Origin of the sequence: Alloalcanivorax mobilis (assembly GCF_002864685.1) — a bacterium.
Classification (GTDB): domain Bacteria; phylum Pseudomonadota; class Gammaproteobacteria; order Pseudomonadales; family Alcanivoracaceae; genus Alloalcanivorax; species Alloalcanivorax mobilis.
Genome location: NZ_NMQZ01000037.1, coordinates 1 through 53,853 on the forward strand (window position 1 = coordinate 1; position 53,853 = coordinate 53,853).

Here is a 53,853-nt window from a genome sequence, read left to right on the forward strand (position 1 = left end):
TTCGGTGGCGCGGCGGTTGAATTCGACCAGCACGCTTTCCATGGCCGGTTCCAATGCGATGCCGCTGTTGACCAGCAGGCCCGCCAGCATCCGGTAATGGCCGACCAGCACCACCATTTCAATCAGCAGTTTTTCGCCAAAGCGCGCCGCCAAGGCGTGCCAGGTGTCTTCGTCGATCGGCTGATCCGCGCACAGTTGATCGCAAGCACGCACGGCGGCGGCCTCGACCGGCTCCTGAACCGCCCGCGGGCCCCGTGACAGAGCCACGATGCGCGCCGCGTCCACGCCCACCGACAGGGCGATTTCCACATGCTGCCCCCATTCGTAACGGCTGCGGCAATTCCAGGCGGTGCGCAGAATCAGCACCTCACGCAGCGGCGCGGGCAACTTGCCGTAGGGCATCAGGCGCGAGGCAAACCACAGCCACGGCCAGAACAGCCGGCCATGAATGTTGAACACCGGAAACACACGGGGCAGTTCGCGGCGGCCAAACAAGCGGCTCAGTTTCGACAAACCTCGGAATACCCATCCCTGTCGGGAGGGTGGCGGCGGTGTCAGGCGCGGCCTGGCCGGCGCCGCCCAGCCGCCTTCGGGTTGCAGTTCGTGCTGCGGGTCGCTCATCGCGTTTTCCATTGCCATTCACGGATCGGGCCAGTATTGCACAGCCGGAGCGCCGGTCGTGTTGCCAGCCGTGTTGCCAGCACTGTTATGGCCCAGGCGGACGGGGCACACCAAGGCCCGGCAGGGCAGGATAAACGGGCCATCGTTTTTTCGGAGTGCGCCATGACCACGCTTCGCGACCAACCCTGTCTGATCACCGGTGCCGCCAGCGGCATAGGGCGCGCGGTGGCGCTGGCCGCCGGCGAGCAAGGGGCGAAACTGGTGCTCACCGACGTTGACGCCAGCGGCCTGGCCGACACCCTCGCCGCGCTCCACGAACGCGGCGCCCGGGTGCTGGCGAGCCGCGCCCTGGACATCACCGACCACGCGGCGGTGCGCGCCTTCGCCGACACCGTGCACGCCGAGCACGGCGCCATGGCGGTGCTGATGAATGTCGCCGGCATCGCCATCTGGGGGCCGGTGGAGCAACTGCGCCTGGAACATTGGCGGGCGCTGGTGGAGGTCAATCTGATGGGCCCGGTGCACGTGATCGAGTGCTTTTTGCCGACCATGGTGGCGGCCGGGCGCGGCGGCCATCTGGTCACCGTCTCGTCGGCGGCGGGGCTGTTCGGGTTGCCCTGGCACGCCGCTTACAACGCCAGCAAATTCGCCCTGCGCGGCATGAGCGAGGCGATGCGCTATGACCTGAAGCGCCACCGCATTCGCGTCAGCCTGGTGTGCCCCGGCGCGGTGGATACCGGCCTGGTGCGCACCCTGCGCATTGTCGGCATCGACCAGAACACGCCCCGGGTGGCGCGATTGAAACAACGCTTCCAGCGCCACGCGGTCAGCCCGGCCGAGGCCGCGCGCCGCATTCTCAAAGGGCTGGAAAAGAACCGTTACCTGATCTACACCTCTCCGGAAATCCGGCTCGGCTACTGGTTCAAACGCAAGTTCGCCTGGCCGTTGGAACGGGTGATCGCGTTGATCGGCCGCCAACTTGAAGCGGTCGCCCGGGAACAGAACCGTTAGGCAACGCTTAGCGCGTGGATTGCAACCGGGCCAGGCTAGCTCAGGGGGCGCCCGAAAATACGCAGGTTGTAGCGATTGCCGTCCATCTCGGCGATGTCTGGCAGGTTGCCCCACGCCTGAAATCCGGCGCCCTTGAGCAGGTGCACGCTGATCTCATTATGCGCGAACACACAGGCCAGCAAGGTGGCGAACCCCAGGGCGCGGGCGCGGGTCAGGCCATCGTCGAGCAAACGGCGGCCGAGCCCCTGATTCTGATGGGCGCGGGCCACATACAGGCTGATTTCGGCGGTGTTCGGGGACTGCGGATGGCCGTAGAAAGGCTCCAGGCCAACCCAGCCGGCCACCGCGCCCTCGATCTCCAGCACCCGCAGCGGGTAGCTGTCCGGGTGGTGGTGTTCGAACCAGCTTTGCCGCGACGCCGCCTCCAGCGGCGTGTCATCGCCGCCGATGGAAGCGTTGTAGATCGCCACGATGGCGGGCAGGTCGGCGCGCTCGGCGTCACGAATCGACATTATCGCCGCACCGCCGCGTCACCACGCCGCGACCGACCGGACGCCGGCGGCGGGCGGATCAATGACAGCGTGGTACCCATACGGCATTCCCTTTCCTGAAGTGAACCACCTGAATCTAATCGGCCCGACAGCGCGCATCAAGTGCCCGCCCCCGGGGCGCTCACAGCGGCCGGCCACGCAACGCCTCGAAGTCACGCATTACATGGCGCTGATACGCCGGCCGCTGGCACAACCGCCGATACCAGCCGCTGACCGCCGCCGGCCGGGCCACACCAGCGCCCATTTCAAAATAACGGTGCAAGGCGGTGCCGGCGGTCACGTCCGCCAGGGTAAAGTGGGCGCCAGCCAGCCAGCAACTCAAAATGGCGTTCGCATTCGGCTACGGCCTCGGCGATTCGCCGGGCATCGTGGTGCTCCGCCGGGGTGCGGTAGAAGGCGGCGAACAACGCCATGAACGCCGGTTGCAGCGTGGTTTGCGACCAGTCCATCCAGCGGTCCGCCAGCGAACGCTGGGCCGGCGACGGCCCCCACAGGTCGGCATCGCCGTACTGCGCGGCCAGATACCGCAGGATGGCATGGGATTCCCACACCACCACCGCGCCGTCTTGCAGCACCGGCACCCGCCCATGGGGATTGAGCGCCAGAAACGCCGGCTCATCGAGACCGCCAAACTCACCACCGGCGTCACGGTGTTGGTATGCCAACGCCAGCTCGTCGAGCAGCCACAACACTTTCTGCACATTGAATGCGCTGCGACGCCCCCACACCACTCTTTGCGATTGCATGATTGCCTCCATGATGAGGAAACACAGTATGCCGCCGCCCGGCACAAGCCGGCCAGCGGCTCACCGCGTCAGCGTTGCAGCTCGCGCACCTTGTGTTTTGAAAAGCGCGGATACAGCGCCGGAATCACCAGCAGGGTGAGCGCGGTGGCGTCGTCCTGGTGGCTGATCATGTGTTCATGCACGCCGACATCCGCCACCAGCACATGAAGGCTGGTTATAGCAGCCCCGGCGGCCGGTTAAACCGGGCCGGGACGATCACGGACAAAACGGGCCAGGCACAGCGAGCGCAGCCCCCGCGATTGCGACGTCGCCCGCTCCAGGCGGAACCCCTCGGCGCGCAGGTCATCCACCAGCTCCGCCAACGGCGTATGCACCTGCCGGTGGGCGCGCCCGGTGAACAGCAAACGCAAATGCCGACGAATGCCGGTGAACGAAAACGGCGACAGGTAAGACACCAACAGATAACGGTCGCTGACCCGGGCCATTTCACGCAGCAGGGTGCGCCGCGCATGGCGATCGGCGAAGTGGTGCAGCAAACGGAAACAAACCACCGCCTGGAAACGCCGCGTCGGCCACGGCAGTTGGAACACATCCGCCTCGCGCACGTCGGCGCGCGCCCCCTCGCGCATCAGTTCATCGCGGGTATGAGCCACCGCCGCGGCGCCCAGGTCGGCGGCGCTCACCGCCCAGCCACGCGCCGCCATCCACAGGCTGACACGCCCGGCACCGCAGGGCGCGTCGAGCACTGCGGCCCCCGGAGGCAAGTCGGGAAAGCTGCGCGCCAGCAGGTCCATCTCCGCTTGATGACGGCCCGGCCGGCGGCGAGTGTAATGGTCCACGCAGCGTTGTCCCGACTTAACACGGGCGGTGCTGATATTAAGGGAAGACGGCGCCATGGGTGGGTTCTCCGGCAACAATGTCGCTCCACCCTAAGGGCATAAACTTAAACGAAACTGAAAATGGTTCTTAATCAGAGCAAGGCGGTTTACCCGATGCCGGCGGGCCGAGCAATACAGAGCGGCGGTTGGAAAACAGCGTCGCCCTGGCTGTGTCGGCCCCGCGCAGCCGCCGCAAGTCCCGGTGTCGTACCGCCAGGTACGGCGTCGCACGCACCGCCGCGCCGTTGTCATAGGGCACCTGCGTCAGTTGCTCATGGGCGTAGTAGCGGGCCGAGAACGGCGCTTCGCCCAGGTAGGCCAGCGAGGCCGCGCCCGTGTCGGCCAGGGCACGATAGCAGGCGACCAGACGCTTCTCGCTGCGCAAACGCTGTGGGTGAAACTGCAGCCAACCGGCGGCCACCAATGCCAGAACCGGCACCAAGGAAGCCAGGCCGATCAACAGGCCTGAGCGCTGGGCCGGCCACTGGCGCGCCAGCAGCAGCGCCATGAACGGCAGCGCCGGCAGCACATAGGTGGCGAGAATATTGCCGGCGAAGGTAAAGAACAGACTCGGCACCAGGGCGGCGGCAATCAAAAGACGCAGATCGTTGTCCGCCGGCAGCCGCACGCCACGCCGTGCCATGCGCCGCGCCAGCCAGCCCAGCGCCAGCGGCGACCAGGGCAACGTTGCCCACAGGGTCATCAGCCAGATGGCGCCGTGGGGCCGCTGGTGGGCGCTGCCGTAAAGGTCACCGGCCCAACCCGGATCGAGGAAGCGGCGCAGGTGTTCGCCGACAATGAAGTAGTCGAGAAAGCCCGGTGTTTTCCATTCCGCCAGCGCGTACCACGGCAGGCTTAGCGCCAACGTCAACGGGATGCCGGCGCGCCATGGCAGACACCGCCTCAGCGCCGCCCAGCGCCCGCTCCACAACGCCTGGATCAGCAGCGGCGCCCCGATCAACACCAGCGCCAGCGGCCCCTTGGCCAACAGCCCCACCACCAACCCGGCAAAGAACAGTGCGCCCCAGCCGCGCCCCTCGCCGCGCAACGCCAACCCGGCGCCCACCAGGGCGGCGGTGGTGCCCAGCGTCAGGAACGGATCGGTGAGCACCGCCCCACAGGCCACATAAGAGAGCCCCATGGATGCCAGAATCAGCGTGGCGATCAACGCCATCCGCCGGCCCCCCAGGCTGAACGCGTACCGCCCGGTCAGAGCGAGAGTCGCCAGTTGCGCCAGCCAGGCCGGAAAACGAGGTCCGAATTCACCGGCCCCGAACAGACGAATGCCCCAGGCCTGCGCCCAGAACGCCAGGGGTGGCTTGCCCCAGAACGGCACCCCTTCGCGGAACCAGGGGGTGATCCAATCGCCACTGACCGCCATCAACCGGGCGATTTCACCGTAGCGGGCTTCGCTGGTGTCGGTCAGCGGCAGCAACGCCATGGTCACCAACCGGCTCAGCACAATCACCGCCAGCAGGGTCCATAACCCCCGTTCAGCGCGCGCGGACATGGGCCGCCATCGGTTCGCGGACCTGCACACCGCCAACCGCCTCTGCCTCAATCACATCACGGATCAGATAAAGCGGCCGCCGTTTGCTTTCCAGATAGGTTTTGCCCACGTATTCGCCCACGATGCCAATGGTCAGCAACTGAATTCCACCCAGGAACGTGATCAGGGCGGTGAGCGAAGGAAAGCCGGGGACCACGTCGCCGAACACCAGCGCTTTGCTGATAATCCACAGGCCATAGCCCCCGCCCAACAGTGCCGCCAGCACGCCGGCGAGAATCGCCCAGCGTAACGGCGCCACCGAAAACGAGGTGATCCCTTCCAAGGCCAGGCCGATCAGCCCCAGGTAGTTCCATTTGCTGCGACCGGCGGCGCGCGGCTGGCGATCGTAGCGCAACACGGCGGTGGGCATGCCCACCCAGGCGAACAGCCCCTTCATGTAACGATTGCGCTCGCCGAGCTCCAGCAGAGCGTCCACCGCCCGGCGGCTCATCAGCCGAAAATCACCGGTATCGGCGGGAATGCGGGCACCGCTGAGACGGCGCAGCAGGCGATAGTAAAGGTGGGCACTGGCGCGCTTCAGCCAGGATTCCCCGGCGCGGCTGCGACGCTGCATCAGGACGACATCGGCGCCTTGCCGCCACCGTTTGACCATCTCCGGCAGACACTCCGGTGGGTCTTGCAGATCGGCGTCCAGAATCACCATCGCTTGTCCCTGGCTGTGCGCCAGGCCCGCGGTGAGCGCCGCCTCCTTGCCAAAATTGCGGCTCAGGCGCACCAATCTCAACCAAGGCAGGCCGGCGGACCGCGCGATCAGATAGTCCGCGCCACCGTCTTCACTGCCATCGTCCACGAACACCACCTCGAACGGTTCGCCAAGGGCTCGCATCACCCGCGCGATACGGCTCACGCATTCGGGCAGAACCTCACGCTCATTGAAAAACGGGATCACCAGGCTGATCACCGGTTGGTGCTTATTGGCAGGCATCACAGCGCGCACCGTGTTCATGGAATACCCACCTCGCATAGAGTGTGAAATTAAGGCCCGCCACGGCGGCGGTGGTGCACAACTGAGCCAGAACAGACCCGACGCCCAAGCCGTGCAGAGCGGCGAACAAGGCCGAATTGGTCAACCAGCCGATGGCACACACGCACGCATACAGCTTCAGCGAACGTGCCAGGGCGCCTTCATGACCAAAAGTGACGCTGCGCTGCAACGGGTAGTTGCCCGCTGCACCAAGCAGTGCCCCCAGGGCGGTGGCAGGCGCGGCCGGCATGCCAGCCGCGATCAATGTCGCCATGCTCAGCCAATGCAGGGCGGTGGCGGCCCCACCGCTGATCAAAAAACGCAGCGCTCGTGAGTCAGCGAAGCGCATCAGTGCTCAGCCCACCCGCAGAAAGCGGGCCAGATGCAGAGAATGGAAAAAGCGCCGCTGGGGCTGATCGCGGATCAGCTCAAAGCCGTGTTCGCGCAAATCCACTCTCAGTTGATGCAACGAGGTGTGGTTCTGCCGATGGCGTTTGCCGCTCAGCAGCGCCTTGATGCGCCGCTTGATGCCGGTGGCCGACCAGGGCGAAAGATAAGAAACCAGCAAATGCTCGCCACTGACCCGGGCCAGTTCCGCCACCAGCCGGCGCCGCACCGAATGCTCCGCGAAGTGATGCAGCACGCGGAAGCAGAGCACGGCACGGAACTCACCATCGGCCCAGGGCAGCTCAAAAAGATTCCCTTCGCGCACGTCCGCTTCGAACCCCAAGTCACGGATGCTTTTGCGGGTGTGCGCCACCGCCGGCCCACCCAAATCCAACGCGCTGACGCGCCAGCCCTGCCGCGCCATCCAAACGCTCATGCGTCCGGCACCGCAGGGCGCATCCAGCACCGGCGCGCCGTTCGGCAACTCCGGGAAGACACGCTCAACCAGATCCATTTCCGCCAGATGGCGACCGTCACGCCGACGGGTGTAACGCGCCACCCTGTGCTCGTCGACTTTTACTCGTTCGCTGGCCAGCGACGATGCCAAGGGCAGACTGTCTGGCGGTAATTGCTGTTGCGGCATGAGGATGGCTCCGGGGTAGGTGGATAACACGATGAGGGAACGCGGCGCTCAGGAAAGCGCCAGCAGCGCCGGATCAAACGAAGGCAGATGACGGCGGACCGCCTGCGCCATACGCGCCATCAATTCCGGGGTCAGAAAATCGCAACGCCGCGTCAGTTGACGCAGGTCTTCGCGAGCGGCGGCGGCACCGGTGCGGTGGCGGCGGCACCGCTCCAGGTCGAGCAGGCGCACCGACAGCGTTGCCGGGTGCACCAGTATGTGGGCGGGGTAACAGGAGCCATGTTGCCAACGGTGCCGGTGCAACATGCCCAGCGCCTCCACCACCGCCGCCATCGCCTCGGCGAAACGTGGCGCGTCGAGCTGGCCCGCCAGCGCCGGCAAGTCGATATAGCCGGCCGGCGCAAGCGTTACCAGAAGCGCTTCCTGATCGCGTTCGGCGTAGCACAGCCAGTCCACCACCGGCGCACCCAGCGCCTGGAAACGCTTCAGAAACAGGTATTCATGAAAATAGGTGGGGCGCGCCCGCCATCCGGTTTGCGCGCTGCGGCGGGCCTGATGCTGTTGGCGTTTCACGAACAGGGTACGCGGCCGGCCCTGGGCGTCTTCCAGCCTCAGGCGGCTGACGCCGCTCCAGCCGCCGCGTCGCTGGTTGGGCGTCTCCACCCAATCGTGGGGAAGCCCCCAGAGAGCGTCGAAGTCGCGCAGCCCTTGCCGATGAAAAGAGCGCCGCCAGTCCGCGGCCAGATCAAAGGTGTCCATGTTCAGCCCCTGTTCGCCAGGCCGGAGTGCCGGCCATCGTTGCCAGCCACGGTGGCCCGGTAACCTTAACGACACCTGAAGGGGGCGAAATCCTCGCGCCGGCGCTTTGATTGGCATCGGGTATATCGGGATCACCTATTTTGTTGGGCGTTTATTAATAGTATCTTCGTAGCGTGAGGGTGGCGGCCCGCCCCACCCAAACCCCGATTGCCTTCGGGGATAACATAACAATGGGCCGCTGGGGGAAATCACCATGTATCGGATCATGGTTGTCGATGATGAGGATTACATCCTCAAAGCGCTCAGCCGTACGCTCGGTCTGCAGGACGACTGGGAAGTGGAAACCTATATTGATCCGCGCGAGGCATTGCGGCGGGCGCGCACCACCGTGTTCGACGCGGTGATCACCGATTACCGCATGCCGGACATGGACGGCATTGAGCTGCTGCAGGCACTGCGTGAGATCCAGCCCGACACGATCCGCATTCTGCTCACCGGCGTGATCGATATCGAAACCCTGATGTCGGCGATCAACCAGGCCGGCGCCTTCCGTTTCGTGCCCAAGCCCTGGGAAGACGATCAGTTGCTGGACTGCATCAACGAAGGTCTCAAGTATCGGGACATCATCGTCGAGAACAGAATTCTGGCCCGCACCGTGCGTGAGCAACGCGAAGCGCTCAAAAGCATGGGCTACGACGGCTAGCAGCGGCCTTCGTTGCGGGGATCGGGGAAAGGATAGGCGGCATGGACGGTTTCGATGTCCTCAATTTCAGTATTCTGAGCGGCCCTTTCGAGCAGCTCGGCAGCCAGGGTTTGTTCCTGATTTCCTCGACCCTGATCCTGCTGGTGATCATTTTCTTTCTGTACAAGACCTACCGCGCCTCGATGAACGTGGAAGCCAGGCTGGCCGAGTTCTCCTCGTTCACCGGCAATGCGTTCGGCCGCAAACTGCGGCTGATCGAGGTAAACGCCGACGAGTACAAACTCAACAAAAGCATGCTCGGCCCGCTGGCACGGATCATCGAGGAATATTGCGTGATCACCACCGACGCCCGCGGCGTGATCACGTTCGCCAACGATCGCTTTCTGGCGCTGAGTCAGTTCCGGTTCGCCGACCTGATCGGCCAGCACGAAAGCATTAATCACCCACTCGATCACCAGGAGCTGGAACCGCATTTCATGCGTGGCGAACACGCCCGACGCGGCGTCTGGAGCGGCGACGTGTGCGGGCGTACCCAGAATAACCAGGTTTACTGGGTCAATATGTTCATCTTTCCGCTTTCCTACATCAGCGACGAAGACGACGGCTATATCTACTTCGGCACCGACATCACCCAGATCAAAGCGCACAATAACGCCCTGCAGCAGGCGGTGCGCGATAAGGACCAGAAGATCACCCAGGTGGAATCACTGCTGCTGCACTCCGAGAAAATGGCCTCCCTGGGCACCATCTCCGCCGGCATTGCCCATGAAATCAACAACCCGATCGCCTTCCTCAGTGCCAACCTGCGCCGTAGCGAGCAGTACCTGGGTGGCCTGGCTTCAGTGGTTCGCGGGCTGCGCCGCCGCATTCGCCCGGAACGTTTTGAGCAGTTCCTGAAGGCGGAACCCGATGTCCGCATCGACATGAAAGCGCTGGAATTCATTCTGCGGGACTACCCGGCGCTGGTCAGCGAAACCGCCGAGGGCATCGACCGGATCAAGAAGATCATCAGCGACCTGAAGCACTTCTCCCGGGATAAAAACGAAGACTTCGCCTTCGTGGATGTGGCCCGCTGCGTGGAAGTCGCCCTGAACCTGGCCAAGCATGAGCTCAATAACCGGGTCACCATCGACAATCGGGTCAAGGATGGCGGGCCGCGCGTGAAAGGCTCGGAAAGCCAGCTTGCCCAGGTCTTTATGAACCTTCTGGTGAATGCCGCCCAGGCGATCCAGGGGCGCGGCGAGATCACCCTGGACGCCGAGAGGGAAGAGCACTTCTACCGCATCAGCGTCAGCGACAGCGGCGCCGGCATCGAGGCGGACAAGCTGGCGCAGATCTTCGAACCCTTCTTCACCACCAAACCGATTGGCAAAGGCACCGGGCTGGGCTTGTCGATTTCCCAGGACATCATCAAGCGGCACGGCGGCACGCTCACCGCCAGCAGCGTTCCCGGCCAGGGCACCACTTTCGACATCAGGCTGCCGCTGGCGCCGGCCACCACAGCGGACCCGCAGCCCGACCACCAGGACAGTGCTTCGTTAATGGGAGATCACCATGAATAAACGCGGGCGCCACGCCAATGACCAGCAACGCGGTTGAGCCGAGCCTCTACTACCGCCTGAGCGATGCCCGTGGCGAGAGCCTGCGCATTGATATACATCAGCACCCGGAACATCACGGCGTGCAGGTGGACGCCGACTACACGCCACCGGATTGGGCGCGGCTGGAACACCATCAGTGCAGCCACTGCCCGCTCGACCCGGCTGAGCATTCCTATTGCCCGATCGCGGCCAACCTGGCCTTTTTGTTGCCCAACGCCGAACTGGGCGAATCGTTCCGCGAGATCCGCCTGGAGGTGGGCAGCCCGGCGCGCACCTACTTCGCCGACACCACCGTGCAACGGGCACTCAGCTCCCTGTTCGGCCTGGTGTGCGCGCTCAGCGACTGCCCGCACACCCGCTTTCTGCGCCCGATGGCGCTGTTCCATCTGCCGGTCAGCACGGAGACCGAAACCCTGGTGCGCACCGCCGGCTTTTTCCTGCTGCAACGCTACCTGGCCCGCCGGCGCGACCCGGCACTGCACGTCGATCTGGACGGTCTGGATCAGGCCTACGACCGCCTCAAGGAACTCAATCACTGCTTTGTGCGCCGCTTCCGCGCCCAGGACACGTCGGACGCGCCGGTCAACGCCATGGTGCTGCTGCACGTGCTGGCGAAAGAAATGAACTGGGAACTGGACGACGAGCTGGAAGCCCTGGCGCCGTTGTTCCGGCAATAAGCGGCACTGGTCAAGCGCGCGGCCCTGACGTAAGGTGACGCGCGGTCCGATTCTGCGTGAGCTGCCATGATCTTCCAACGTATCAAGGAATCCCTCTACTTCTGGTGGCGCCACCTGGCGGCGCTGTTTCTGATCAGTGCGCCTTTCGCCCTGCTCGGCGAGGCCAGCCAGTGGCTGCTCGGGCCCTTTCTGGTCACCGACGCCGGCGGCCAGCCAAGCGGGCTGAATCTGGCCAGCATCCTGGCACTGTTGTTGATACGCCCAATCGCCGAGGGCGCCCTGATCGCTCAGCTTGCCTCGATCCAGAGCGGCCGCTGGCGGGGCCTGCTGGCCTGCACCCTGCCGGCGCTGGCGCTGTATCCACTGCTGCTGGCCACCTATTTCATTATTGCTTCCGGCGTCGTACTGGGTTGGATGGCGCTGTTCTTTCCGGCCCTGTGGGTGTATGCCCGGCTCAGCTTCGCGCCATTCCGGGTGATGCTGCTTAAGGAATCGCCGCTCACCGCGGTGCGCTCCGCGTTCAAGCAAAGCGCCGCCTGCCAATGGCCGCTGCTGGGCGCCATCGTGCTGAGCGGAGCGCTGGTGTTTACCGTGGTCGGTCTGTTCAGCGGGTTGATTGTCGGCCTGATCGGCGACAACCCGGGCACCATGCTGGTCACCACGGTGCTGGCCAGCCTGGTGGCGACGTTGGTCAACATCGTGGTGTATCGGTTCTGGCTGCTGTTCCCGCCCGCCGCCGGCGCGCCGCGGCCCGGCCCCCAACCGCCCGCCGAACCGCCCGCCTGAGCCGCTTCCCGGCGCCCCGGGCGTCAGCCGCGCGGGCCGAACCGCAAGCGCGCGCCACGGCGCGCCAATTGCTGCTGCAGCCGGTCACGCAAACCGGCGCGCCCTTCCAGGGCGCCCTCGGCCAGCACCAGGTCATCCGGGTCATCGGCCAGGATACTTTCCAGCAGCGCCCCTGATGGCGTCGCGGCGGTGCACAGGGTCGCCCGCTCGTCCTGGTGCTCAAGCCGATAAAGCCCGCGCTCGCTATCCAGACTCTCCAGCCTGGCGTGCAACGGCACGCCCAGTTCCGGCAGCCAGTGCCAGGGCGGCGCCCCCGCCGGCGGTGGCGGGCCCAGCCGGAAGGCGCGAAAACCCGCCTCACTGGCCAGCACGGCGGCGCTGCGCCGCAACCGCTCCCGGGTCAGATCGGCGATCGTCGGCCAGCGTTTATCCAGGGTCGGCTCCGGCAGTTGCACCAGCGCGAAACGGCGGCGGCCGCCATCTTCCTGATTTTGCGCCAGGGTGGCGTGGCCGGTCACACCGCTGCCGGCGAAAAAATCCATCACCAGGTCATCCGGGCCGGTGGCCAGGCGCAACAGAAAACGCACCAGGCTGGTGGGCTTGGGGTAGGAAAACGGCGAGGCGCCGTCGAACAAACCCTGCAATTCCCGGGTGCCGGCGGTGGCGGTGCCAAAGGTGGCGCCGTCCAGCCAGGTGGACGCGGTCTCCCCGTAAGCACGCTTTTCGGCGTAAAACACTTTCAACTGCGGGCGCGTGCGGCCGCGCCGGCCGAATACGATGCGACCGTCCGCCAGCAATTCCCGGAAGCGGTCTTCGCCGGTGCGCCAGCAGCGCCCCTCCGGGGGCCAGTGCACCTGACCGGTGGCCGGGTTGGTGATCGCATAGGTGAGTCGCGGGCGCAGGTTGGGCGCATCGAACGGGTCCGCCTTCCAGGGCCCGCGGGGGTCGTTGTCCGGATTGGCGTAGCGGCTTGGGTCCACCGGCGCGGGGTAGGCGGCGAACCCCTCCAGACGGTGCCAGAGATCGGCGTTGTCCGGTTTCAGGCGACGCTGCTTGTGACGGCGCTGGCGCGCGTAGGCAAGCACGTACTCGTGCTGCACACTGAGATCGGTGTCGTTTTGCCGGGAGGTGCGCGATTGCCAGGGAAACATGGCGACGAAATTGGCGGCACCGAAGATTTCATCGAGGATCATGCGCAGGGTGTGCACTTCGTGGTCGTCGATGCTGACAAACAGCACGCCATCTTCGCGCAACATTTCCCGGGCAAGCTTGAGCCGCGGATACATCATGTTCAGCCAGCGGGCATGCAGCCGCCCCTCGCTCTCGCCGCCACTGCCGCCGCCCGCTTCACGGCGGTAGGACGCCAGCGGCTGGCGAAAGTTATCCGGATACAGAAACCCGCGCCCGGTGTTGTACGGCGGGTCGATATAGATCATCTTGACCTGCTGCCGGTAGGCGGGCAGCAGGCGCTTGAGCACCTGCAGGTTGTCGCCCTCGACGATCAGATTGGCACTGCCTTCGAAATGCTCGGACGCTTCCGGCTGCGGCTGCAGCACCCCCGCCGCCGGCTCCGCCAGTTGCCGCAGCATGTCGTCTTTTCCGGCCCAGTTGAACCCGTAACGCTGCGCCTCCCAGGAGGCCGCGCCGGGATCAAACAACAGGGCATCAAGGCCGGTCGCGCTCGTTCCGCTCAGCGGCCAAGGTGAGAACTGGCTAAACTGGTCCATGCTTCGCCCGTTTCGTTATCCGTCGCGATCAGGCAAAAGCGAGCGGGTGCCCGCCGGAGCTGATCGATTCGCAATTTTCAAGAGAGTATTTTAAGCACAAGAGCAAGGAGATCGCATTGCCCATTCGCAATATTGTCATTAGTATCTGAAATTCACCACGACGCTCTTGAGCCAAAGCGAAGCGCGATTCAGGCCAACTACAGCCATAGCAAACGCCCACCACTCTTGCGCGGACACAATCCGAGCCAATCATAAATTGCGTTATGGCATCCTCCTTTTTTGCGCCATTGCAATTAGAACATTGAGTGCTTGAGAGCTGATTCCGAAACTTATCCGATGGACATAGGCGGCATACTCAAAGCGAGGCGACTGCGCCGGGAAGAGACACTCGAGGATGTGTCTTTCCGGGCCGGCACCGACGCAGGCAATTTATCAAGAATTGAACGCAACCGGCAGGACGTTTCCGTGCAGCGTCTGGGACGCCTGTGCGCCGCCCTGGAAATCTCCCTGGCGGAGTTGTTCGAGGAGCTGGAGGAGAAATCCAAAGCCAGTTATCTGCGTGACCCGGTCAGCGCGTTCGACAAGGAAACCCGGGAACTGCTGTCGATTATCGGCGAACTCAACCCGGCCCGGCGGCGCCTGCTGATCGACCTGGCCGCCGCGCTTCGCGAGGCCGGCCCGCTGTCCTGATCGGCCTCCCGCCTTGCGGAGACACAACCTCAATAGCGCCCTCTGTGCTTTAAGGCAATTTAATCAATTTGCACTATTGCAATTAGCACATTGAGCGGCCGAGAGCGGCTTCCGAGACTTAGCCAATGGATATTGGCGGCATACTCAAGGAGCGGCGGCTGCGCCGGGAAGAGACACTCGAAGAAGTGGCCTTCCGGGCGGGAACGGACGCAGGCAACCTATCTCGTATCGAGCGCAACCGACAGGATGTGTCGGTGCAGCGCCTTGCCCGCTTGTGCGAGGCATTGGAAATGTCCATGAAGGATCTGTTCGAGGAACTGGAAGGCAAGGCCAAAAGCCAGCATCTGCGCGACCCGGCCAGCGCCTTCGACAAAGAAACCCGTGAGCTTCTCACCCTCACCGGCGGCCTGCCGCCAGGCCGGCGACGGCTGCTGATCCAGACCGCGAAATTACTGCGCGATGCCCGCGGGCTGTCCTGAGGTTCAGACCCGGTCGTAGACCACGAACGAGTAATCGTAAGGGTTGGGGCCTTCGGCGGCGAAATCCTCGCGACCGATTTGCCGCCACTGGCTGGCGTCGAAATCAGGAAAGCGGGTGTCGCCTTCCACGTCCGCGTGCACTTCGGTGAGATACAGGCGATCCGCCCGGGGCAGCGCCAGGGCGTAGATCTGAGCGCCGCCGATCACCACCACCTCCTCCTGACCTTCCACCACCGCGACGCTCTCGGCCAGGCTCAGAGCCTGCTCCAGGCTCGTCACCACCCGCGCGCCCTCGGCGTGATAATCCGGCTGGCCGCTAATCACGATGTTGGTGCGCCCGGGCAGTGCCTTGTTCAGCGACTCCCAGGTGTTGCGCCCCATGATGATCGACTTGCCCCAGGTGACCTGCTTGAAGTATTTCAGGTCGTTGGGCAGATACCAGGGCAGCTTGTTGTTCCGCCCGATCACATTGTTGGACGCCTTGGCGGCCATCAGGGCAACACGCAAAGTCATGGGCATTCCTTTTCAAGACGCTCACACGCTTGCACGCGGGGCCGGCCTCACCGGCCACGTGTAAGAGCGTTAATCAGATCGCTACCGGCGCTTTGATCGCCGGGTGGGGGTCATACCCTTCCAAGGTGAAATCCTCGTAGCGGAACGCGTAGAGGTCTTTGACCGCCGGGTTGAGTTTCATCACCGGCAAGGCGCGCGGCGCGCGGGCCAGTTGCGTGTCCGCCTGTTCCTGATGATTGCTGTACAGGTGAGCGTCACCCAGCGTGTGCACGAAGTCACCGGGCTGCAAGCCGCACACCTGGGCGATCATCAGCGTCAGCAGCGCGTAGGAGGCGATATTGAACGGCACGCCCAGAAAAATATCGCCGCTGCGCTGATAGAGCTGGCAGCTGAGCCGACCTTCCACCACGTAAAACTGAAACAGGCAGTGGCACGGCGGCAGCGCCTGGCGACCCCGGGCGGCGTTTTCCTTCGGTGAGACACGCGGGTCCGGCAGCACCGCCGGGTTCCAGGCGCTCACCACCAGGCGACGCGAATCCGGGTTGCGGCGGATCTCGGCCAGCACCTCATCGATCTGATCGATCACCGCGCCGTCCACGGTGGGCCAGCAACGCCATTGCTCGCCGTACACCGGCCCCAGCTCGCCATCGTCGGTGGCCCACTCGTCCCAGATGCTGACACCGTGCTCCTTGAGATAGCGAATATTGGTGTCGCCGGCCAGAAACCACAGCAGCTCGTGAACAATGGATTTCAGATGCACCTTCTTGGTGGTCACCAGGGGGAAGCCCTCGGCGAGGTTGAAGCGCATCTGATGGCCAAACAGGGAGTAGGTGCCAGTGCCGGTGCGGTCGCCTTTGTAAACGCCCTGCTCGCGCACCGTGCGCAAAAGGTCCAGGTACTGTTTCATGCGCTCACCCTCCGGGTGTCGTGGCGATAAGCCCAGGCAATCATGGCGGCGCCGATCACCACCATGGGAATGCTCAGCAGCATGCCCATGGTCAACCAGCCGCCGGCCAGATAGCCGAGCTGGGCATCCGGTTCGCGGAAGAACTCCACGCAAATGCGCGACAGCCCATAACCGACCCCGAACAGCCCGGTCACGGCACCGGCCGGGCGTGGCTTGGCGGAATACAGCCACAGCACCGCGAACAACAGCACCCCCTCAAGCAGGCATTCATAGAGCTGCGAGGGATGGCGCGGTACGCCCATGCGATCCGAGGGGAAAATCATCGCCCAGGGCATCTCCGACGGACGCCCCCACAACTCACCGTTGATGAAATTGCCCAACCGCCCGACACCGAGCCCCATCGGCACCACCGGCACCACGAAATCGGCGATGCTGAAGTAGCGCTTGCCGAATTTGCGCGCCAGCAAGGCGAAGGCGGTCAGCACGCCGATGGCGCCCCCGTGGAAGCTCATGCCCCCGGTCCATACCTCGAACAGCCACAGCGGGTTGTCGAGAAACTTGCCGAAGTTGTAGAACAGCACATAGCCCAGGCGGCCGCCAAGAATCACGCCCATCGCGATGTAGAACAGCATGTCGCTGAGCTGTTCGCGGGTCCAGCCGCTGCCGGCGCGTTCGGTGCGCCGCTTCAGCAGCCACCAGCCGCCCACGAACCCGACCAGATACATCAACCCGTACCAATGAATCTGCAGCGGGCCGATGGACACCGCCACCGGGTCGATCTGCGGAAAGGTCATAACAGGTCCCTCAAGTGAAAATCAGTTCCAGACCAATGACGATCAGGATCACCGAAAAAATACGCTTCAGCGTTGCCGAGGGCAGTTGGTGGCTGAGCCGCGCGCCCACCCGGGCCATGGGAAAACTGGTCACCACGATGGCCAGCGCCGCCGGCGGATACACGTAACCAAAGGCGCCATCGGGCAACCCGGCCCGGTGCCAGCCGGTGATCACGAAGCCGATGCTGCCGGCCACCGCGATCGGCAACCCGCAGGCGGCGGAAATCGCCACCGCATTCTGCATCGGCAACCGGCACCAGGAAAGAAACGGCACGGTCAGCGAGCCGCCACCGATGCCAAACAGGCTGGACACCGTGCCGATCACGCCGCCGGCGGCGGCCAGGCCGGCGGCCCCGGGCAGGCGCTCGCCGCTGGGCGGTGGCGTGCGCCGGCGGCGGCCGCTGATCAGCATCTGCAACGCCACCAGCACCGCGAACACGCCGAACAGGCGAGTCAGCATCGGCCCCGACAGGCGGTCCGCGATCACCGCGCCAAGCAGGGCTCCGACGACGATGCCCACGCCCAGGCGCAGGGTCAACGGCCAGCGCACGAAACCGGCCAGATGATGGGTGCGCACCGAACTCACCGAGGTGACGATGATGGTGCACAGGGAGGTACCCACCGCCATCTGGGCCACCACCTCCGGGGCGAAGCCCTGCTGATGAAACAGATAGATCAACGGCGGCACGATGACCACGCCCCCGCCCAGCCCCAGCGCCCCGGCCATCAGCCCGGCCAGCACGCCAATGGCGGCGCAAATCAGCAACAGCATCATCGACGTTCCATCATGGATATCCCCTGCAAGAGGCGGGTATGCTAACAAAGACCTTGGCGCTTGGCTCGCTTGCCGGCCACCCGCGCCGGCGCATCTGGCCGCAAGTCGTCGCCGCCTGTCTGCGCGCCGTGCGGCCACGTTTTCGTGATTAAGGACCCCCATGTGTATTGTGCTGTTCAATTGGCGGCCCGGCGCCGCCATGCCCCTGGCGCTGGCCGCCAATCGGGATGAATTCCATCAGCGCCCGGCGCAATCGGCGCGCTGGCGCGACCGGGTATTCTGCGGTCTGGATCTGCGCGCCGGCGGCACCTGGCTGGGCATTCACCGCGACGGCCGCTTCGCGGTGGTCACCAATTTCCGCGAACCGATCGCCGAGCGCACCGTGGGCGAACGCTCCCGGGGGCTGCTGCCGCAGGCGTTTCTGGAAAGCGAGCAAAGCGCCGAGGCGTTCTGCCGGGCACTGCAAACCGAGCAACAGCACTACGGCGGCTTCAATCTGTTGGTCTGCGATGGCCCTTCATTGTGGTACCTGGGCAACCGGGGCGCCCCGGCGCAACCAGTGGAACCGGGGCTGCATGGCCTCAGCAATGGCTTGCTGGACGACCCCTGGCCCAAGGTGGAGCGCGGCAAAAAACGACTGGCGGAAGCCATGGAACGAGGCGGCGAACTGGCCGACCTGTTGGCGGTGGTGCACGACCCGCACCAGCCGGACGACCACCATCTGCCCGACACTGGCGTGCCGGTGGACCTGGAGCGCCTGGTGGCACCGGTGTTCATCCAATCGCCCGACTACGGCACCCGGGCCAGCTCCGCGGTGCGCATGGACCGCCACGGCCGTTTGCACATGGCGGAGCAGAACTGGCTGCCCAGCGGCGCCGCCGACGGGCCGGTGCACTTCAGCCACGGGTCGACGGATCGCTGACGGCCCGATGTAAAGCTTCCTTGACAGAGCGCCAGCGCCTCTTTACTGTAAAGCTTACTTTACAGGAGGAGCCATGAAAAACGCCCGCTATCTGCTTCAATTCGGCGCCGCGCTGGCCGCTTATATGGTCGTGCTGGTGGTTTCGCTGTGGCTTCTGAGCGGCCAGCCGCCGCTGCCCTGGGCCATCGCATTGCTGCCCATGGTACCCGCCATCGGCGTTTGCTGGGTGGTGGTGCGCCAGCTCCGCCGCGTCGACGAAATGCAGATCAAGGTCCAGCTCGAGGCGATTGGCCTGGCGTTCGCCGCCACCGCGCTGGTTACCTTCAGCTACGGTTTCCTTGAAATTGTCGGCTTTCCCAAACTCAGCATGTTCTTGGTCTGGCCGTTGATGGCGGTGTTCTGGCTCATCGGCCTGCTGATCAGCCGCCTGCGTTACCGATGAAAAACAATCTGAAAGCGATGCGTGGCGAGCGAGGCTGGTCGCAGGGCGAACTGGCCGCGCGTCTGCAGGTGTCGCGGCAAACGGTAAACGCCATCGAAAACGGCCGCTACGACCCCAGCCTGCCGCTGGCGTTTACCATCGCCCGTGTGCTGGGGCATCGTATCGAAGAGATTTTTCAGGAGTAGTGCGCCACGCCACCATCGGCGGCAGAGCGCTCTGTTTTTTTTAATCCTGAATCCTGAATCCTGAATCCTGAATCCTGAATCCTGAATCCACAGAGGCCCCTTCCCCGCTTACCCCGACTTGCGGTGGCGAATCAGATCGCCGAGCCCCACCTTGGTCAGTTGCAGGTCCATGTAGGAGGCGATCACTTCGCCGTTGTCCATGGCCAGCACCTCGTTGAGCAGGCGACGTAGAAAGCCCATGCTGACCTTGCGCACCGCCGCCTTCACGCGCAGCAGGTTGGAGGCGCTCATCGACAGCGCGTCGTAGCCCATTGCCATCAGCAGCAGCGCGGACGCCGGATCACCGGCCATTTCGCCGCACACCGACACCGGCTTGCCCTCTTCATGGGCCTGCTCCACCACGTGCAACAGGGCGTGCAGCACCGCCGGGTGAAGCGAGTTATACAGATCGGCGATCTGGCGGTTGTTGCGGTCCACCGCCAGCAGGTACTGGGTCAGGTCGTTGGTGCCCACCGAAAGAAAATCGACCCGCTGGGCGAGCGCCCGCGCTTGATAGACCGATGCCGGCACTTCGATCATCACCCCCACCGGCGGCATCGCCACGTCGATGCCCTCTTCGCGCACTTCCAGCCAGGCGCGGTGAATCAGATGCTGGGCTTCCTCGGCTTCGAACACGCTGGTGATCATCGGCAGCATGATGCGCAGGTTGTCAAAGCCTTCGGCGGCTTTGAGCATGGCGCGCACCTGAACGATGAAAATTTCCGGATGATCCAGGGTCACCCGAATGCCGCGCCAGCCGAGAAACGGATTTTCTTCCTCGATGGGAAAATAACTCAACGATTTGTCGCCACCGATATCCAGGGTGCGCATGGTCACCGGCATCGGCGCGAAGGCGGCGAGCTGCTCGCGATAGATGGCGCGCTGCTCCTCCTCGGAGGGAAAACGATCGCGCACCATGAACGGGATTTCGGTGCGGTACAGCCCAACCCCTTCGGCGCCGCGCTCAATCGAGCGATTGATGTCGGTCATCAGGCCGGTGTTGACCTGCAGTTGCACGCGCACGCCGTCTTCGGTCTGCGCCGGCTCGTCGCGCAGCTTTTCCAAACCGGCGAGCAGGCTTTCTTCCTCGGCGATGATTTCTTCGAACTGCTGCTTAAGCTCCACCGACGCATTGGCCACCACCCGACCACGGAAGCCATCCACGATCAGCTCTTTGCCGTCGAGCTTCTTGAGCGGCAGGTTCTGGCAACCGACCACGGTGGGGATGCCCATCGCCCGCGCCACGATCGCCATGTGCGAGTTGCGCGAGCCACGGCTGGTGACGATGCCGGCAATGCGCTCAGCGGGCAGCTCCATCAACATGGGGGCGGAGATGTCATCGCCCATCAGAATGCAGTGCGCGGGGTACTCGATCTGGCGCCGGTTGCGGCTTTGCAGCTGGGTCAGCAGGCGCCGGCCCAGGTCGCGCACATCGGCGGCGCGCTCGCGCAGATACGGGTCGTCCATCATTTCGAAATTGTGCACATGGGCGTCCACCACCATGCGCAGCGCACCCTGCACCCACTGCCCTTCGCGAATGCGCGCGATCACCTCGGCGGGCAGGGCATGGCGGTCGAGCATACGCAGGTAAACGTCGAACAGCGCCTGTTCCTCGGCGCCCAGGCTCGCCTTGGCGCGCTCGGCCAGATCGCGAATTTCCTGACGCACGCGCACCAGGGCCTCGTCGAGCAGGGCGATCTCGGAGGCCACGTCCTCGGCATCACGGTCGGGCACCGCGGACAGATCGGTCTCCGGGAACAGCAGCTTGGCGATGCCGATGGCGGCCCCGGAGGCGCCGGCCACGCCATCGTAGAAGCTGGCCCGTTCCGGTGTGTCGAGTTGCTCGAACAGCACCCCGGAGGCGTGCGCGTGGGCGATCACCGCCGACAGCTGGGCGGAAATGGTGACCAGAAACGCCTCTTCGCTCTGATCGAAGCGGCGCGCGTCACGCTGCTGCACCACCAGCACGCCCAGCACCTCGCCATGGTGCATCACCGGCACACCCAGGAAGGCGTGAAACGGGTCCTCGCCGGTTTCCGCCAGATAATGGAACTTGGGGTGGGCGAACGCGTCCTCCAGGTTGATCGGCTCCTCGCGCTGGCCGACCTGACCGACCAGGCCCTCGGAAAACCCCAAGCTGACGTGCCCCACCGCTTCGCGTTTAAGGCCCTCGGACGCCATCAGCACGTAGCGCTCCGCGGTGTTGTCGCGCAGGTATATGGAGCACACCTCGGTCCCCATGGCATCGCGCACCCGCAGCGCCATGAAATCCAGGGCCGAGCGAATATCCGGTGCGTTGTTCACTTCCTGCACAATGCGGCGCAGGGTATCGAGCATCGACATGGGGTTCCTTAGAGGCTGTTCAACATCGTTTACCGCTGAGCCGGCGGCTCTTCGGAGGCGCCGGGAAGGGCCTGGCGCCGCCGTGAACCGGCGCCCGATCGCCGCCCGACCCGGCGAGGATCAGCCTTCCCGGCGCCGGGCGCCGCGCAATGCCGGCGCCAGCTCACGCAGCGCCCGGGCATAGACCCCGCGCTTGAAGTGCACCACCTTGCGAATCGGGTACCAGTAATTCACCCAGCGCCAATCCTGGAACTCGGGGATCGGCGAGCGACCCAGATCGATCGCCTCTTCATCGGATTCCAACCGCAACAAAAACCATTTCTGCCGCTGGCCAATGCACTGCGGGCGATTGCGCGGCGGGCGCAAAAAGCGGCGCGGCAGCCGATAAGTGAGCCAGCCCTCGGTGGTGGCGAGAATGCGCACGTGCTCCTGGCGCAGCCCGGTTTCCTCCTCGAGTTCCCGGTACAGGGTCTGCTCCGGGGTTTCACCGGGCATCATGCCGCCCTGGGGGAACTGCCAGGCGTCACGGTTGCCCACGCGACGCCCCCAGAACACCTTGCCATCCTGGCCGGCGATCACTATACCGACGTTCAGCCGGTAACCTTTTTCGTCAATAATGCCTGTCATGGTCCAATCCCGTGGCGCGGCGCGAGGGTTTCCGAATTACCCGGGCAGACCAACGCCATATTGCCCCCATTAAACCTCGGGCGGGGCAACCCGATCAATCGACTGCCTCGGTAAAGCGCGTCTGATAAGCTACCCGGCGCCGTTAACGGCGGCGGACACCCGATCATCGATGCCCTGGAGAGACCATGACCCTTGCGATTTTCGATCTGGACAACACCCTGATCGCCGGCGATTCCGACCACCTGTGGGGGGAATTTCTGGTCCAGCAGGGCTGGGTCGACGGCCCCTCCTACCGGGCCAGCAACGATCGCTTCTATCAGGACTACCTGGACGGCCGCCTGGATGTGTTCGCCTATCAGGAATTCGTTCTCGGCGCGCTCAAGGAACATTCCCTGACCAGCCTGGACCAACTCCGCCAGCGCTTTATGGACGAGGTGATCGACACCATCTGGCTGCCCGACGCCGAGTCTCTGGTCGAGCAACACCGCGAGCGTGGCGACACCCTGATGATCATCACCGCCACCAACGACTTCATCACCACGCCGATCGCCGCCCGTCTCGGCATCGAACATCTGATCGCCACGGTGGCGGAAAAAACCGAACACGGCTACACCGGCCGCATCGTCGGCACGCCCAGCTACCGCGAAGGCAAAGTGGAGCGGCTCACCGAGTGGCTGCGCGAACACGGCGAGGATCTTACCGGCAGCTATTTCTACAGCGACTCGCACAACGACCTGCCCCTGCTTGGCCAGGTCACGAACCCGGTGGCGGTGGACCCGGACCCAACCCTGGAGCGCGCCGCTCGGGAGCAGGGCTGGCCGGTGATGTCGCTGCGCGGCTGCCCGCGCTGATAACAGAATAAGAGAGGCCACCATGAACGCACCCCGGCGATCGTCGCTGATCGTATTGGCGCTGACGCTGGCGCTGTGTGCCTGCGAGCAACGCGAGGCACCGCCAGCGGCAGCCGCCGCCCCCACCACGGACAGCGCCAGCGATGCACCGCGGTTCGCGGACCAGGGCGCCAGCACCGGTTTGCGCCAACAACGCCAACAATGGCATGAAGCGCTGGAAACTCTGCTGGAAACGCCCACGCGGGTGCATTTACAAAGCGCCCGGGAGCAATGGAGCGCCCTGTATCTGGCCTTCAATCAGGCCTACCTGGGCCTGGCCACCCGGGCCTGTTCAAAGGACCGCATGGCGCTACTGGACCAACTGGATCATTGGCCCTGGTATCCGGCTTACGTGGACGCGCTGCCGGCCTGGCCGGACTCCGGGCTGATCAACGACCCGGCCCTGGCCCTGAACGCCGACAGTCTGCGCGCTCAGCAAGGCGCCACTGACGATGGCGAGGTAGCCCTGGGCTTCCAACCGTTATGGCTGATGCTCGCTGGCGCTCCGGACGCCCCCCGGCGGATCGCCGATCTGCAACCGGGCGCCGCCCGGCAGGCGGATCGGCGGCGCCAGTATTTACACCTGAGCGCGGCACAATTGGAAAGCGACCTGACTCAGCTTGACGGCGAGCCCACTGTGCGGCCCGAGGATCTGCGCTGCGCCTTGGCGGTGATTGACCAGCGCCTTGAGCGCCTGCATCAGCATCAGGGCGCCACCGACCCAACCGCCGGACTGTACCTGGACGCGCACAGCGGCGCGATCATCGGCGCCAGCCAACCGGCGGCGACACTCGCGCAGCTTTCCGCGCCGGACAATGCCGCGCTTCGCGCCGGCCTGGAGCAGCTCGAGCCGGGTTTTCAAGCTGCCCTGGAAAACGCCCGCCGTGCTCAGGACTGGGCGCCGCTGGCCGCCTGGCTGCCGCCAACGGTGCCCTGAACGGGAGGCGGGTTGATCACGGCATAGCGGGACTGGCGCGCCGTCCGGCTACGCCGGTTCGCGGTCAAGGACCGCTCCCACAGCGGCGCTGTAGCGGGGTCAGGGCTGGGTCGGAAATGTTTTGTGGGAGCGGTCCCTGACCGCGAAGGGGCTTTGCCAGGCCAGCCTCGCCTTCGGCTCGGTTCGCGGCCGGGGACCGCTCCCACGGCGGCTTCGCTGTCAGGTGGATGGCAAAAAAAACGCGGCCGAATGGCCGCGTTCTGGTTGTAGATCCGCCTTCCCTGGCGGAAGGGGGCTCATCCCGAGCGCCCTTTCCATTCCTTCTGGCCATTCCTTATGGCCGTTTGATCGGCGGCTATCGATTAGAAATTGTAGCGACCGAACACGCCGAGAGAATCGGAGTCATCGGTGAACGCCACTCGAGCGCCCACATCCCAGGCGGTGGTCAGATTCACCAGGCCCTGGCCATAAACACCGAAGTTGCCGTCGTAGATGTCTTCGTAAAGCGCACCACCAGAGAGTTCCAGTTTCTGCGTGGTCTGGTGGCGCAGGCCGGCGCGCAGGGCATAACCGAATTCATCATCGTCGAAATCATTGTCGTCACGGATGATGTCGGCGGTACCGACCAGATCAAGGCCGCGTTGCAGCGGGGTGTGGAAACCCAGGCCCGCGTAAATGCGGTTGCCGTCCACGTCGTCGCTGCCGGGGCTGTCGTAATCACCGTCGTAGAAGCTCACACCGCCGCGCAGGAACACATGCTCGTCCAATTCGAACGCGCCTTCACCGGTGAGTACGTCCACATCCGGGCCACTATCGTAATCCCAGTTGTCGTAACCAAACTGACCGTAGGTGTAGGAGAAGTCGTTGTTGCGTACCGGCGTGGTCTGGGTCTGCGCCTGAACACCGGTGCTCGCCACGGTGGCGGCGGCAATGGCGGAAGCGATCAAGGTTTGTTTCAACATATCCGTGTCCTCGCTGTTTCTGTTTGGGCTGTTTGCAACGGCCTGGGAGCGGCCGGCCGGGGCGAAGCCAAGGTGGCTGCCGATCCCCGTTCTGATCTTGCTTGCCCGATCAGGGTGAGCACATCTTCCACGGTTCCCAGCAGCGCGGCTATGCGCGGGTCGCGATTTAAGTGACGCTTTTATAAAAGTTTTCATTGTTGGCGGAGGCTTGACCCCAGGGTAACCCCAACCTTGCATACTGACCTTCAATGATGGAGGAACAGGCCATGAACAAGCAGACCTTGCCGATTCAAGGCGCCACCTGTCAGGGCTGCGTTAAGCGTATCGATGCCGCCCTCGAAGTGGTGCCCGGCGTCACCGCGGTGAGCGTGGACCTGCCGGGCCAGCGGGTCACCGTGAGCGGCGATGCGTCCCGCCAGGCCGTGCAAGAGGCGCTGGTAGAATCCGGTTACGCCGCCGATCCGGCGGCGGCCGACGAAACCGCGCCGCTGGCGCAAGCGGACCAGGACCAGGACCAGGACCAGGACCAGGACCAGGACCAGGACGTTCAGCTTTCGATCAGTGGTGCCCACTGCGCGTCCTGTGTGCGCACCATTGAAGACGCCCTGGGCGCGGTACCCGGTGTCGCCAAGGCCAGCATGAATCTGGCCGACCGCACCGCCCGCGTCAGCGGCCGGGCACGCCCGAACGATCTGGTCCGCGCGGTGCAGTCCGCCGGTTATCAGGCCAGCGAAGTGCGCGATCCCCACACTGCCGAACAGGAACGGGAAGAGCAGGAACGTTCGCTGTACAAAAAGCTGCTTGGCCAGACCGCCTTGAGCCTGGCGGTGGGCGTGCCGGTGATGCTGTGGGGCTGGGCCGGCGGTTCCATGACGGTGGAGCCGGGCACGCCCGGCCAGGTAGCCTGGTTCGTGGTGGGTCTGGTGACCCTGGCGATGCTGGTGTTTCCCGGCCGGCATTTCTTCGTCGGCGGCTGGAAAGCGTTTCGTCATCACAACGCCAATATGGACACCCTGATCGCGGTGGGCACCGCCGCCGCCTGGGCCTATTCCATGGTGGTGGTGATCGCTCCCTTGGTGCTGCCCGCCGCCGCCCGCCACGTTTATTTCGAAGCCAGCCCGATGATCATTGGTTTGGTCAATCTGGGCCTGGCGCTGGAAATGCGGGCGCGGGGCAAGACCGGAGCGGCGGTAAAACGTTTGCTCGGGCTGCGCGCGAAAACCGCGCGGGTGGTGCGTGATGGTGAAGAAATCGACCTGCCGGTGGAGCAGGTCCGCGAAGGCGACCGCCTGCGCGTGCGCCCCGGCGAGACCCTGGCGGTGGACGGTGAGGTGGAAGACGGCGACAGCAGCGTTGACGAATCCATGCTCACCGGCGAGCCCATGCCGGTGCGCAAAGGCCCCGGCGATAGCGTCGCCGCCGGCACCCTGAACGACAGCGGCACACTGATCTACCGGGCCACCCGGGTGGGCGCCGACACGGCGCTGGCGCGCATTATTGATCTGGTCAAAAAAGCTCAGGGCGCCAAGCCGCCGATTGGCCGCCTGGCGGACAGCGTGGCAGCGGTGTTCGTGCCGGCGATTCTATTGATCGCGGTGAGCGCCGCGCTGGCCTGGTACAACTTCGGTCCCAACCCGCCGCTGGCCTACATGATGGTGGCGGCCACCTCGGTGCTGATCATCGCCTGCCCCTGCGCGCTGGGCCTGGCCACGCCGATGTCGGTGATGGTGGGCGTCGGCAAGGCCGCCGAAGCGGGCATCCTGATTCGCCAGGGCGAAGCGCTGCAAACCGCCGCCGGCCTGGACACCGTGGTGCTGGACAAAACCGGCACCCTCACCGAAGGCAAACCGGCGGTGACCCGGGTGATCGCCGCCGACGGCGACGAACAACACGTGCTGGCGCTGGCCGCCGCCCTGGAAGCCGGCTCGGAGCACCCCCTGGGGCGCGCGATTCTCGACGAAGCAAAACGCAGACAACTGACGCCGCCAGCGGTCAGCGATTTCCAATCCAGCAATGGCCTGGGCGTCAGCGCCACCCAGGAAGGCGCCACCCTGAGGCTGGGCAACCGCCGCTGGCTGGAACAACAAGGCGTCGCCATGACGCTGGACCAGGCCGCCCGCTCGCTCAGCGACGACGCCGCCACGCCCTTGTTCCTGGCCCGCGACACCCAACTGCTGGGCGTGATCGGCGTGGCTGACCGCATCAAAACGGACTCCGCCGACGCCGTCGCGCGGCTGCGCGACAGCGGCCTCAAGGTGATCATGATCACCGGCGACGTGCAGGCCACCGCCGACGCCATCGCCCGCCAGGCGGGCAGCGATGAGGTGCTCGCCGAAGTATTGCCCGAGGACAAGGCCGCCCACGTGGCGCGACTTCAGCAGCAGGGTGCGAAGGTAGCGATGGTCGGCGATGGCATCAACGATGCCCCGGCGCTGGCCCAGGCTGACGTTGGCTTCGCCATTGGCACCGGCACCGACGTGGCGATCGAATCCGCCGCCATTACCCTGATGAGCGGCTCGCTGCACGGCGTTGCCGATGCCATGGCGATTTCCCGGGCGACCTTGCGCAATATCAAACAGAACCTGTTCGGCGCCTTTATCTACAACAGCCTGGGCGTGCCGATCGCCGCCGGCTTGCTCTACCCGTTCACCGGCTGGCTGCTCAGCCCGGTAATCGCCGGCGCCGCCATGTCGCTGAGCTCGGTCACCGTGGTCAGCAACGCCAACCGCTTGCGGTTGTTCAAACCGCGTCAGCGGCGCCCACAAGGAGAACGCCCATGAGCACATTTCTGGTCAACCTTTCCGGGCTGGTGCTGATGGCCCTGATCGTCTGGTGGTTCTGGTTGTCTTCAAAGGGTCGCGCCACCCAGCACAGCGGCGGCGTGATCGACATCATGGTGGACCACGGCGTCTACGAGCCGGCCGTGATCAAGACCGCCGCCGGCGCCACCCTGCAACTGCGATTCGAGCGCCGCGACGCCAGCCCCTGCGCCGAGCAGGTGGTGTTCCACGGGCTCGACGTTTCCGAGACCCTGGCCATTGGCGAGGTCACCACCGTGACCCTGACACCCACCCAGCCCGGCACCTATCGCTTTACCTGCCAGATGCAGATGTACCAGGGCACCCTGATTGTTGAATAGAATCCGCCCTGCCGATGAACACCGATACAACGTTGGAACAACGATGAAACAACGCCAAAGAGAGATCAGCCGATGAAACGTTTCGTCCTGAGTACCTTGATGTTGCTGGTCAGCGGCCTCGCCGCCGCCGGCACCCTGGAAGTCTATAAGTCGCCCTATTGCGGCTGCTGTGAGAAGTGGGTGGCGCACATGCGCGAGCACGGCTTCGACGTCAACGTGCACGACACCGAGAATCTGCAAGCGATCAAGGTGCGCGCCGGGCTGCAACCGGGCCAGGGTTCCTGCCACACCGCCTTTATCGACGGCTACGCCATCGAAGGCCATGTGCCCGCCAGCGACGTCAAACGGCTGCTTAAAGAAAAACCCGATGCCCGCGGGCTGACCGTGCCCGGCATGCCGGCGGGCTCGCCAGGCATGGAAATGGGCGAGCGGCGCGACGCTTATCAGGTGTTGCTGTTCGGCGATCAGGGCAGCCGTGTGTTCGCCCGCTATCCCTAGCAGCCGGCTAATCGCTCCGTGCCCTTGACCACCACGCGGCGGTAACGTGAAATCCCCCCACCATTGATCGGGACCACGTTATGTTGAGCTTCGAAAACTGGCTGCTGTTGGCCGGGTTGTGCGCGCTGGGCGCCATGACCCCCGGCGCCAGCCTGGCGGTGGTCACCCACCACACCCTGCACGGCTCCGCCCAGGCTGGTGTCAGCGCCGCCCTGGCCCACGCCGTCGGCGTCGCCTTCTACGCCGGGCTCACCGTGGCCGGCCTGGCGGCACTGTTGCAGCGCCTGCCGCAGCTTGAGACCGCCATGCGCGTGGCCGGCTCTCTGTTTCTGGTGTGGCTGGCGATAAAAAGCTGGCGCCACGCCAACGCCGGCGATCCATCCGCCTCGGCGACACCGCGCCGGCGCCCGGCGCGCGATGGTTTCCTGATCGCCTTCCTTAACCCGAAAGTGGCGTTGTTTTTCCTGGCCCTGTTCAGCCAGTTCGTCGATGTCGGCATGGGCACCGGCGCCCGCGTTCAGATCGCCGCCACCGCCGTGGTGATTGACGGCGGCTGGTACAGCCTGGTGGCGCTGCTGCTGGCCCGCGGCCCCCTGCTCGACACCCTGCGCCGCAATCAGGCACGGGTGGCACGAGCCACCGCCGTGGTACTGGCGATCACTGCGCTGGTGGTTTGGGTCTGAGCGAGGGCAAGTTGAAGGTTCAACGTTGAAAATTGAAAAGCGCGGGCCGTGCACAATTACCCCCACGCGCGCCCTTTCAACTTTTAACTTTCAACTTTCAACTTTCAACAGTTTAAAACCCAAACAAAACCCGCGCGAACCAGCTTTTCAGGTAGGCGGTTTCCGGGATCGAGGGGTGAATCGGGTGATCCGGCCCCTGGCCCTGGTAGCCGAGCACTTGCAGGTTGCGGTCGATGTGACGGGCGGAGGCGCGCATCACGTCGAGCAGTTTGTCGGCGGGCAGGTGCATGGAGCAGGACGCGGAGATCAGGTAGCCGCCGGGTTTGATCAACCGCAGCGCCAATTCGTTGATCGCGTGGTAGCCGGCCAGGCCGTTTTTGAAATCCTTGCGGCGCTTGATAAAGGCGGGCGGATCAAGAATCACCAGGTCGAATTTTTCGCCATCGGCGGCGAGCGCCTTGAGCACCTCCATGGCGTCGCCTTCAATGGTGCGCAGCCCTTCCTGCACGCCGTTGAGTTCGGCGTTGCGGTGCATGTATTCCAGTGCCAGCGCCGAGCTGTCCACGCCGGTGACTTCGCGGGCCCCGGCGCAGGCCGCTTGCACGCCCCAGCCGCCGCAATAGGCGAACACGTCCAGCACCCGCGCGCCCTTGGCCAGCGGCGCCATGCGGCGGCGGGCCTCGCGGTGATCATAGAACCAGCCGGTCTTCTGGCCATCGCGCAACGGCGCCTCGAAATTGGCGCCGTTCTCGCGCAGCGTCAACCGCTCGGGCACTTCGCCCTTGAACGCGCGGGTGTACAACGGCAAACCTTCCAGCTCACGCACCGAGGCCTCGTTTTTCAGCACGATGTTGGCCGGTTGCAGGACCGCGTCCAGCGCCGCCGCCACCGTTTCCAAATGCGCTTCCATGCCGGCGGTGCCGGTCTGCACCACCAGGGTGTCGCCGAAGCGATCCACCACCAGCCCCGGCAGGCCGTCGGCCTCGCCATAGATCAGCCGGTAGAACGGCTCCGGATACAGGGTGTCGCGCAGCACGCGCGCCTGTTCAATGCGTTTTTTGAAAAAGCTGCGGCTGGGTTCCTGTTTAGCGTCGCGGCTGTACAGGCGCGCCGCGATCAGCGAGTGCGGGCTCAGCAGGGCCCGGCCAAGCACTTTGCCACGGCTGTCTTGCACCACACAGGCGGCGCCGGCGGGCAGCGTTTTCAGCGCCGCGCTGTCGGTATCCACTTCGTTGGCGTAGATCCATTCGTGGCCGGCCTTGAGGCGGCGCTCCTCATTTTTTTTGAGGCGCAGGATCGGAGTTGACTCGGACATAGGGCTGGGCTCGCGCAAAACCGCGATGATAACACGGCCGCGGCGATCACAGCGCCGGGCGCGGCGTTTATCGTGACCGTCAGTCGCGCCCCTGAAAAAAACCAAGCACCTTGCGCACCTCGCGCTTATCCGCGCGCCCCAGCCTGGCGATGCCGCGATAGCGAAGATAAAACCGCAACCGCTCGCTGCGGCTCAATTGGTGGCGGGCGACCTTATCCAGACAGGCCAAATCCTTGATCCGCCGATAACGCAACATCGGCCCCCACCAGAAGCGCCCCGACGGACAATCGATCAAAAACACCCGGTCACGGTCATCGGTTACCAGCACGTTGCGCCATTTCATGTCGCCATGGCAGAATCGGTGCCCATGCAGAACCGCCAGCGCCCGCGCCACCTGCCGGGACACCCGGTCTCGCCAGCGAGGATCGCCGAGCCTCGGGTCAGCGTGCCGCGCCAGGGTGGCCAAATCGACGCTATTGTCGAGCGCACGGGTCACCAGGGCCCCGCGCTGAAAGTGCCCGGCGCGCCGTTGCTGGCCATACGCCACCACTTCGGGCACGTTCAGCCCCCACTGTTGGAAACGCCGCAGGTTGCGCCACTCCCGCTCGACCCGGGGCTGCCCGACCCAAGCCTGAAGATGCCCGCCGGCGCGGTGATAGCGCTTGATGTAATAGCCCTGCCCAGCCAGATCGGCGTAGACCACCTCGCCCATCGAACTGACGCCAACACGCCGCCCCGGCATCGCGAACGCCGCTTCCAGGGTGCCCAGGGTCGCGCCGACTGTTTTGTCCACCCACCAGGCCATCGCGTCCCCCTCCTTTGCCGATCAGTCGCTCAGGTATTCAAACCGGGGGCGCTCGCCGCCTTCCACCGGCACCGTTTGCATAAACATCGCCAGAGGACGGACCCACAGGCCGCCCTCGCCATACAAGGGGCGATACACGACCAGTTCCTCGCCGGTTTCCGAATGCCGGGCGCCCCCTTCCACCTGGTATTCACCGCCTTTGAACTGCCGGTACCGGCCCGCTTTCAATTCGCTCATTACTGACTCCCGCCTGCCCTGTCATCGCCAACCACTGGCGCCGGCCAGCATAGCCCCGGCACGAAAATTGGCAATGATCGGACTGTTTTCGGACATACCCTCTGGTATGCCCACCCCGGGCTCTGGGCTACACTGAGGCCATCCGGGCGGCACCGTGGTGGCGCCCGTTACCGGTTGGCCCCGCGTCAGCATGGCGCTTGGCGACCGGCGCAATAATAACGAACCGGGCCTGCCGTGGCGGCCCGCTCCGAGGCAGGTAATGGATTTTTTCAAACGACGCCCCCCCTTTGTTCTGATGGTTGCCACCGGTGCCCTGTGCACCGTGGTGTTGCTGGTGTTTGGCCGGCTCTGTTACGGGCTGATGCTGCCGGCCATGCGCACCGGCCTCGACCTGAGCTATTCCCAGGCCGCCAACCTGGGCACCGCCACCGCGCTGGGTTATTTACTGCTGGTGATGGTGGCCGGGGTGTTCGCCGCACGGTTCGGCGGCAAGCAAGCGGTGATGCTCGGCCTGGCGATGGTGATCGTCGGGTTCGTGGGCCTCAGCCGGGCCCATGAGCTGTGGGTGCTGATGGTGCTGATGGTGTTGCTGGGCATGGGCACCGCGTTCGGTTACACGCCGTTGATTTCACTGCTCGCCAATACCTACCCGCAACGGCGCGGCGCGGTGATCGGCTTCACCACCAGCGGCGTGGGCGCGGGCATGTTGCTGGCCGGCATGCTGGTGCCGGCGCTCACCGAGCAGGATATCCGCGACGGCTGGCGACACGTGTGGGAGATCTTCGCCGCTGGTGGTCTTGGGGTGGGCGTGCTGGCGCTGTTGTTTCTGCGCAACCCGACCCGCCATTACGCCGCCAGCACCGCCGAGGCGCTGGGTGAGGAAACAGCCGGCCACGCCTCCGGCGAAGAGCCGGTGTTTCGCAACCCCCATGTGATTAATGTGGGGTTGGTGTACGGCGTGCTGGGGTTGACCTACATCGTGCAGGCCACCTTTATGTACAGCTACGCGCTGGATGCGGGCGTGCCTTCACTGACCGCCGGCCACATGGCTTCGACCATGGGCATGATCTCTATTTTTACCGGACCCGTATGGGGCTGGTTGTCCGACCGTATTGGCCGGGCCAACGGGCTGGTTTTATGTATGTCGTTGGCGCTGTTCGCCACCGCACTGCCAGTGCTGTGGCCCAGCACGCCGTTTTTCGCCGCCCATTTCGTGATTCTCGGCATGAGCGTGTCGGGCCTGTTCACCTGCGTGCTGGCGGCGTCCACGGAAACCGTGCCACCACACCAGGCGGCGGTGGCGGTGAGCTTCGTCACCCTGTTTTACGCCATCGGCCAGTTGATCGGCCCGGCGGCGGCCGGCGTGCTGATCGAGTGGTCCGGCGGGTTCCGCACGCCGTTCGCCGCCAGTTGCGCGATTATGCTGGTGGGGGTGTACCTGTGCTGGCACACCCGCCGGCATCAGAATTATCGCCCGGCGGCGCGCTTGCCCGACGCCTGCCAGGCGCCCTGATGCCCTTCCAGGGCCAGCAGCCGCGCTTTTCGGTCGAGGCCGCCGGCATAGCCGGTCAATGAACCGTTGGCGCCCAGCACACGATGGCAGGGCACCACCACCGACAGCGGATTGCGCCCCACCGCGGCGGCCACCGCGCGCACCGCGCGGGGCCGCTGCAGGCGCCGCGCCAGCTCGCCATAGGTGAGGGTCTGGCCAGCGTCAATGGTGCGCAGTGCCTGCCAGACCTGCTGCTGAAACGGTGTCCCCCGGGCCAGCGACAACGGCAGATCAAAGGCACGCAGCCGCCCTTCAAAGTAGGCCTTCAACTGCGCGGCGGCCTCGCCCAGCAACGCCGAATCCGACGCCGGCCGCCAGCCCCGCAGCGGCGGATAGTATTTCTGGCCCTCGAACCACACGCCGCACAACCGCTCGTCGTGCGCCGCCAGAAGCACGCCGCCAAGCGGGCTGTCTACACGCTCATAAAGCACCATGATCAAGACTCCTTCTGTTGGTCAGCCAACGATTGCCACAGATGCAGCACCGCGTAGGCGCGCCAGGGGCGCCAGGCCTCGGCGCGTTGCCGGGCCGCCGCCGGGGAGCGCTCGCCCAGCGCCTTGAGCACGCCAAAGTCGGCGGCCGGGAAGGCGTCCGGCCAGGACAAAGCACGCATGGCCAGGTACTGGGCGGTCCAGTCGCCGATGCCGGGCAGCGCTTTCAGAGCCGCCAGGGTGGCATCCACATCGGCGCCGGGTGTCAGTTGCAAACGCCGCTCCACCAGCGCTTCGGCAAGCGCCTGAATCGCCGCCACCCGGCGGCGCAGAATGCCCAGCTTGCCAATCCGGGCGGGGTCGGCGTTGGCCACGGTGGCGGCGTCGGGAAAGGCGTGGGTCAGTTCGGCGAACGGCGTGTGCAGCGGGGTGCCCAGCTCGGCGGCAAACCGCCCCGCCAGGGTGCGGGCCGCACGCACCGTGATTTGTTGGCCGAGCACCGCGCGCACCGCCGCCTCGAAGCCGTCGAACGCCCCCGGCACGCGCAACCCCGGATGGGCTTGCGCCACCTCACCCAGGGCGGCGGCCACCCGGTCAGGCTGGCAAGCCAGGTCGAACAACCGCTTGAGTCGCGCCAGCACCTCGGGCACCACCGCCGCCAGGCTGCCACTGAGCGTGGCCTTGAGGGTATCGCGCCCAGCCACCGGCGCCACCGTTAACCAGCCCAGAAACAGCTGCTCGCCCCGACGGATCGCCACCGTGCGCCGGTACTCTCCTTGCCCGCGGCCTTGCCCGCTGCCTGGCCCGCTAGCCGGGTCCGGTCCGTCCGACGTGTCGACCGCCTCGACCCCGGCGATCGCTCGCTGGCCGAGAAAATCACGCAACAAGGGCCAGGCCAGCGGCGGCCGGTAGGCCAGTTGGAATACCAGTTCGCCAGCGGGAGGGCGCCGTCCGTGCCGGCGCACATCTCCCGGTGCCATGCGATAGCGCTCGCGGAACAGAGCGTTGAAACGGCGCACGCTCTGGAAGCCGGAGGTCAGCGCCACTTCGGTCACCGGCAGCGCCGTGTCGGTGAGCAAACGCTTGGCGAGCAACAGGCGCTGAGTCTGGGCGTAGGCGATCGGGGTGACGCCGAACTCGGCGCTGAACACGCGGCGCAAATGCCGGTCGGTGACCCCCAGCTGCATGGCCAGATCCGCCACCGAGGTCGCTTCGGCGGCGCCGTCATCCAGGCGCGCGGCGGCCGCCTGCGCCAGCCGATGGCGGGCGTCGACACTGGCGTGGCCCGGCGCCAGCTCCGGCCGGCAGCGCAAACAGGGGCGAAAGCCGGCGCCTTCGGCGGCGGCGGCGCTGGAATAAAAGCGGCAGTTCACCCGCTTCGGCACGGCCGCCGGGCACACCGGGCGGCAATAAATGCCGGTGCTCGACACCGCCACGAAGAAGTGCCCGTCGAACCGGGCATCGCGGGCGCTCAGAGCCTGATAGCACACATCGTCATCAATCCACATGGCCCCATGATAACGCCGCGGCAACGTCGGCACTCGCCGTTTTCGGACTTGGGGGTATGGAGTTGTGTTCAGTTTTCAGTGTTCAGTGGCGTCCGCGGCGTTGCAGCGAGGGGCGTGTTTTTTGTAGGAGCAGGCCCAGCCAGCGACGGGTTTCGATTTTGATCTTGGCGTCTAGCGTCTAGCGTCTGGCGTCCGGCGTCCGGCGTCAAACCCCAAAACCGTCAGGTTCAGGGCAACAGTGCCATGCCATTGGGCCAAAACATTTCGCGATCAAGGACCGTGCCAGCGCTCTAAGTACGGCGGTTGCGATAGTAACGCCGCAGCCAGAACAGCACGCCGAGCACCACCAGGGCGCCCAGCACGATGAATTCATACCGTTTGACGTGGCCGAGCAGGGTTTCCAGAAGATTGCCGAAATGGTAGGCAGCGAGCCCCAGCACCGTCGCCCAGATCCCGGCACCGAGGCAATTGAAGACCAGGAAGCGGCCGGGCGGGTAACCGGATACGCCAATCGCCACCGGCATCACGGTGCGCACGCCATAGATAAAGCGGAACCCGAGCACCCACAGATCCGGATGGCGGCGTATCAACCGTAGCGCGCGCTCGCCGAGCGCTTCCCAGCGCGGCTTGCGCGCCAGTACCCGGCGGCCGTGGTGGCGGCCCAGCATGTACCAGAGCTGATCGCCGGCGCAGGCGCCGAAAAAGGCGGTGGCGATGACCAGATCCAGGCGCAGATAGCCCTGGAAAGCGAGGAAACCGGCCAGCACCAGAATCGTCTCGCCCTCGAAAAAGGTACCGAGGAACAGGGCTACATAGCCGAAGTTTTCGAGGAAGCCCTGAAGCATGGCGGCAGGCCCGGCGCGAACGGAGCAGGCAGCCTACCCCGGTTGCCGGCCGGGCAAAAGGCGTAAAAAGAAAAAGAGGGTACTCCGCGACCCGCCGGGCGGCCCGCGCCGGCGGGCGGTCTCAGGGAGCGTAGGCGCGCAGAAACAGGGTCACCACGCCACGCACGTGGTGCTCGGCCTCGGCGGGGCTAAGCGGTTCCGCGTAGCCGATCAGCACTTTCATGTGATGGCAGCCCTGCAGCAGGCCAAAAAAATACTCCGCCGCCAGGGCCGGGTCGTCCACGCGCAACTCGCCTTTTTTCATGGAGCGCGCCAGCAATTGCTCCATCTCGTTGAGCGTGCGCTGGGGGCCGGCCTCGAAGAACAACCTGGCCATGTCCGTATCGGTGCCCTGCCCGGCGTGCACCGCCATCAGCCGATGCAAGCCCACGGCTTCGGCGCTGTTGATCACATCCACGAAATTCTGACCGATGTGCTGAAGCACGGTGGCCAGATCGTAATCATCACCGACCGCGAACGAGGGCAGCATCTCTTCGCATTTCGATTCCACCGCGGCGGAGAACAGCGTCGGCTTGTCGGAAAAATGGCTGTAGACGGTGAGCTTGGAAACCCCCGCCGCCGCCGCGACCGCGTCCATGCTGGTGCCCACGTAACCGTCGCGCAGAAACAGTTCCTTGGCGGCTTCCAGAATGGCGGCCCGCTTGGCCGGGTCCTTGGGGCGGCCCCGGGCTGGCGAGCCCCGGGCTGACGAGCCCCGGGCTGACGGAGAGGGAGTGGTCGGCGACATTATTTTCCAAATAGTGGACTGATGGGTTCAGTAAAATTACTATACCTGCCAGTATAGCATTGGCGTCAGCAAGGCGCTCTTACAACAAGTTATCTCCGCGCCGACGATGCGGGGCCGGGCCTGTCCCGGGCGGCGCGGATGAACTCAATAAATGGTGCCAACATGAAACCCTATGTGCTGATCTGCGTATCCCTGGTCCTGGCGGCCTGTTCATCGGAGGCGCCGCCGCCGGATACGCCACGGCCGGCGCTGGTGGCGCAGCCGGTGGCCGCCGACGGCGCCCTGGAGAGCTATTCCGGTGAGGTGCGTGCCCGTTACGAGCCGCAACTGGGCTTCCGCATCGCCGGTAAGATCAGCCGCCGGCTGGTGAACGTGGGCGACCGGGTCAAACAGGGCCAGCCACTGGCTGAACTCAATGCCGAGGACGTCGGCTTGCAAATGCAGGCGGCGCGGGCGCGCATGAGCGCCGCCAAGGCCGATCAAGAGCTGGCCGAGAGCGAGTTGCAACGCTACCGCAAATTGATGGAGCGTGAGGTGATCAGCCGCTCCCAGTTCGATTCCGTGGAAAGCCGCTTCAAGGCCAGCGACGCGCAATATAACCAGGCCCGCGCCGACTTCAATGTGGCTCGCAATCAGACCGATTACGCGGTGCTGCGCGCCCCGCAAGATGGCGTCATCGCCAGCCGTCAGGCGGAGGCCGGCCAGGTGGTTGCCGCCGGCCAGGCAGTCTTTACCCTGGCGGTGGCCGGCGAGCGCGAGGTGCGCATCGATCTGCCCGAGCGGGACGTGGACAAAGTGACGGTTGGCCAGAAGGTCCGCATTGAACTGTGGTCACGGCAGGGCAAACCGTTCCCGGGCACGGTTCGCGAACTGTCGCCGGCGGCCGACCCGGTATCCCGTACTTTCGAGGCGCGAGTCGCGTTCGACAACGATGCCGTGGGCGCCGAACTCGGGCAAAGCGCGCGGGTTTATAGCCGTGGCTCCGACGCACAACACGCCTTGCTGATTCCTCTCTCCGCGCTCAGCGCCGATCACGGCGAGGCCTTCGTGTGGGTGGTCTCCGCCAACGGCAGCCTGCGCAAAACGCCGGTCCAGGTGGGCGCCTATCGGGAGGATCAGGTGCCGGTACTGGCCGGCCTCAAACCCGACCAATGGGTGATCGCCGCCGGCACCCAGGTGCTGCATGAAGGGCAGAAGGTGCGCCCGGTGGATCGCGCCAATCGATCCGTGGACCTGGCCACCGGGGAGTAACCGCGATGTCGTTCAATCTCTCCGAATGGGCGCTGAAGAACCGTGCTCTGGTGCTCTACGCGATGATTCTGCTCGGCGCCCTGGGGGTGCTCTCCTATGGCCAGCTCGGGCAAAGCGAGGACCCGCCGTTCACCTTCAAGGTGATGGTGGTCAACACGCTGTGGCCGGGCGCCAGCGCCGAACAAGTGTCACGCCAGGTCACCGAGCGGATCGAAAAGAAGCTGATGGAAACCGGCGACTACGAGCGCATTACCTCGTTTTCGCGGCCGGGCCAGTCGCAGGTGATGTTCATGGCCCGCGACAATATGCTCTCTTCCGACATCCCCGATCTCTGGTATCAGGTGCGCAAGAAAGTCGGCGACATTCGCCACACCTTGCCCCAGGACATTCAAGGGCCGTTTTTCGACGATGAATTCGGCACCACCTACGGCAACATCTACGCGATCACCGGCAAGGATTTCGACTACGCGCTGAAGAAAGATTACGCGGATCGCCTGCAGCTGGCGCTGCAGCGGGTCAAGAACGTCGGCAAGGTGGAACTGGTCGGCCTGCAGGACGAAAAAATCTGGGTGGAAATCAACAACACCAAACTGGCCTCGCTGGGCGTCTCGATGGCCGCCGTGCAGCAGGCGCTGCAGAATCAGAACGCGGTCTCCGACGCCGGTTTTTTTGAAACGCCGAGCGAGCGAATCCGCGTGCGTGTGTCCGGCAATTTCCGCTCCGTGGATGAGATTCGCCGTTTTCCGATTCGCGCCGAAGGGCGTACTTTCCTGCTCGGCGACATCGCCCGCGTGTATCGCGGCTTCAGCGACCCGCCGCAGCCGCGCATGCGCTTTATGGGCGAGGATGCCCTGGGCATCGCCGTGTCGATGAAAAGCGGCGGCAACATTCTTGATCTTGGCGAAGCGCTGGACCAGAAATTCAAACAGCTTCAGGAAACCCTGCCGGTGGGCATGACGCTGAGCAAGGTCTCCGACCAGCCGGCGGCGGTGGAAGAAGGGGTTGGCGAGTTCGTGCGCGTTCTGATCGAGGCGTTGGTGATCGTTCTGATCGTCAGCTTTTTCTCGCTGGGCATGCGCACCGGCCTGGTGGTGGCGCTGTCGATTCCGCTGGTGCTGGCGATGACCTTCGCGCTGATGCATTACTTCGACATCGGCCTGCACAAGATTTCCCTGGGCGCTCTGGTGCTGGCCCTGGGCCTGATGGTGGATGACGCCATCATCGCGGTGGAGATGATGGCGATCAAAATGGAGCAGGGGCTCAGCCGCATCAAGGCGGCCAGCTTCGCCTGGACCAGCACCGCCTTTCCCATGCTCACCGGCACGCTGATCACCGCCGCCGGTTTTTTGCCGATCGCCACCGCCGATTCCAGCACCGGCGAATACACCCGTTCGATCTTCCAGGTGGTGACGCTGGCATTGCTGGTGTCCTGGATCACCGCGGTGGTGTTCGTGCCCTACCTGGGCGACAAACTGCTGCCCGACCTGGCGCGCCGGAACGGCGAAGGCGAGGTGCACGACCCCTACCAGAAACCGTTTTATCGGCGCTTTCGCACCCTGGTGGCGTGGTGCGTAAAGCACCGCAAAACAGTGATCGTGCTCACCCTGCTGTGCTTCGTCGGCTCGCTGGCGCTGTTCCGGCTGGTGCCCCAGCAGTTTTTCCCGCCCTCGGCGCGCCTGGAGCTGATGGTCGACCTGAAGCTCAACGAAGGCGCCTCGCAACAGGCCACTCAGGATGTCGTGGAGCGCCTCGAAAAGCGCCTGGCTGACAACAAGCAGATTGAAAACTACGTGGCCTATGTGGGCGCCGGCTCGCCGCGCTTTTATTTGCCCCTGGATCAGCAACTGCCCGCCGCCAGCTTCGCCCAGTTCGTGGTGCTGACCCACAATATCGAAGAGCGCGAGCAGGTGCGTGCCTGGCTGATCGACACCATGGAACAGAACTTCCCGACCGTGCGCAGCCGGGTGTCCCGGCTTGAGAACGGCCCGCCGGTGGGCTATCCGATCCAGTTCCGGGTTTCCGGCGAGCACATTGGCAAGGTCCGTGAGCTGGCCCGCGAAGTGGCCGGCAAGGTGCGCGAGAACCCCCATGTCACCAATGTGCATCTGGATTGGGAAGAGCCCAGCAAGGTGGTGCACCTGAGCATCGATCAGGACCGCGCCCGCGCTCTCGGGGTGAACACCGCCGACCTGTCCCGGGCACTGCAGAGCTCGTTGTCCGGTGTGGCGGTGAGCCAGTACCGCGAGGACAACGAACTGATCAGCGTGGAAGTGCGCGGCACCGCCGAGGAACGCGCGCGGCTTTCGCAACTGGGCAATATGACGGTGCAGACCAGCAACGGCGGCAGCATTCCGCTGTCCCAGGTCGCGATCCTGGAGTACGGGTTTGAAGAAGGCATTATCTGGCACCGCAACCGGCTGCCCACGGTGACCGTGCGCGCGGACATTTATGGCGGTGATCAGCCCGCCACTCTGGTGCAGCAGATTCAGCCCAGCCTGAACGATATCCGCGTCAGCCTGCCGCCGGGCTATTTACTGGAAGTGGGCGGCACCGTGGAGGAATCCGCCAAGGGGCAGAACTCGGTGAACGCCGGCGTGCCGCTGTTTATTCTGGTGGTGATCTCGCTGCTGATGCTGCAATTGCGCCGGTTCTCGCTGACCACCCTGGTGTTCCTGACCGCCCCCCTGGGGCTGATCGGTGTCACCCTGTTCCTGCTGCTGTTTGGCGAACCGTTCGGCTTCGTGGCCATGCTCGGCACCATTGCGTTGTCTGGCATGATCATGCGCAACTCGGTGATTCTGGTGGACCAGATCGAGCAAGACATTGCCCAGGGCCTGGCGCCCTGGGATGCCATCATCGAATCCACCGTGCGCCGCTTCCGGCCCATCGCCCTGACCGCCCTGACCGCCGTGCTGGCGATGATCCCCCTGTCACGCAGCGACTTCTTCGGCCCAATGGCGGTGGCGATCATGGGTGGTCTGATCGTCGCCACCGCCCTGACCCTGCTGTTCCTGCCCGCGCTGTACGCGGCCTGGTTCAAGGTCAAGGAGGAGCATTAGGGAAAACGCTTGCGCGCAGCACGCTTGCACGCTAGACGCTAAACCGGTGCCAGCGGCGGCTTTGCGGAGTTGCAAAAGCAGCGAGCCAAACCGCAAGCCGTTCAGCACGGGGGGTTTGACTTGGCGTGTAAGCGTGCCGCGTGCAAGCGTGTTTGCGCTTCACTTTCTTTCAATAAAGGAAAAGCCGCCCAGCAAAGCCTGCAGACGATGGAAAGCTTCGTCCTGGGCAAAGGGCGGGGTTTTCGGTGGGTCGTAGACTTCCGGGTTGGTGCCCCGCACGATCAGGTCGATGGCGTAGCAGGTGTCGTCGCGCAGCGTGCGGAACGCGTGCACCTTCTGATAATGATTCATGGCCGCGTCGCCGGCGCTGTAACTGGTGAACTCAACGTCGTCGAAGGTGGCCGAGGACACCGTGTCCGTCTGCGCCAGCGGCCCCGGTTGGGTGCACTGGCGCAACTGCTCCGGGTTACGGCTGACGCCCAGGCGCAGCTCGCCGGTGGTGATTTCGTTGGAGCCTTCCAGCAACAGCGAGAGCAAGCGGGTGCCGTGCTGATCCGGCCCGGCGAAAACCTGCCAGCCGGCATTGTCGAAATAACCGGTGGCGTCATCGGAACCCTGCACGCCGTTTTCCGGATACACCATCTCCACGCCATAGGTTTCACTGCGGAACACCACTTGCGGTGCCGGAGCCTCGGCGGCGGTTTCAAAACCACCTCCGCCCTCGCCCGGGCCGCAACCACTCAATAGCGCCAGCGTCGTGACAGCCACTCCTGCACGCAGGCCAAGCATTTTCTTTCTCCTCGCCAGCGAGCCCGCCTCCCGGCGTGCCCGGTACTGCCCTCCCTCCGATGCCCAAACGGCACCCAACCACAACATTGTTACGTTAGCGTTTGCCTTGGGGCTGTCCACCGGGATTTTGCGAAACTTGGTAAAACCGTGCCGATGGCGAGCCTGCACCGATCTGGTTAGAGTGAGCGCTTGATGAACGGGAGCCGTGGTGGAACTGGAACTGTCGGTGTTAATCATTCTTGGCGGCGTCGCGTTGGCCGCGGGCTTTATCGATACGCTGGCCGGCGGTGGCGGGCTGCTGACTCTGCCCGGCCTTTTGCTGGCCGGCCTGCCGCCAGTGTCCGCTCTGGCCACCAACAAACTGCAAGGCACCTTCGGGTCGGGCATGGCCAGCCTCACCCTGCTGCGCCTGCGCCGTTTCGAGCCCGCCGCGCTCAAGGGCGCCTTCATTGCCTCGTTACTGGGCGCGGGCCTGGGCACCGTGCTGGTCCAGGTGGTGCACACCGACGCCCTGGAAACCCTGGTGCCGGTGGTGCTGGCGGGGATCGCCCTGTATTTTCTGCTCACCCCGGGGGCCGGCCATGTGACGCGCGCACCACGTCTGGCGACGCGCCCCTACGAACGGGGCGTGGTGCCACTGATCGGCTTCTACGACGGTTTCTTCGGCCCGGGTACCGGCTCGTTTTTCTCGCTGGCGGGCGTCGCCCTGCGCGGTCAGGATCTGATCACCGCGACCACCCACGCCAAGGCCTTGAACTTCGCCAGCAACATCGCTTCGCTGACCGTGTTCGTGCTCGGCGGCAAGGTGCTGTGGAGCGTCGGCCTGGTAATGGCCTGCGGCCAGATATTGGGCGCCTGGCTGGGCTCCCACGCGGTGTTGCGCGGCGGCGCCCGGCTGATCCGCCCGCTGATCGTGGTGATCTGCCTGCTGATGCTCGGGCGCTACCTGCTGCGCTGACCGGTTATTTGGTGAATTCGACGCCGTCGAGCACGGTTTGCAGCTGCTCGAACTGGCCGGACGGGTCCTTGCCCTGGCCTTTGTCGGCCTCGCCGGCCGCGTTCTGATTGCCGGTGCCGCTGACGATCAGATCGATGGCGTAACAGGCTTCCGAGTAGGTGGCCCGGTAACTGCGAATGCGCTCGTAGCGATCCTGGGTGACGTTATCCACCTCGAAGGTGGCGAACGGCACACCGCTGATGGTGTGCTGATTTTCCTGCCCCTCGGCCTGGGCGGCGCCGGCCGGAACGTCCTTGCAATGACTGAGCGCCTTAGTGGAGCGATTGGCGCCCATGCGGAATTCGGCACGGTTGTTGTCGTTGGCGCCAGGCACCGTCAAGGTGATCAACTGCTCGCCATCGGCATCCGGCTCGGCGAACGCGTTCCAGCCCGCCTCTTTATTGTTGCCCGCGCCATCGCCGGCGTGCTTTTCCAGAGTTTTGGGATAGGTAATCCGTACCCCATATTCCTCGCTCTCGAAGGTAGCGGCCTCGTCCTCGCTCAGCGACGCCTGCTCGTCCTGGGCGGATTGAACGCCTTCTTTGGCATCCGCCTCGCCGCCCGGCGGGCGGTTGGACTGAGTCTGCGCGGAACCGACTTCGCCGCCGGACTGGGTGGTATTGATGTCCGGGTGCGGCAGGTCCTCGCCTTTCGCTTTGTCGTCTTCGGGCTGCTGGCAGGCCACCAGGGCCAGGGTGCCGGCGGCGATCAGCACGGGGGAATAACGCATTGGAACCTCCTTGGCATGGGAACACTCCCTGAGCCGGCGTTGGCACCGGCCAGACACTGTATGCTACGCCGTTCCCGGCCCGCTCCACGGAGGCTTAACACTGTTTAACAGTGACGGTTTAACAGTGGCGGCTCGCCGGGCCGGTCGACAATCCCATGTCGTGATGCTTGACCACCCGGTCAGCGCTTCTAAACTGATGAACTCCGTTGCTAACCCCGGAAAGGCCCATGCGAGACTACCGCCGCCAGGATGGCGAAACCCTGTACTGGCCCCTGGGCCCTTTTAAAGTCCGGCTGCCGTTCATCCATTACCGCTTCGAGTGGCCCGACTACCTGCAGGGCTTGCTGATGTGCGCGGTGGATCTGGCCGCGATCCCGCTGATGACCGAGTTGCTGGGCATGCCGTTCGAGGCGGCGCTGGCGGTGGTGATGCTCAATGGCCTGCTCTACCTGGCCCACCACCTGCTCGGCGACCCGGTGGTGCCAGGCTGGATCACGCCGGCGATCCCGCTGCTGATGGCCTACTGCCAGACCTTCCCGGAAGGCCCCGAGCGCATCCATGCGCTGATCGCCTTTCAGCTCTTGCTCGGTGTGTTTTGTATCGGCCTGGGTGCCACCGGGCTGTCACGACGCGTGGTCAACGTGGTGCCGCCGGCGATCAAGGCGGGCATTATCATGGGCGCGGGCATCGCCGCGGTGAGCACCGTGTTTGAAGCCGGCGGACGCTTCGAGAGCTTCCCCTGGACCATCTCCATCGCCATTGGCATCGCCTTTTATTTGATTTTTTCTCGTCATTTCGCGGTACTGAAAAACCGCAATGCGTTCTGGTCGACCCTGGGCAAGCTGGGAATTTTTCCGATCATCGCGCTGGCGATCATGATCGCGCCGATCTTCAGTGAAGCGCCCTGGCCGACCATCGAGTGGGGCTTCTCCAAGCCGGATTTCGCCACCCTGTGGAATGAGTACACGGTGTTCGGGCTGGGGTTGCCGTCGCCGGGTATGTTCCTGCAGGCGATACCGACCATGCTGGCCGCGTACATCGTGTTGTTTGGCGATGTGCTGCAGGGCAAGGCCCTGCTGCATGAAGCGGACGATGCCCGCCAGGATGAAAAGATTGATTACGACGCCGACCGCGCCCACATGATCTTTGGCGGCCGCAACGCCACCATGAGCATTCTCGGCCCGGACGTGGCCATGTGCGGCCCGCTCTGGGCGGCGATGCACGTGGTGATCGTGGAACGCTTCAAGGCAGGCCGCAAAGCCATGGACTCGATCTTCGGCGGCGCCGGCTCGTTCCGCTGGGGCACCAACACCGGCCTGCTGCTGATGCCGATTGTCAGCCTGGTGGAGCCGATTCTCGGTGTCGCCCTGGCGCTGACCCTGTTGATCCAGGGCTATGTGAGCGTGCGCATTGGCATTCTCGAGGCGCGCAGCCAGCGCGATCTGGGCATCGCCGGCGTGATCGCCGCGGTGCTCGCGGTGCAAGGCGCCACCTGGGCGTTCGCGGTGGGCGTGGCCCTGTGTCTGCTGATCTACGGCCGCCACTTTTTCCGCGGCGAAAACGATCACACTTTTAGTAAAGACACGGATGATACGTCCGGTCGATAACGGTTTGGCGGCGCCCTGGCGCCGCCCGATTCAACGCAAGGGAGAGACTATGAAAACGCGCGCGGCGGTACTTCACGAGATGGGGGCCAGCAAACCCTACAAGGATTCACAACCGCTGAAGATCGAGGAAGTGGAACTGGATGCACCGGGCCACGGCGAAATCCTGGTGCGGGTTCGCGCCGCCGGGCTGTGCCATTCCGATCTGTCGGTGATCGATGGCAATCGCCCCCGGCCGCTGCCCATGGCACTGGGTCATGAAGCCGCCGGCGAAGTCATGGAAGTGGGCGACGGTGTCACCGATCTGCAAGTGGGCGATCACGTGGTGTTCTCGTTCGTGCCCAGCTGCGGCACCTGCGATTATTGCCTGGGCGGCCGCGCGGCGCTGTGCGCGCCCGGCGCCGTGGCCAACAACGAAGGGGTGCTGCTCGGCGGCGGGCATCGCTTGCACCAGGGCGACGCCACCATCAATCATCATCTGGGCGTGTCCGGCTTCGCCGAATACGCGGTCACCTCGCGGCGCTCGGCGGTGAAAGTGAACAAGGATCTGCCGTTCGACATCGCCGCCGTGTTCGGATGCGCGGTGCTCACCGGCGTCGGCGCGGTGGTGCACACCGCCGGTCTGCGCGCCGGCCAGTCGGTGCTGGTGGTGGGCCTGGGCGGCGTCGGCCTGTCGGCGGTGCTCGGCGCGGTGGCCGGCGGCGCCCGCCAGGTGATCGCCGCGGACATCGCCCAAGACAAACTGGACATGGCCAAATCCCTGGGCGCCACCCATGTGGTCAACTCCGGCGATGAAGACGCGGTGGAGCAGGTCAAGAAGATCAGCGGCGGCGGCGTGGACATCGCCGCCGAGTTCGCCGGGGTTGGCCCGGCGCTGGAATTCGCCTTCGCCGCCACCGGCAAGGGCGGCACCACGGTCACCGCCGGGCTGCCCCACCCGAGCACCCGGCTGGCGGTCAGCCCGGTGCAGATGGTCGCCGAGGAACGCCGTTTCATGGGTTCTTATCTGGGCGGCCACGTGCCGGCGCTGGATATTCCCGAGTACGTCGCGCTCTATCAGGCCGGCCGTCTGCCGGTGGACAAGCTGCTCACCCACCGTCTGACGTTGGATCAGATCAACGAAGGCTTCGACCGGCTGGCCAGCGGCGAGGCGATTCGTCAGGTGATCGTGTTCGATTAACCGATCATCATGGCGGCCAACAGGGAGAAAAGGATGTCTTATTTACGGCTTCGCCAGGTGTGCCTGGTGGCATCGGAACTGGAAACGGCGGTGGCGGATTTGCGCCACATTCTTGATCTGCACGTCTGCCATCGCGATCCGAATCTGGCCCGCTATGGGCTGGAAAACGTGATCTTCGCCATCGGCGACCGCTTCGTGGAAATCGTCGCGCCGATTCGCGAAGGCACCACCGCCGAGCGGTTTCTGCAGCGCTCCGGCGGCAAGGGCGGCTACATGGCGATTTTTGATTGCGACGATCCAGTGGGCCGCGCCGAGCATTGCGCCGACCTGGGCGTGGTGGAAGTGAACCGGGTGCGTGTGGAGAGCTATCTGGGGGTGCAGCTTCACCCCCGCGATTGCCGCGCGGCCATGATCGAGTTCAATCACACCGAGGGCGGCGAGCCCCTGGACGGACCGTACTGGCCGGCGGGAGAAGACTGGCGCGAGAGCCCCACCTCCACGGTGGCGCGAACGCTGACTGGCGTCGACCTGGAAACACCGGTGCCGGAAGACCTGGCCGGCCATTGGGCGCGCATTCTGGAGCTGCCGCTGGACCACTCTGACGACACGCCCACCCTGGAGTCCGGCGGCGCGGCCCTGCGCTTTCTGCACGGCGACGGTGAGCGGGAATGTCTGAGCGCCCTGCACCTGAACGTGAAAGGCGTGGACGACGTCCTGGCCCGCGCCGGGGAACGCGGTTACACCGTCCGTGACGGCCGCTTCCGGCTCGCCGGTGTGGACTGGTGTCCGAAAGCGGGCCGGTAGACCACGGCGCTCATTAACCTCAAGCCGTGCCGGCCCCCTCTCCCCAACCCCTCTCCCGCCAGGGGAGAGGGGCTAACAAACCCTGCCCGGAGGGACCGACAGAGGCTGCCGGCCGCTTTCTGGAGGGTCCCCTCTCCCCTGGCGGGAGAGGGGTTGGGGAGAGGGACAGGGAGAGGGGCAGACCGTCAACTCATACCGGCAACACCTGCATGGCGCCACGCGCTATTGAGTGGTTCATTTCAGTTTTTCCAGCATGGCGCCCATCATTTCGTGGATCTTGTTGACCGCTTTGAGGGGACGGACCATCACCTTGAAGTCGTCGATGCGTCCGTCCGCGTCGCAGTGAATGATGTCCACGCCGTTGAGTTGAATGCCATCCAGTTCGGTGGTGAATTCCAGCATCGCGTTGTCGCCGTCGAGCACCTCGCGCAGGTACCGGAAGTGCTCGTTGTTGAGCGTGTGCAGAGCGGCGGTGAGGTAAAGGCGGGTAATCGCCTTGCCCTGTTGAGGGGTGTGCACCACCGGCGAGTGGAACACCACGTTGTCCGCCAGGATCTCGTCCAGGGCGGCGCTGTCTTTGGCGTCCACCAGCTTGTGCCATTGTGCGATGGTCTGTTCGATCATGGTCGGGCTCCTCGGGAAAGAGTTCAATTTACACTGTAAACACTTCCCCGGAAAGCCGCGCCCGGCTCAGCCGGCGGGCGCTTGCGCTTCCACCTCGAAGTGGCTGTAAAGGGTGTCCAAGGCGCCGCGCAGCGTGCCGCCCTGCACCGTGATGCGGGCCATCAGTTCGGCCATCGCGTCTTCCGCGTCGATGGCGTCGATGTTTTCCTGGATCAGATCCAGCGGCTTGATTCGCTTGATCGAAAAGTCCTGCAGAAGATCCAGTTCCAGCTCGTCGTTGAAGCACAGGTTAAGGCGTACCGCCACCATGCTTTCCAGGTGCGCGAGAATCTCTTCCTGGCTCAGGTCGACGGCGGTAAAGCGCACGCTGGCGCCTTCGCCCTTGCCATCCTTCAACTCACAACGGTCGCCCAGGGTAAAACGCTCCGGCAAGCCGGCGGGCTGTTGCAGCCAGTGGTTGAAGGCGGTGGCGGTGGCGGTCGGCGCCGAGGGGCGGGTTACCGGCAGCGAACCGAGCGCCTTGCGCAGCGCCGAGACGACCTGCTCAGCGCGGCTCTCCGAGGCGCAATCAACCAGGATGCGACGGCGCTCCATGTCCACCAGCACCGGCACCCGGCGCGAGCGCGTGAACGCTTTGGGCAGCAGTTCAAAGGTGATCTGGTCTTTGAGATCGGCGCGTTCCTTGCGGCCGATTTTGCGACCTTCCTGGTCTTGCAGCGCTTCGACGCGCTCATCCAGCTCTTCCTTGATCACCGGGCCAGGCAGCAGACGCACGATTTCCTGATACATGAAGTAAAGAAAGCCCTCGGCGGGAATCACCATGCGCGCTTCGCCCTTAAGAGGCGGCACGAAGCCCTCGCTGCTCAGGCTCTGCGGACCACAGGGCGGGCAGTAGGCCTGGTCCAGCTTTTCTTCCAGTTCGGCGGCGGTAAAGGCGAAAGGGTCGGCGCTGAGAAAAACGGTGAGGTTCTTGATCCACATAGTGCGCGGGTTCCATTGATAGAGCACGGCCGTCGTGGCCGGGAGCGAGGGTAAAAGGAAAGCGGCCACACTAGCGGAGCCGGGGAAGCGTCTCAAGCGTTGACTGACGGCAGGGGCAACCGGGGCCATGAACCGGCCCCGGGCACGTCGTGCGTGTTATTGGTCCTGGGTGGGCTCCATGGTCTGAAGCTGGCGCGCCATTTCCAGGTGGCTGTTGAGCATCGGCAACTTGGTCTTGGCGAATTGCGTGAGCTCATCGTCGTTCAGTTGCTCGCGGGCGTGCTCGATGTACTCGATCAGCCGCTCATGGGCGCTGATCTGCGTGTTGATAAAGGATTCGCTGAACAGATCGCCGCTGAGCACCATCAATTTGGCGGTGTTGGCGATGCCACGCGCATCGGCGTCGTCGGCCATCTTCAGCTGCTTGCTGGACGCCAGGGTCTGCAGTTCGCTGTTCATGGTCTGATGGTCCTGCTTCAAACGTTCGGCGAAATCGCGGATTTCAGAACCGGCGTCGTCCTGGTCGATGGCGGTCTGCGCGATGTTGACGATACCGATGTTCATGGCCGAGACGTTACCGACGAACTCCTCGGCGGTGATCACGTCATCGGCCCGGGCCACGCCGGCCAGGGCGAAGCAGGTCATCAACAGCATCAAGGCTCGGGGCAGAAACGATTTCATGGGTCTCTCCTTAAAGTTAAGTCGTCCATGGCGGCGGCGCCTTGCTGGCGCGCACCGCGCGTACCGGCAGCGGTACTACTGGCGTTATAGGCGCGCCGGGCATCACTTAAAAGCCGCCGTGAACCGGCGCCCGCGCCGGGCGGATGCCAGCGGGGGCGTTGATGACGGGCGATGCGGGGCATGGAGCGGCGTTTCCCGGGAATGAAAAAGAGGGAAAAATTCAGCCTTTGCCGGCTTTCAGGATCGCCTCCACCCGGGCCGCCAGCGCATCGGCGTCTGGCACGTCGATGGCGAACACCGTGCCCAGCAGCTCAAGCGCCTCCGTGGCACCGGCCAGGGCCCGCTCCTCGCGGTGGCCATCGGGACGATACAGGGTGTAACGGTCGTTCAACAGGCTGTGCCGGCCTTCGGGGGCAGCCCGGGCGGCGATCAGGTTGGTTACGAACATGGATTCCGGGTGATGCGAGAGATACCAACTGGCCACCTCATAATCCGCCAGCCACTGCTCCTCCAGATCAAACTTGTAGATCAGCTTCCAGGCGGCGGCGACCCGGGCTTCCAGAGCGAACAGGCGGCCCTCGGGCCGAACGCGGAAATCCTCATGGGGGGTGCGCTGAACGTCGCGTTCGCGCAGCCGCAACGGGCCGGTGGGGGTCATGCCGCCGAAGCCGGCGTCCACCAGATAGTCGGTGCCCTGCCATTCCACCAGCAGCAGCATGTGTGTTTGCGGCGGCCGGGCGTCGGCAGGGGCGTTCCAAAACACCCGCGCGGCCAGCCCCCGGGCGCGGAAACCGACCCGCCGCAGGGCCTCCAGCAGCAGCAGATTGTGCTCGTAGCAGTAACCGCCGCGCCGTTGCCGGATCAGCTTTTGTTGCAGGGCGGCAAGGTCCAGAGGCACCGCCTCACCCAACAATGGGCTGAGATTTTCGAAGGGCAGGTGCTGCGCGTGCAGCCTTTGAATCTCCGCCAGCACCGCCAGAGTCGCGCGCGGCTCGCCGTGAAACGCGATGCGCTTCAGGTAAGCGTGAAGATCAAACGGTTCGGCCATCGGAGCCTCTCCAGTGATTGGGGCCACTGCCATCAGCCACTATAAGCGTCTCGCGAGGGGGCCTGAAAGCCCGGCCCGGCGGATCACGCAGGTAGTCACACCCCATTGATGTGTTTTTGTCGCCCGGGCCGGTACATTATCGAATCAGACGTTCACCGCCCCGCCACTCAGGGCCACGAATCGACGTTTATCACGATAACAACAGACACCCGCGCGCCGGGTGATGACAACAAGACAGGAGAGCCCGAATGCTTGGCCAAATGATGCAACAACCGCTGCTGATCAGCGCTCAGATCGCCCATGCCGCCCGTTATCACGGCGATGGCGAAATTGTCTCGGTGGACACCGAAGGCGGCCTGCACCGCACCCGCTGGAGCGAAATCGAGCGCCGCAGCCGGCGTCTGGCGTCGGCACTCACCGGGTTGGGGCTGAAGCAGAGTGATCGGGTTGCCACCCTGGCCTGGAATAACCGCCGCCATCTCGAGGTGTATTTCGGGGTGTCCGGCGCCGGCCTGGTGTGCCACACCATCAACCCGCGCCTGTTTCCCGAGCAACTGGTGTACATCTTCAACCACGCCCATGACCGGGTGCTGTTTATCGACAAGACCTTTCTACCGCTGATCGCCGCGATCCGTGACAAGCTGGAACATCTGGAACACGTGGTTCTGCTGGGCGGCAAGGACGACGAGGCCGCCGCCAAGGTCGAGGGCCTGCAGTTCTACGAAGACCTGATCGAGGCCGGCGACGAAACCTACGCTTGGCCGGAGTTCGACGAAAACACCGCCTCCAGCCTGTGTTACACCTCGGGCACCACCGGCAACCCCAAAGGGGCACTCTATTCCCACCGCTCCACCGTGCTGCATTCGATGGCGGTGGCGCTGCCGGACAGCCTCGGGCTGTCGGCGCGCGATTGCATTCTGCCGGTGGTGCCCATGTTTCACGTGAACGCCTGGGGCATTCCCTACGCGGCGGCCATGGTCGGCGCGCGGCTGGTGCTGCCGGGGCCGGGTCTGGATGGCGACAGCCTGAAGAACCTGATCAACGACGAGAAAGTGACCCTCGCCGCCGGCGTGCCAACGCTGTGGAAGGGGCTGATCGATTCGCTCAAAAAGGCCGGCGAGAAAGTCCCCACCCTGACGCGCACGGTAATTGGCGGCTCCGCCTGCCCGCCGTCAATGATCGCCACTTTCCGTGACGAGTACGGCGTCGACACCCTGCACGCTTGGGGCATGACCGAAACCAGCCCGGTGGGCTCGGTGAGCACCCTGCTGCACAAGCATCTGGCGCTGTCCGCCGATGAGCAGGCGGCGGTGCGGGCCAAACAGGGCCGGCCGCCGTTTGGCGTCGACCTGCGCATCGCCGACGCCGACGGCAACGAGCTGCCCCGTGACGGCGACACCCAGGGCGACCTGTACGCACGCGGCCATTGGGTGATCGACGCTTACTTCAACGTGGACACCCCGGCCCCGCACGTGGAGGGCTGGTTCCCCACCGGCGACGTGGCGACCCTGGACGAGAACGGCATCGTCACCATCAAGGACCGCTCCAAGGACATCATCAAATCCGGTGGCGAGTGGATCAGCTCGGTGGAGCTGGAAAATCTGGCCATGGGCATGGAGGGCATCGCCGACGCCGCCATCATCGCCGCCCGCCACGAGAAGTGGGACGAACGGCCGCTGCTGATCGCCGTCAAGGAAGAAGGCCAGGACCCCTCGGAGCAGGAGATTCTCGACGCCTACCAGGGGCAGGTCGCGTCCTGGCAGATCCCCGACGCGGTGGTGTTCGTGGACCAACTGCCGCGCAACGCCACCGGCAAGGTGCTCAAGCGCACTCTGCGCGAGGAATACGACGGTTACCTGCTGAAAAAATAAGCCGCGACGTCTGACGTCTGACGTCTGACGTCTGACGTCTGACGTCTGACGTCTGACGCCAATAATAAGACACGGCCGGCTTATACCGCCAGCTCACGCAGTGGCCGCACTTCAATGCTGCCCACGCGGGCCGGCGGAATGCCGGCGGCGAGGCGGATCGCCTCGTTCAGGTCACGGGCCTGGATCAGGTAAAAACCCGCCAATTGCTCCTTGGTCTCGGCGAACGGCCCGTCGGTGACCGAGGTCTCGCCGCCGCGCACCCGCACGGTGACGGCGCTGGCCACCGGTTGCAGGGCTTCGCCGGCCAGCATCGCGCCGCTTTCGTAGAGCCCCTCGCTGTAGTGCTTGCACTCTTCGTCGCGGGGGCTGTCGGGCAAGGTGTGCAGCTTGTCCTCTTCGCTATAGACCAAACACAGGTATTTCATGGCGGGCTCGCTCCGGTTGGTTTGTCACTCAGGGTCTGTTCACACTAATCGTGCGCCATTGGCGTCATTCGACAGCGCTTTCAAGAATTTCCAGGCGGCGCTCATAAAAGCGTTTCTGGGCGCCTTCCGGGCTCAGGTCGCGGGCCCGGCGGTAGCTCTCGCGGGCCTGGTCGGGGCGCGCCAGCCGCCGGTAGAGATCGGCACGGGCGGCGTGAATCAGCGGGTAATCGCGCAGTTCACCGGCGTCCAGTTGGGCTTCGATCAGGGCCAGGCCAGCTTGCGGGCCATCGCGCATCGCCATCGCCACCGCCCGATTCAGCGCCACCACCGGCGACGGCTGGGCGCGCAGCAGTACGTCGTAAAGACCGACGATCTGTGCCCAATCGGTGGCCTCGGCGCTGGCCGCTTCGGCGTGCACGGCGGCGATCGCTCCTTGCAGGCTGTACACGCCGAAACGCCCGGAGCCCAACGCCTGCTCCACCAGGGCGCAGCCCTCGGCGATGGCGGCGCGGTCCCAGCGGCCGCGGTCCTGGTGTTCCAGCAAGACCGGATCGCCGGCGGCGTCGAGACGGGCGGCGCGGCGCGCCTCGATCAGCAGCATCAGCCCGAGCAGCCCGCGCACTTCCGGGTCGGGCAGCAGGGCCAACAGCAAGCGGCCCAGGCGAATCGCCTCGGCGGACAAATCGGTGCGTGTCAGGCTCTCTCCGGCACTGGCGTAATAGCCCTCGTTGAAGACCAGATAGATCACCTGCAGCACGCTCTCCAGCCGCTCGGCCAGTTCAGCGGCGTCCGGCACCCGGTAAGGGATGCCGGCGTCACGGATCTTGTTCTTGGCACGCAC

Annotated in this window: 57 protein-coding genes (1 of these 57 only partly in view); 24 read left to right on the forward strand and 33 right to left on the reverse strand. The window is 64.8% G+C overall.

Annotated features, from left to right (window positions below; genetic code table 11):
- On the reverse strand, positions 1–621 hold a 621-nt coding region (locus CGS25_RS14950), incomplete at its 3' end, for a carboxymuconolactone decarboxylase family protein (RefSeq protein WP_232802433.1).
- A 162-nt stretch (positions 622–783) separates the two neighbouring features.
- Here CGS25_RS14950 and CGS25_RS14955 point away from each other — a divergent pair.
- Positions 784–1,632, forward strand: coding sequence for an SDR family oxidoreductase (locus CGS25_RS14955; RefSeq protein ID WP_089034245.1), 849 nt, complete (start codon positions 784–786; stop codon positions 1,630–1,632).
- 35 nt (positions 1,633–1,667) lie between these two features.
- Here the strand turns inward: CGS25_RS14955 and CGS25_RS14960 are convergent, their stop codons facing one another.
- From CGS25_RS14960 to CGS25_RS14995, 9 genes are all read right to left on the reverse strand, one after another.
- Entirely contained in the window at positions 1,668–2,144 is a 477-nt protein-coding gene (locus tag CGS25_RS14960; RefSeq protein WP_089034244.1) for a GNAT family N-acetyltransferase, read from the reverse strand.
- Between the two features lie 160 nt (positions 2,145–2,304).
- On the reverse strand, positions 2,305–2,427 hold the full coding sequence (locus CGS25_RS19310) for a hypothetical protein (RefSeq protein WP_255406618.1): 123 nt from the start codon (positions 2,425–2,427) through the stop codon (positions 2,305–2,307).
- A gap of 1 nt (position 2,428) precedes the next feature.
- Entirely contained in the window at positions 2,429–2,929 is a 501-nt protein-coding gene (locus CGS25_RS14965) for a glutathione S-transferase N-terminal domain-containing protein (protein ID WP_198588816.1), read from the reverse strand.
- Positions 2,930–3,165: 236 nt separating this feature from the next.
- Entirely contained in the window at positions 3,166–3,825 is a 660-nt protein-coding gene (locus CGS25_RS14970; protein WP_089034243.1) for a class I SAM-dependent methyltransferase, read from the reverse strand.
- 70 nt (positions 3,826–3,895) lie between these two features.
- Complete coding sequence (locus CGS25_RS14975; RefSeq protein WP_101675948.1) at positions 3,896–5,317, reverse strand: ArnT family glycosyltransferase; 1,422 nt, start codon at positions 5,315–5,317, stop codon at positions 3,896–3,898.
- A complete protein-coding gene (locus tag CGS25_RS14980; protein WP_232802434.1) occupies positions 5,301–6,302 on the reverse strand; it encodes a glycosyltransferase family 2 protein in 1,002 nt (333 codons plus the stop codon). The genes CGS25_RS14975 and CGS25_RS14980 overlap by 17 nt, the downstream gene beginning before the upstream one ends.
- Positions 6,289–6,690: a GtrA family protein gene (locus CGS25_RS14985; protein WP_101675950.1), complete on the reverse strand. Its 402-nt coding sequence runs from the start codon at positions 6,688–6,690 to the stop codon at positions 6,289–6,291. Before CGS25_RS14985 ends, CGS25_RS14980 begins: the two co-directional genes overlap by 14 nt.
- A gap of 6 nt (positions 6,691–6,696) precedes the next feature.
- On the reverse strand, positions 6,697–7,371 hold the full coding sequence (locus CGS25_RS14990; protein WP_101675951.1) for a class I SAM-dependent methyltransferase: 675 nt from the start codon (positions 7,369–7,371) through the stop codon (positions 6,697–6,699).
- Positions 7,372–7,419: 48 nt separating this feature from the next.
- Positions 7,420–8,130, reverse strand: coding sequence for a lipopolysaccharide kinase InaA family protein (locus CGS25_RS14995; protein WP_157933844.1), 711 nt, complete (start codon positions 8,128–8,130; stop codon positions 7,420–7,422).
- A 253-nt stretch (positions 8,131–8,383) separates the two neighbouring features.
- Between CGS25_RS14995 and CGS25_RS15000 the strand changes: the two genes are divergently transcribed.
- From CGS25_RS15000 to CGS25_RS15015, 4 genes are all read left to right on the forward strand, one after another.
- The gene (locus tag CGS25_RS15000) at positions 8,384–8,833 is read left to right on the forward strand and encodes a response regulator (RefSeq protein WP_089034237.1); all 450 of its coding nucleotides are present in this window, start codon (positions 8,384–8,386) and stop codon (positions 8,831–8,833) included.
- 41 nt (positions 8,834–8,874) lie between these two features.
- Positions 8,875–10,395 (forward strand): sensor histidine kinase, encoded by a 1,521-nt coding sequence (locus CGS25_RS15005; protein WP_089034236.1) that lies wholly within the window; start codon positions 8,875–8,877, stop codon positions 10,393–10,395.
- A gap of 17 nt (positions 10,396–10,412) precedes the next feature.
- Positions 10,413–11,111, forward strand: a complete 699-nt coding sequence (locus CGS25_RS15010) for a DUF6901 family protein (protein ID WP_101675953.1) — start codon at positions 10,413–10,415, stop codon at positions 11,109–11,111.
- A 66-nt stretch (positions 11,112–11,177) separates the two neighbouring features.
- Complete coding sequence (locus CGS25_RS15015) at positions 11,178–11,897, forward strand: hypothetical protein (protein ID WP_198588817.1); 720 nt, start codon at positions 11,178–11,180, stop codon at positions 11,895–11,897.
- 23 nt (positions 11,898–11,920) lie between these two features.
- Here CGS25_RS15015 and CGS25_RS15020 read toward each other — a convergent pair whose 3' ends face one another.
- A complete protein-coding gene (locus CGS25_RS15020) occupies positions 11,921–13,486 on the reverse strand; it encodes a site-specific DNA-methyltransferase (RefSeq protein WP_157933845.1) in 1,566 nt (521 codons plus the stop codon).
- A gap of 474 nt (positions 13,487–13,960) precedes the next feature.
- Here CGS25_RS15020 and CGS25_RS19315 point away from each other — a divergent pair, with 474 nt between their 5' ends.
- Positions 13,961–14,314: a helix-turn-helix domain-containing protein gene (locus CGS25_RS19315; RefSeq protein WP_089034233.1), complete on the forward strand. Its 354-nt coding sequence runs from the start codon at positions 13,961–13,963 to the stop codon at positions 14,312–14,314.
- A 125-nt stretch (positions 14,315–14,439) separates the two neighbouring features.
- Positions 14,440–14,793, forward strand: a complete 354-nt coding sequence (locus CGS25_RS15030; RefSeq protein WP_101675955.1) for a helix-turn-helix domain-containing protein — start codon at positions 14,440–14,442, stop codon at positions 14,791–14,793.
- 3 nt (positions 14,794–14,796) lie between these two features.
- On the opposite strand, the gene CGS25_RS15035 is transcribed toward CGS25_RS15030, so the two are convergent.
- The 4 genes from CGS25_RS15035 to CGS25_RS15050 form a co-directional block, all read right to left on the reverse strand.
- Complete coding sequence (locus CGS25_RS15035) at positions 14,797–15,306, reverse strand: dihydrofolate reductase (RefSeq protein ID WP_089034231.1); 510 nt, start codon at positions 15,304–15,306, stop codon at positions 14,797–14,799.
- A gap of 73 nt (positions 15,307–15,379) precedes the next feature.
- Complete coding sequence (locus CGS25_RS15040; protein WP_101675956.1) at positions 15,380–16,213, reverse strand: thymidylate synthase; 834 nt, start codon at positions 16,211–16,213, stop codon at positions 15,380–15,382.
- Positions 16,210–17,007, reverse strand: a complete 798-nt coding sequence (gene lgt / locus CGS25_RS15045; protein WP_101675957.1) for a prolipoprotein diacylglyceryl transferase — start codon at positions 17,005–17,007, stop codon at positions 16,210–16,212. The genes CGS25_RS15040 and lgt overlap by 4 nt, the downstream gene beginning before the upstream one ends.
- Positions 17,008–17,017: 10 nt before the next feature.
- On the reverse strand, positions 17,018–17,821 hold the full coding sequence (locus tag CGS25_RS15050; protein ID WP_198588818.1) for a sulfite exporter TauE/SafE family protein: 804 nt from the start codon (positions 17,819–17,821) through the stop codon (positions 17,018–17,020).
- 160 nt (positions 17,822–17,981) lie between these two features.
- Here CGS25_RS15050 and CGS25_RS15055 point away from each other — a divergent pair, with 160 nt between their 5' ends.
- The 3 genes from CGS25_RS15055 to CGS25_RS15065 all read left to right on the forward strand — a co-directional run bounded on the left by CGS25_RS15055 (position 17,982) and on the right by CGS25_RS15065 (position 19,370).
- Positions 17,982–18,743, forward strand: coding sequence for an NRDE family protein (locus CGS25_RS15055; RefSeq protein WP_089034228.1), 762 nt, complete (start codon positions 17,982–17,984; stop codon positions 18,741–18,743).
- A gap of 73 nt (positions 18,744–18,816) precedes the next feature.
- Positions 18,817–19,185 (forward strand): hypothetical protein, encoded by a 369-nt coding sequence (locus tag CGS25_RS15060; protein ID WP_089034227.1) that lies wholly within the window; start codon positions 18,817–18,819, stop codon positions 19,183–19,185.
- Entirely contained in the window at positions 19,182–19,370 is a 189-nt protein-coding gene (locus CGS25_RS15065; RefSeq protein WP_089034226.1) for a helix-turn-helix transcriptional regulator, read from the forward strand. The genes CGS25_RS15060 and CGS25_RS15065 overlap by 4 nt, the downstream gene beginning before the upstream one ends.
- Before the next feature lie 108 nt (positions 19,371–19,478).
- On the opposite strand, the gene ptsP is transcribed toward CGS25_RS15065, so the two are convergent.
- Positions 19,479–21,746, reverse strand: a complete 2,268-nt coding sequence (gene ptsP / locus CGS25_RS15070; RefSeq protein ID WP_089034659.1) for a phosphoenolpyruvate--protein phosphotransferase — start codon at positions 21,744–21,746, stop codon at positions 19,479–19,481.
- A 126-nt stretch (positions 21,747–21,872) separates the two neighbouring features.
- Complete coding sequence (locus CGS25_RS15075) at positions 21,873–22,379, reverse strand: RNA pyrophosphohydrolase (protein WP_089034225.1); 507 nt, start codon at positions 22,377–22,379, stop codon at positions 21,873–21,875.
- Positions 22,380–22,564: 185 nt separating this feature from the next.
- Between CGS25_RS15075 and CGS25_RS15080 the strand changes: the two genes are divergently transcribed.
- Positions 22,565–23,230, forward strand: coding sequence for a histidinol-phosphatase (locus tag CGS25_RS15080; protein ID WP_101675958.1), 666 nt, complete (start codon positions 22,565–22,567; stop codon positions 23,228–23,230).
- A 22-nt stretch (positions 23,231–23,252) separates the two neighbouring features.
- A complete protein-coding gene (locus tag CGS25_RS15085) occupies positions 23,253–24,206 on the forward strand; it encodes a hypothetical protein (protein ID WP_101675959.1) in 954 nt (317 codons plus the stop codon).
- A 362-nt stretch (positions 24,207–24,568) separates the two neighbouring features.
- On the opposite strand, the gene CGS25_RS15090 is transcribed toward CGS25_RS15085, so the two are convergent.
- Positions 24,569–25,168 carry an outer membrane beta-barrel protein gene (locus CGS25_RS15090; protein WP_089034222.1) on the reverse strand — a complete coding sequence of 200 codons (600 nt, stop codon included), beginning with the start codon at positions 25,166–25,168 and terminating at the stop codon, positions 24,569–24,571.
- 266 nt (positions 25,169–25,434) lie between these two features.
- On the opposite strand from CGS25_RS15090, the gene CGS25_RS15095 reads away from it, so the two are divergent.
- The 4 genes from CGS25_RS15095 (at position 25,435) to CGS25_RS15110 (ending at position 29,488) form a co-directional block, all read left to right on the forward strand.
- Positions 25,435–27,948 carry a heavy metal translocating P-type ATPase gene (locus tag CGS25_RS15095; RefSeq protein ID WP_198588819.1) on the forward strand — a complete coding sequence of 838 codons (2,514 nt, stop codon included), beginning with the start codon at positions 25,435–25,437 and terminating at the stop codon, positions 27,946–27,948.
- Entirely contained in the window at positions 27,945–28,307 is a 363-nt protein-coding gene (locus CGS25_RS15100; protein ID WP_101675960.1) for a cupredoxin domain-containing protein, read from the forward strand. Before CGS25_RS15095 ends, CGS25_RS15100 begins: the two co-directional genes overlap by 4 nt.
- A 72-nt stretch (positions 28,308–28,379) precedes the next feature.
- Positions 28,380–28,805 carry a DUF411 domain-containing protein gene (locus CGS25_RS15105; protein ID WP_101675961.1) on the forward strand — a complete coding sequence of 142 codons (426 nt, stop codon included), beginning with the start codon at positions 28,380–28,382 and terminating at the stop codon, positions 28,803–28,805.
- Positions 28,806–28,885: 80 nt separating this feature from the next.
- Positions 28,886–29,488 carry a LysE family translocator gene (locus CGS25_RS15110; protein WP_101675962.1) on the forward strand — a complete coding sequence of 201 codons (603 nt, stop codon included), beginning with the start codon at positions 28,886–28,888 and terminating at the stop codon, positions 29,486–29,488.
- A gap of 112 nt (positions 29,489–29,600) precedes the next feature.
- Here the strand turns inward: CGS25_RS15110 and CGS25_RS15115 are convergent, their stop codons facing one another.
- The 3 genes from CGS25_RS15115 to CGS25_RS15125 all read right to left on the reverse strand — a co-directional run bounded on the left by CGS25_RS15115 (position 29,601) and on the right by CGS25_RS15125 (position 31,845).
- Entirely contained in the window at positions 29,601–30,803 is a 1,203-nt protein-coding gene (locus CGS25_RS15115) for a class I SAM-dependent rRNA methyltransferase (RefSeq protein WP_089034218.1), read from the reverse strand.
- A gap of 79 nt (positions 30,804–30,882) precedes the next feature.
- Positions 30,883–31,608, reverse strand: a complete 726-nt coding sequence (locus CGS25_RS15120) for a lipopolysaccharide kinase InaA family protein (protein WP_101675963.1) — start codon at positions 31,606–31,608, stop codon at positions 30,883–30,885.
- A 21-nt stretch (positions 31,609–31,629) separates the two neighbouring features.
- Positions 31,630–31,845 (reverse strand): DUF1653 domain-containing protein, encoded by a 216-nt coding sequence (locus tag CGS25_RS15125; RefSeq protein ID WP_101675964.1) that lies wholly within the window; start codon positions 31,843–31,845, stop codon positions 31,630–31,632.
- A 190-nt stretch (positions 31,846–32,035) separates the two neighbouring features.
- Between CGS25_RS15125 and CGS25_RS15130 the strand changes: the two genes are divergently transcribed.
- Positions 32,036–33,358, forward strand: coding sequence for an MFS transporter (locus CGS25_RS15130; RefSeq protein WP_089034216.1), 1,323 nt, complete (start codon positions 32,036–32,038; stop codon positions 33,356–33,358).
- Here CGS25_RS15130 and CGS25_RS15135 read toward each other — a convergent pair.
- The 4 genes from CGS25_RS15135 to CGS25_RS15150 form a co-directional block, all read right to left on the reverse strand.
- A complete protein-coding gene (locus tag CGS25_RS15135; RefSeq protein WP_101675965.1) occupies positions 33,313–33,831 on the reverse strand; it encodes a methylated-DNA--[protein]-cysteine S-methyltransferase in 519 nt (172 codons plus the stop codon). The two genes, CGS25_RS15130 and CGS25_RS15135, sit on opposite strands and share 46 nt — an antisense overlap.
- Positions 33,832–33,833: 2 nt before the next feature.
- Positions 33,834–35,336 carry a DNA-3-methyladenine glycosylase 2 family protein gene (locus tag CGS25_RS15140; RefSeq protein WP_089034214.1) on the reverse strand — a complete coding sequence of 501 codons (1,503 nt, stop codon included), beginning with the start codon at positions 35,334–35,336 and terminating at the stop codon, positions 33,834–33,836.
- A gap of 290 nt (positions 35,337–35,626) precedes the next feature.
- The gene (locus CGS25_RS15145) at positions 35,627–36,181 is read right to left on the reverse strand and encodes a DedA family protein (RefSeq protein WP_101675966.1); all 555 of its coding nucleotides are present in this window, start codon (positions 36,179–36,181) and stop codon (positions 35,627–35,629) included.
- Positions 36,182–36,302: 121 nt separating this feature from the next.
- Positions 36,303–36,968: a TetR/AcrR family transcriptional regulator gene (locus CGS25_RS15150; RefSeq protein ID WP_101675967.1), complete on the reverse strand. Its 666-nt coding sequence runs from the start codon at positions 36,966–36,968 to the stop codon at positions 36,303–36,305.
- Between the two features lie 138 nt (positions 36,969–37,106).
- Here CGS25_RS15150 and CGS25_RS15155 point away from each other — a divergent pair, with 138 nt between their 5' ends.
- Both CGS25_RS15155 and CGS25_RS15160 read left to right on the forward strand, forming a co-directional pair.
- Positions 37,107–38,219: an efflux RND transporter periplasmic adaptor subunit gene (locus tag CGS25_RS15155; protein ID WP_232802437.1), complete on the forward strand. Its 1,113-nt coding sequence runs from the start codon at positions 37,107–37,109 to the stop codon at positions 38,217–38,219.
- A 5-nt stretch (positions 38,220–38,224) separates the two neighbouring features.
- The gene (locus CGS25_RS15160) at positions 38,225–41,278 is read left to right on the forward strand and encodes an efflux RND transporter permease subunit (RefSeq protein WP_101675968.1); all 3,054 of its coding nucleotides are present in this window, start codon (positions 38,225–38,227) and stop codon (positions 41,276–41,278) included.
- Positions 41,279–41,437: 159 nt separating this feature from the next.
- On the opposite strand, the gene CGS25_RS15165 is transcribed toward CGS25_RS15160, so the two are convergent.
- Positions 41,438–42,067 (reverse strand): hypothetical protein, encoded by a 630-nt coding sequence (locus tag CGS25_RS15165; protein WP_157933846.1) that lies wholly within the window; start codon positions 42,065–42,067, stop codon positions 41,438–41,440.
- A 208-nt stretch (positions 42,068–42,275) separates the two neighbouring features.
- Here CGS25_RS15165 and CGS25_RS15170 point away from each other — a divergent pair, with 208 nt between their 5' ends.
- Positions 42,276–43,025, forward strand: a complete 750-nt coding sequence (locus tag CGS25_RS15170; RefSeq protein WP_101675970.1) for a TSUP family transporter — start codon at positions 42,276–42,278, stop codon at positions 43,023–43,025.
- 4 nt (positions 43,026–43,029) lie between these two features.
- Here the strand turns inward: CGS25_RS15170 and CGS25_RS15175 are convergent, their stop codons facing one another.
- The gene (locus CGS25_RS15175; RefSeq protein WP_089034207.1) at positions 43,030–43,794 is read right to left on the reverse strand and encodes a hypothetical protein; all 765 of its coding nucleotides are present in this window, start codon (positions 43,792–43,794) and stop codon (positions 43,030–43,032) included.
- Between the two features lie 227 nt (positions 43,795–44,021).
- Here CGS25_RS15175 and CGS25_RS15180 point away from each other — a divergent pair, with 227 nt between their 5' ends.
- From CGS25_RS15180 to CGS25_RS15190, 3 genes are read left to right on the forward strand one after another with little or no spacing between them, the layout of a single operon-like run.
- Positions 44,022–45,401, forward strand: a complete 1,380-nt coding sequence (locus CGS25_RS15180) for a hypothetical protein (protein WP_101675971.1) — start codon at positions 44,022–44,024, stop codon at positions 45,399–45,401.
- Positions 45,402–45,450: 49 nt separating this feature from the next.
- On the forward strand, positions 45,451–46,578 hold the full coding sequence (locus CGS25_RS15185) for a zinc-dependent alcohol dehydrogenase family protein (RefSeq protein ID WP_089034205.1): 1,128 nt from the start codon (positions 45,451–45,453) through the stop codon (positions 46,576–46,578).
- A gap of 33 nt (positions 46,579–46,611) precedes the next feature.
- Entirely contained in the window at positions 46,612–47,382 is a 771-nt protein-coding gene (locus CGS25_RS15190) for a VOC family protein (RefSeq protein ID WP_101675972.1), read from the forward strand.
- A gap of 234 nt (positions 47,383–47,616) precedes the next feature.
- Here the strand turns inward: CGS25_RS15190 and CGS25_RS15195 are convergent, their stop codons facing one another.
- The 4 genes from CGS25_RS15195 to CGS25_RS15210 all read right to left on the reverse strand — a co-directional run bounded on the left by CGS25_RS15195 (position 47,617) and on the right by CGS25_RS15210 (position 50,716).
- Positions 47,617–48,006: a nuclear transport factor 2 family protein gene (locus CGS25_RS15195; RefSeq protein ID WP_089034203.1), complete on the reverse strand. Its 390-nt coding sequence runs from the start codon at positions 48,004–48,006 to the stop codon at positions 47,617–47,619.
- A gap of 66 nt (positions 48,007–48,072) precedes the next feature.
- Complete coding sequence (locus tag CGS25_RS15200; RefSeq protein ID WP_089034202.1) at positions 48,073–48,987, reverse strand: recombination-associated protein RdgC; 915 nt, start codon at positions 48,985–48,987, stop codon at positions 48,073–48,075.
- Positions 48,988–49,143: 156 nt separating this feature from the next.
- Positions 49,144–49,668 (reverse strand): DUF4142 domain-containing protein, encoded by a 525-nt coding sequence (locus CGS25_RS15205; RefSeq protein ID WP_089034201.1) that lies wholly within the window; start codon positions 49,666–49,668, stop codon positions 49,144–49,146.
- Between the two features lie 220 nt (positions 49,669–49,888).
- A complete protein-coding gene (locus tag CGS25_RS15210; RefSeq protein WP_157933847.1) occupies positions 49,889–50,716 on the reverse strand; it encodes an arylamine N-acetyltransferase family protein in 828 nt (275 codons plus the stop codon).
- A gap of 248 nt (positions 50,717–50,964) precedes the next feature.
- Between CGS25_RS15210 and CGS25_RS15215 the strand changes: the two genes are divergently transcribed.
- The gene (locus tag CGS25_RS15215; protein ID WP_101675974.1) at positions 50,965–52,587 is read left to right on the forward strand and encodes a long-chain-fatty-acid--CoA ligase; all 1,623 of its coding nucleotides are present in this window, start codon (positions 50,965–50,967) and stop codon (positions 52,585–52,587) included.
- A gap of 80 nt (positions 52,588–52,667) precedes the next feature.
- Here the strand turns inward: CGS25_RS15215 and CGS25_RS15220 are convergent, their stop codons facing one another.
- Together CGS25_RS15220 and CGS25_RS15225 are read right to left on the reverse strand one after the other, a co-directional pair.
- Positions 52,668–53,012: a YciI family protein gene (locus CGS25_RS15220; RefSeq protein WP_101675975.1), complete on the reverse strand. Its 345-nt coding sequence runs from the start codon at positions 53,010–53,012 to the stop codon at positions 52,668–52,670.
- Positions 53,013–53,076: 64 nt separating this feature from the next.
- Positions 53,077–53,853 carry the 3' portion of an RNA polymerase sigma factor gene (locus CGS25_RS15225; RefSeq protein ID WP_101675976.1) on the reverse strand. The gene runs 480 nt beyond the window's last position, so 777 of the gene's 1,257 nt are visible here — the last part of the coding sequence; its start codon lies off the right edge, out of view; its stop codon occupies positions 53,077–53,079.

Bases quoted from the DNA above. Each gene is read 5' to 3' on its own strand.
- CGS25_RS14955 (WP_089034245.1), top strand. From the start codon at position 784: ATGACCACGCTTCGCGACCAACCCTGTCTGATCACCGGTGCCGCCAGC.
- CGS25_RS14960 (WP_089034244.1), bottom strand. From the start codon at position 2,144: ATGTCGATTCGTGACGCCGAGCGCGCCGACCTGCCCGCCATCGTGGCG.
- CGS25_RS19310 (WP_255406618.1), bottom strand. From the start codon at position 2,427: ATGGGCGCTGGTGTGGCCCGGCCGGCGGCGGTCAGCGGCTGGTATCGG.
- CGS25_RS14965 (WP_198588816.1), bottom strand. From the start codon at position 2,929: ATGCAATCGCAAAGAGTGGTGTGGGGGCGTCGCAGCGCATTCAATGTG.
- CGS25_RS14970 (WP_089034243.1), bottom strand. From the start codon at position 3,825: ATGGCGCCGTCTTCCCTTAATATCAGCACCGCCCGTGTTAAGTCGGGA.
- CGS25_RS14975 (WP_101675948.1), bottom strand. From the start codon at position 5,317: ATGTCCGCGCGCGCTGAACGGGGGTTATGGACCCTGCTGGCGGTGATT.
- CGS25_RS14980 (WP_232802434.1), bottom strand. From the start codon at position 6,302: ATGCCTGCCAATAAGCACCAACCGGTGATCAGCCTGGTGATCCCGTTT.
- CGS25_RS14985 (WP_101675950.1), bottom strand. From the start codon at position 6,690: ATGCGCTTCGCTGACTCACGAGCGCTGCGTTTTTTGATCAGCGGTGGG.
- CGS25_RS14990 (WP_101675951.1), bottom strand. From the start codon at position 7,371: ATGCCGCAACAGCAATTACCGCCAGACAGTCTGCCCTTGGCATCGTCG.
- CGS25_RS14995 (WP_157933844.1), bottom strand. From the start codon at position 8,130: ATGGACACCTTTGATCTGGCCGCGGACTGGCGGCGCTCTTTTCATCGG.
- CGS25_RS15000 (WP_089034237.1), top strand. From the start codon at position 8,384: ATGTATCGGATCATGGTTGTCGATGATGAGGATTACATCCTCAAAGCG.
- CGS25_RS15005 (WP_089034236.1), top strand. From the start codon at position 8,875: ATGGACGGTTTCGATGTCCTCAATTTCAGTATTCTGAGCGGCCCTTTC.
- CGS25_RS15010 (WP_101675953.1), top strand. From the start codon at position 10,413: ATGACCAGCAACGCGGTTGAGCCGAGCCTCTACTACCGCCTGAGCGAT.
- CGS25_RS15015 (WP_198588817.1), top strand. From the start codon at position 11,178: ATGATCTTCCAACGTATCAAGGAATCCCTCTACTTCTGGTGGCGCCAC.
- CGS25_RS15020 (WP_157933845.1), bottom strand. From the start codon at position 13,486: ATGCTGCGGCAACTGGCGGAGCCGGCGGCGGGGGTGCTGCAGCCGCAG.
- CGS25_RS19315 (WP_089034233.1), top strand. From the start codon at position 13,961: ATGGACATAGGCGGCATACTCAAAGCGAGGCGACTGCGCCGGGAAGAG.
- CGS25_RS15030 (WP_101675955.1), top strand. From the start codon at position 14,440: ATGGATATTGGCGGCATACTCAAGGAGCGGCGGCTGCGCCGGGAAGAG.
- CGS25_RS15035 (WP_089034231.1), bottom strand. From the start codon at position 15,306: ATGACTTTGCGTGTTGCCCTGATGGCCGCCAAGGCGTCCAACAATGTG.
- CGS25_RS15040 (WP_101675956.1), bottom strand. From the start codon at position 16,213: ATGAAACAGTACCTGGACCTTTTGCGCACGGTGCGCGAGCAGGGCGTT.
- lgt (WP_101675957.1), bottom strand. From the start codon at position 17,007: ATGACCTTTCCGCAGATCGACCCGGTGGCGGTGTCCATCGGCCCGCTG.
- CGS25_RS15050 (WP_198588818.1), bottom strand. From the start codon at position 17,821: ATGATGCTGTTGCTGATTTGCGCCGCCATTGGCGTGCTGGCCGGGCTG.
- CGS25_RS15055 (WP_089034228.1), top strand. From the start codon at position 17,982: ATGTGTATTGTGCTGTTCAATTGGCGGCCCGGCGCCGCCATGCCCCTG.
- CGS25_RS15060 (WP_089034227.1), top strand. From the start codon at position 18,817: ATGAAAAACGCCCGCTATCTGCTTCAATTCGGCGCCGCGCTGGCCGCT.
- CGS25_RS15065 (WP_089034226.1), top strand. From the start codon at position 19,182: ATGAAAAACAATCTGAAAGCGATGCGTGGCGAGCGAGGCTGGTCGCAG.
- ptsP (WP_089034659.1), bottom strand. From the start codon at position 21,746: ATGCTCGATACCCTGCGCCGCATTGTGCAGGAAGTGAACAACGCACCG.
- CGS25_RS15075 (WP_089034225.1), bottom strand. From the start codon at position 22,379: ATGACAGGCATTATTGACGAAAAAGGTTACCGGCTGAACGTCGGTATA.
- CGS25_RS15080 (WP_101675958.1), top strand. From the start codon at position 22,565: ATGACCCTTGCGATTTTCGATCTGGACAACACCCTGATCGCCGGCGAT.
- CGS25_RS15085 (WP_101675959.1), top strand. From the start codon at position 23,253: ATGAACGCACCCCGGCGATCGTCGCTGATCGTATTGGCGCTGACGCTG.
- CGS25_RS15090 (WP_089034222.1), bottom strand. From the start codon at position 25,168: ATGTTGAAACAAACCTTGATCGCTTCCGCCATTGCCGCCGCCACCGTG.
- CGS25_RS15095 (WP_198588819.1), top strand. From the start codon at position 25,435: ATGAACAAGCAGACCTTGCCGATTCAAGGCGCCACCTGTCAGGGCTGC.
- CGS25_RS15100 (WP_101675960.1), top strand. From the start codon at position 27,945: ATGAGCACATTTCTGGTCAACCTTTCCGGGCTGGTGCTGATGGCCCTG.
- CGS25_RS15105 (WP_101675961.1), top strand. From the start codon at position 28,380: ATGAAACGTTTCGTCCTGAGTACCTTGATGTTGCTGGTCAGCGGCCTC.
- CGS25_RS15110 (WP_101675962.1), top strand. From the start codon at position 28,886: ATGTTGAGCTTCGAAAACTGGCTGCTGTTGGCCGGGTTGTGCGCGCTG.
- CGS25_RS15115 (WP_089034218.1), bottom strand. From the start codon at position 30,803: ATGTCCGAGTCAACTCCGATCCTGCGCCTCAAAAAAAATGAGGAGCGC.
- CGS25_RS15120 (WP_101675963.1), bottom strand. From the start codon at position 31,608: ATGGCCTGGTGGGTGGACAAAACAGTCGGCGCGACCCTGGGCACCCTG.
- CGS25_RS15125 (WP_101675964.1), bottom strand. From the start codon at position 31,845: ATGAGCGAATTGAAAGCGGGCCGGTACCGGCAGTTCAAAGGCGGTGAA.
- CGS25_RS15130 (WP_089034216.1), top strand. From the start codon at position 32,036: ATGGCGCTTGGCGACCGGCGCAATAATAACGAACCGGGCCTGCCGTGG.
- CGS25_RS15135 (WP_101675965.1), bottom strand. From the start codon at position 33,831: ATGGTGCTTTATGAGCGTGTAGACAGCCCGCTTGGCGGCGTGCTTCTG.
- CGS25_RS15140 (WP_089034214.1), bottom strand. From the start codon at position 35,336: ATGTGGATTGATGACGATGTGTGCTATCAGGCTCTGAGCGCCCGCGAT.
- CGS25_RS15145 (WP_101675966.1), bottom strand. From the start codon at position 36,181: ATGCTTCAGGGCTTCCTCGAAAACTTCGGCTATGTAGCCCTGTTCCTC.
- CGS25_RS15150 (WP_101675967.1), bottom strand. From the start codon at position 36,968: ATGTCGCCGACCACTCCCTCTCCGTCAGCCCGGGGCTCGTCAGCCCGG.
- CGS25_RS15155 (WP_232802437.1), top strand. From the start codon at position 37,107: ATGAACTCAATAAATGGTGCCAACATGAAACCCTATGTGCTGATCTGC.
- CGS25_RS15160 (WP_101675968.1), top strand. From the start codon at position 38,225: ATGTCGTTCAATCTCTCCGAATGGGCGCTGAAGAACCGTGCTCTGGTG.
- CGS25_RS15165 (WP_157933846.1), bottom strand. From the start codon at position 42,067: ATGCTTGGCCTGCGTGCAGGAGTGGCTGTCACGACGCTGGCGCTATTG.
- CGS25_RS15175 (WP_089034207.1), bottom strand. From the start codon at position 43,794: ATGCGTTATTCCCCCGTGCTGATCGCCGCCGGCACCCTGGCCCTGGTG.
- CGS25_RS15180 (WP_101675971.1), top strand. From the start codon at position 44,022: ATGCGAGACTACCGCCGCCAGGATGGCGAAACCCTGTACTGGCCCCTG.
- CGS25_RS15185 (WP_089034205.1), top strand. From the start codon at position 45,451: ATGAAAACGCGCGCGGCGGTACTTCACGAGATGGGGGCCAGCAAACCC.
- CGS25_RS15190 (WP_101675972.1), top strand. From the start codon at position 46,612: ATGTCTTATTTACGGCTTCGCCAGGTGTGCCTGGTGGCATCGGAACTG.
- CGS25_RS15195 (WP_089034203.1), bottom strand. From the start codon at position 48,006: ATGATCGAACAGACCATCGCACAATGGCACAAGCTGGTGGACGCCAAA.
- CGS25_RS15200 (WP_089034202.1), bottom strand. From the start codon at position 48,987: ATGTGGATCAAGAACCTCACCGTTTTTCTCAGCGCCGACCCTTTCGCC.
- CGS25_RS15205 (WP_089034201.1), bottom strand. From the start codon at position 49,668: ATGAAATCGTTTCTGCCCCGAGCCTTGATGCTGTTGATGACCTGCTTC.
- CGS25_RS15210 (WP_157933847.1), bottom strand. From the start codon at position 50,716: ATGGCCGAACCGTTTGATCTTCACGCTTACCTGAAGCGCATCGCGTTT.
- CGS25_RS15215 (WP_101675974.1), top strand. From the start codon at position 50,965: ATGCTTGGCCAAATGATGCAACAACCGCTGCTGATCAGCGCTCAGATC.
- CGS25_RS15220 (WP_101675975.1), bottom strand. From the start codon at position 53,012: ATGAAATACCTGTGTTTGGTCTATAGCGAAGAGGACAAGCTGCACACC.